The sequence below is a fragment of the Nautilia abyssi genome (assembly GCF_055388085.1).
Window position 1 is genome coordinate 692,059 of record NZ_AP042376.1, and the last position, 57,157, is coordinate 749,215.

Below are 57,157 nucleotides of genomic sequence, written 5' to 3' on the forward strand. Positions count from 1 at the left end.
ACCAAATTAAGAGAATAATAACAAAAATATCGTATTTATGGTGAATAAACATTCATTTATATTGGCGTTTTTATCTAATTCTTTTTTTTGTGTTACTTTTTTACACGTTTTTTTATTTAGAAAATAGCTGATTGTTACAAAGAGGTCTGTATGCGAATATAGTGCGTTATAATTCAAATAAAAAAGGAGTTTATATGTCTTTAGATAAAGTATTAGACATAGTGGTAATAGGTGCCGGGCCTGGTGGAATTGCAAGTGTAATAGAAGCAAAACTTGCAGGAATTGAAAAAGTTATTGTTTTGGAAAAAGCAGACAATCATTCAGATATGATCAGAAAATTTTATAAACCTGGCAAAAGAGTGGATAAAGACTGGCAGGGTAAAAAATTCGAATTTGAAGGAAACGTTACATTTGAAGAATGTTCAAAAGAAGAATTCCTTGAGCAGATGGAGAAAAAAATCCAGGATGCCGGAGTAGCTGACAAATTCAAATATAATCATCACGTATATGCGGTAGAAAAAAACAACAACGGGCTTTTTGAAATCGGATCAGACCACGAACTAGGCGTAATTCAGGCAAAAAAAGTAATTATCGCGATAGGTAGAATGGGCAAACCTAACAAACCTGGATATAAATTCCCTGGAAAAATCAGACCTAGACTTAATTTTAACCTCGATAAAGTTCAGCCTGGTGAAAAAGTAATGGTAGTAGGTGGCGGTGATACAGCCGGAGAATATGCATACGGACTTGTAGATATGAATATCGGATGTGACGTAACACTAAACTACAGAAGAGCCGAAATCACAAGAATGAACCCTACAAACAAAGAAATAGTAGAAAAATACATAGCTGAAGGAAAACTTCACTCTAAACTGGGTGTTGACGTTGAAAGCGTTGAACCTTATGAAGAAGACGGCGTAACTCCTCCGAGAGTAAAAGTTAATTTTAAAGACGGAACAAGCGAAGTTTACGACAGAGTTGTATATGCTCTTGGAGGAACAAGCCCTGTTGATTTTCTTAAAAACAGCGGTATCGAACTTAACGAATGGGGAGAGCCTGCATATAATGAAGAAACAATGGAAAGCAACGTGGAAGGTTTATATGTAATCGGTGACGTTGTTACAAGCGCGGGAAGTATCGCACTTGCATTTAACCATGCATACAGAGCGGTAAAAGATATAGCAAACAAAAAATAACACTCTCTTTTTTCCTTTCTTTACTTTATTCATTTTCTAATCCGTCTTATAATTTAACATTTGTATTTATGCTAAAATTTTTAAATTAATATTTATAAAGGAATATAAGAATGGATAATTACAAAAAAGCTGCAGAATTAATAAAAAATTCCAAAAAATGCGTCGCTTTTACCGGTGCCGGCATTTCAGTAGAAAGCGGCATACCTACATTCAGAGGACCTGACGGACTTTGGAGCAGATATGATCCAAAAATACTAGATATAGATTATTTTACCGTAAATCCCAAAGAAGCCTGGGAAAAAATAAAAGAAATTTTTTACGATTATATGCAAAATATTAAGCCGAACGACGCGCATTATTTTTTGGCGGATTTAGAAAAAAAGGGGCTTTTAGAAGCAGTAATAACACAGAATATTGATAATCTCCATCAGGAAGCCGGAAACAAAAACGTAATAGAATTCCACGGAACCGCAAAAAATCTGGTATGTATGAACTGTTTTAAGAAATACGATTCAAAAGATATAGATTTAAACGATCTGCCTCCGCTGTGTCCTAAATGCTGGGGAGTTTTAAAGCCGAATTTTGTTTTTTTTAAAGAACCTATCCCTAAAAAAGCTCTGGAAAACTCTCTTGAGCTTGCACAAAACTGCGACTGTATGATTGTAATCGGTACAACCGGAGAAATTCAGCCGGCAAGCCAGATTCCTCTAATCGCTAAACAAAACGGAGCCTCTATTATCGAAATAAATATAGAAAAATCAAACTATACAGACACTGTAACAGATATTTTTCTTCAAAATCGTGCTACAATTGCTTGTAATAATCTAAAAAAAGCATTGGAGGAATGAAATGAAAATCGCAGTTCCGACTTCAAATGAAAAAACTATTTGTGAATTTATTCCTTTTTGCAAATATTTTTTACTTTACGATACAGAAACAAAACAAAAAAAACTGATAAACAACCCTATGTTTGACATAGTTAAAGAAAAACATATTAAAAAAAGAGACTGCGGTGAAAACGCTCTTCATACAGGAGAGATAATCCCTCCCCTGCTTAAAAATTATGATGTAGAGCTTTTAATTGCACAGAAACTAGGCGAAGGAATGCTTGATAATCTGGAAGTTTATAATATAAAATACAAGCTTACTGATGAAAAAGAAATAGAAAAAGTTATCTGATTTCCTACATTCCCGGAATTCTAGGAAATCTGTTTAATTTTGAATTTTTGAAATACCAACCCCACCCTTTTTTCATCCAGTGTCCGATGATAGGCAGAGGAATTAGTATTGCTCTTTTATTGTTTCTGAAAACAAACGCTGCACCGTCACCGCTGTCCATTACACATAAAATATTAATATGAGAAATATATTCTTTTCTGATTTCTTTTCCTTCTTCCATCATTTTAATATTAAATGCGGTAACCCTTGCCATTACTTCGGCTAAATGTCCCTGTTTAGCCCTCCAGTCGGGACCGTCTATCGCCGCACTGTCGCCTATTGCAAAAATAGGAAAAACGTCGCTGCTTGTTTCGTCAAAATCATGATTAACCTCGCAGTATTCGTTAACTTTTATAAATCCGGCTTCATTTAACGGAAGACCTGTATCTTTAAACAGCTCCGGACCGTTTCCGGCCGGAATAAACATTGTTAAATCACTTTCAAGTTTGCTTCCGTCTTCAAAAATGATTCCGTCTTCAACAAACTCAGTAATTTTTTTGCCTTTGACCTGTTTGATATTAAGTCTTTCAAACCACATATCCATAATTTCCAGCGCTTTTTGTCCCATTCTTGCGCCCGGTTTAGGCATCGGTGCAAAAAATGTTATTTCGAATTTGTCTCTTATTCCAAGTTTTTTCAATTTATTATGTACGTTAAACATAAGCTCAAAAGCAGGACCGCCTCTTACGTTACTAGGGTCTTTAGGATTTCCGCCAAATCCGAATGTCAGCTTTCCATGCCCCCTTTTTATGAGTTCGTCAAGTTTTTCTTTTATTTTAAGAGATTCTTCAGGAGCACCGCATATAGACAGAAAATGTTCACTCCCTTTATGTTTGACTTTATCAGCACCGATGGCGATTATAAGATAGTCAAACTCGCACTGCTGCTGCTCGTTTTCACATACAACTTTTTTATTTTTAATATCTATTTTTTCAACTTTATTGTATTTAACCTCAAAACCGTGGACTTTTCTCAAATCCTCCCAGTCAATGATACAGTCTTCAAAAGTATATTCACCGGTAGGAATCCAAATAGAAATAGGATATACATACATATATTTTCTGTTTGTGATAACAGTCACATCAAAGCCATATTTTTTAAGCCATATCGCACTTTCCAAAGCTGCAAATCCGCCGCCTAATATTAAAACTTTTTTAGCCATAAATTTATCTCCTTAAAAATTATCAAATCGATCGAAGTATAACAAAAAATTATTTTCATTTAGCAATTATAAGATAAAATTATCAAAATATATTGACATATGTTCAAAAAAGTTGTATAATTTCATTGAGCATATGTTCAAGGAGGTTTAAATGCCAAGAAGAATCAGAAGACGTATCAGGGGAAATTTTAACAATATCTGTTTTAAACCGTGCGGAATTCCGGCACATGATTTACAAACCGTAACTTTAACGAAAGACGAATTAGAAGCAATCAGACTTGCCGATCTTGAAGGTCTTTATCAAGAAGAAGCAGCCAGCAAAATGGAAGTTTCAAGACCGACATTCGGAAGAATTTTAAGCAATGCAAGGGCTAAAATAGCCGATGCCATTATAAATGGCAAATCAATAGAATTAATATAAAAAAACTTTTAAGGAGGGTAAAATGAGAATAGCAATACCTACAAACAATAAAAAAACACTTTCACCGCATATAGGATTATGCAAAGGGTTTTTAGTAATAGACACCGATACAAACGAACAGTTTTATATCACAAATCCTGTAATGGAGAAAATTCAGGAAGAACACATTAATTTAAAAGACCTGCCTGAAGGCAGCAGAGGTTTCGGAACAGGCAGAATAATTCCTCCTCTGTTAGCAGAAGCGGGTGTTGACGTGCTTGTTTCTGACGAATTCGGAGAAGGAATGATCAGAAACCTTGAAGCCGAAGGTATCGGATATGTTATCACTGATAAAAAAAATATCGATGAAATAATTAACGATATCAAGGAGGGAGAAATGAATACTCAGTACAATTCAGAAGCTTTTGATTTTCCAAGAAGGGCATCAAGAGGTTACGGTTTCGGAAGAGGACAAGGTTTCGGTTTTGGCAGAGGACAAGGTTTTGGAAGAAGAGCAGGACTTGGAAGAGGACAGGGATTTGGAAGAAGAGGTTTCGGATTCGGAAGAGGCCAGGGATTTGGTTTTGGCAGAGGCCAAGGCTTCGGGAGATTCGGAAGAGGATGGGAAGACTAATCCTCTTTCATAATCTTATTTTTTCTTCTTCTATATCAAACAGATAACTCAAATCGCTTTTTTTCAATTCAAAAGTCTCTTTTACAATACGACCGTTTTTTAACATAAATATTTTTTTATTTTTTAAAACCTCGTCGAAATTATGGGTAATTAAAATCAGTTTTTTATCCAGTTCCCGTATTAAATCATAAAACTGATATCTGGCTTTAATATCAAGACCGTTTGTAGGTTCGTCAAGACAGATAATTTCAGGATCGTGTATAAGCGCTCTTGCTATTAAAACCTTTTTTAATTCTCCCAAAGAAAGAGTGGAAACATCTTGTGAGGCGTTAATTTTAAACATCCTGCAAAGCTGCTCGGTTTTTTCTTTTTCATAATCTGTAAAATCAAAAAATTTATATACTACCAACGCTTCTTTAAACGCTGAAATAACTGCATCGTATATGGTAATATCTTCGTTTTTGTAAAAATACTCCAAATCGCTGTTTACAACACCGAATATTTTTCTTGCTTCGTTTAATGTAAGTTTATTTCCGAAAATATTGCGTTTTACAAGTTTTTGAGGATACAGCTCGTGTGTTATTACTTTCAAAAGAATACTTTTTCCGCTGCCGTTAGGGCCTAAAATGCTAAAACTGTCTTCAGCACGAAGATTTATGTCTAAAAAAAGATGTTTAAACTCAAGCTCTATCATTTTTTCCTCTTAATATATATTACAGTGCCAAGCAGCAGTAAAATTATAAGAGCTAAAGTAATTTCTCTTAAATATCTGTGTATAAGCTGCTGGTTTTCTCCTATATAATATCCCAGAAGAGCCAAAACAGTAACCCAGATCCCTGCTCCAAGCGCTGTATAAAAAGTAAATTTTGCCGGATGCATTTTAGCAAGTCCGGCCGGAAAAGATATATACTGTCTGATGCCCGGAATCAGTCTCCCGTTAAATGTGGATATCTCTCCGTGCTGTTCAAAAAATTTTTCAATTTTATTCAAATGGTGTTCTTTTAAAAATTTAGATACGGCTTTTCTGCCTGCGCTGGCAGCCAAAAGATAATTAAACCACGCTCCTGCGACGGATCCTGCAGTTCCGGTTAATACGGCAAAAACAATGTTCATATCACCCCTGCTGGCAAGATATCCCGCAGGCACCATTACAATTTCGCTTGGAAAAGGGAAAAAACTGCTCTCTAAAAACATCATTATAAATATTCCCGCATACCCCATATCTCCCACAGTTGCCACAATCCAAGAAATGATTTCGTTCATTATACAGCTTTAAGCCTTGTTGCGAAAAACAGTCCTATAAAAAGCATTACTATTGTAAAAATATACAGCACGTTATATCCGAACTTCTCAAGGATAAACCCGCCCGGAATTGCAAAAAACAGACCAATGGATGTCAGATTGTTCTGCAAAGCTACATATATCGGTCTTTTATCTTCGGGGGCTATTTCAAATAACAGATTTAACCCGCTGATTTTAAATCCGTCCATTGCAAAACCTATTAAAAAAAACACAAGCGCATACATATACGCATTTTTTGCAAATAAAGCCACCGCAAAAGCAAGGATTATACTTATAAAAGCCAAAATTATAATTTTTTTATATTCCGGCGCCAGTTTTTTCCAGACAAGATTTCCGATCAGCGCTCCAAGCATCTGTATGGTAACAAACCCCCCTATAAGCCATCCTGTCAGATGTATGGTCTGATTTGCTTTAAGAATTACAAAAGGAAAAGCAAAAAGAAAAGAGTAGCTGAACAAAATAGTCACTATCTGAATCTGAAGCGCTTTATCCATTTTTAAAAACTTAAAAGCGTTTTTTAAAAACTTCCAAAAGCTTTCTTCTTTATGTCTGATATTTTCTTTTACAGGCTCTTTTATTGTTGCGAAAGCCAAAAGACCGAGTCCGAGCAAAAAAGAGCTTATCATAAAAAGATATGCGTAACTTTTAGGAGGTTCGAAATTACTCAGCACCCATCCTGCTATACCTCCGCTTATTATTGAAGCTATCGCGGCAAAAAACTGTCTGTTAGCCATAGATTTTCCGCGTTCGGTCTTATCGAAAATCTTTGCAATTATCTCACTGAAATATATGCTTCCGAATCCTGCGGAAAAACTGAAAATAAACAGCCCGATTCCAAACACCCACAGAGTAAGAGCAGGATTTTTGTCCCCGATAAGCAAAATAGCCAGTCCTATCATAAACCAGCTTATAAACCTTGCAAGAAAGACTTTTCTCATATAAGGCATTACTTTTTTATATCCCTGAGCATAAAAAGCAGCAAAAAGCTGTACCGCAATCGCCCCTCCTCTAAGCAGTGAAGCAAACACTCCCACAAGAATAACGCTTTGACTGAAATGATGAACGATCAGAGGCAAAATTGTACTCGGTTCAGCCACTGCCATTGCTATGGCAAGAAAAAAACCGTGAAGTACATTTTTAATGTTATTTTCTTTATAATTAGGAGACAAGAAAGTCCTTTTTGAAGCGAATTGTAGCAAAAAGGAAGGAAACTCTCAATATTTAGTTAATGCACAGCCTGTGCACTTGATTTTTACATTCAGCCGGGAGGTATTTTACCGTTGATAATACTGTTCCAAAAGACTTTTAAGTCTTTCAAATCGCCTTTTTTTATAATTTTTTTAATTCCCTCGGCGATTTTAGGATTAATTTTTTCAACTTTTTTTAATAACAGCGTTGCGTTGTTTTCAAAATATTTGTTTAACTCTTCAGGAGTTACAATATTCAGCTTCCTTAACAGATAAGGAGATTTCAATTCTCTTCCGGAGCTGTATTTAATGTATCTGATATAGTCTCTGTATCCTTTGACATAAGGGCTTAAAGCAAACAAAGACGATACGAAAACCAGCAGCAGCAGTAATCTTGTCACTTTCAATTTAGATCCTTGATTTCATTTTTCAAAATGATTTTCTTTATTATATTCATTGAAACTTAAACTTCACTTAATTATAGTGAATTTATATTCAGTTTTTTATTTTACTTCTATTTTATAACCTGCTTCGCTTAAAAACCTGCTAGGTTCGTAAGAGAGATTTCTGATTCTGTCATTTTTGGCAAGACATAAAAACAGCCTGTCTTTTGCCCTTGTAACGGCCACATAAAACAGTCGCCTCTCTTCTTCAATACCGCCTGCCGGTTTTGAAAGTTTTATGTTGGGAAATCTTTTTTCCATCAAATCCACAAGATAAACTTCTTTAAATTCAAGGCCTTTGCTCGCATGAACAGTCAGAAGGTTAACCCCCCTTCCCTCGCTCATTTCATTTGCTCCTAAAACCATAGCGTTTAAAAATTTTTCCAAATCGTTGTAATTTCTCAAAAGATTGCCTAAAACCTTAACTTTATTTTCTATTTTTTCAAGAGCTTCAAGATATTTTTCTTCAGTTATTTTACCGTTTTTATCTTTGCTTCTTTCTTTTGCAATATTCTGTATTATATGTTTAAACGTTTTGCTGGCAATAATTTCATTAAAAACGGAATGCGGATTTTTAAGTTTATTTAATCTTTTTAGCAGCTTATAAAAATTATATAAAAACTCCCCTCCTTCAACAGAAAGCTTCGGATGTTTCAGTATCGGGTTTGCCAGGAACACTTCATCCATTCCTACGCTTTTAAACTTGCTTACGCTTCCAAGCTGGGCAAAATCGTCAAACAGCCCCAGCTGGTATGAGGTTTTTTTCTTTGTAAACACCTTTTTTGAAAGGTCAGGATTTAAAAAGCCTTTTTTTGCGTCTCCGTCTCCCAGAGTCATCAATGCTTCAAATATTTCATTCGCTATAGCGCTTCCGACTCCTTTTGCGTATTCAAAAATATGTATAAACGCCATAATATCTTTTGGATTAACAATGAAAGTCAGTATATCCAGCGTGATTTTTATCTCTCTGGAATCAAAAAAGCTGACCCCGCCTTTTCTTCTGCACTCAATTCCTTTTTCCCTAAGCATTGCCTCTATCGCGTCTGCACTTGAATTATTACGGAACAGCACGGCTATTTCGTCCCTGCTGACGCTTGAATTAAGAATTCTGTTTGCAACATCCCTGTATTCCTCAAAAGTATCGTTATAATAAAGCACTTTAGGCCATTCTCCGGAAAATCCCCTGGTAACTTCCAGATTTTTAGGATAAATTCTCGGATTATTCGCTATTACTTTATTTGCAATTTCCAGAATTTCGCCGTAACTTCTGTAATTTTTCTTAAGGGTAAAAACGTTCGCATCAGGATAGCGTTTGTCAAAAGTGGAAATAATACTTATGTCGGCTCCGTTAAAGGCATAAATACTCTGGTCATAATCACCTACACAAAAAAGCGAACTTTGTTTGATGCTTTCAATCAGTTCGTTTTGCAGGGGGTTTGTATCCTGGTATTCATCCACAAGCACTTCTTTAAACGGCACTTCAATACCGTTTTTAAGCTCTTCAATCATTCTAATCAAAAGCGAATTGAAATCAACCAACCCGTGCGCTTTTTTAATTTCCTCATATTCATCGAATATACTCTCATAAACCAGTGCATACTCTTCCTGCAAAGGGGCTCTTTGAGCAAGCCATTCACTAAAATCATCCGAGTTGGAATTTAAAAAAAGCGAATACAGATCAAACAGATAATTGGAACTGTAAGGCTTTTCCTCGCCTCTTATTCGCAAAAAATCGCGTTTGTCATAAATAGATTTAAACAGTATTTTCAAATCTTTAGGCTGTTTTAAAACGATATTTTTATTAAGCCTTTTAAGCCATCTGTAACTTACGGCGTGGAACGTGCCCGCTTCAATATTTTTGGCCTCCGGTAAAAAACTTCCGACCCTTTCTTTCATTTCGTTTGCGGCTTTGTTCGTAAACGTTAAAAGCAGTATTTCTTCAGGTTTTATCCCTTCTTGAAGCAGATAGGCTATTCTGCCCACTATTGTAGAAGTCTTGCCTGTTCCGGCGCTTGCTATTACAAGATTGTGTCCAAGATCAGCCGTTGCGGCCTGCAGCTGTTCTTTATTAAGTTTAGAAAGCGGCAACATATGTCCTTTAGATTGTTTTGGAGTGGAATTGTAGCAAAGGAAGAATTAATTTAAAAATTCTCCCATTTTTTCAAAAGTTTCATTTTCTAAAATAACCTGAGCACAGGTCTGATTGTCCAGATTGAATAAAAAAGGCGCTTTAAAATTAACTATAGATTCGGTAACAGGCTCTTTCATTACGATATTGTTATAAACTTCTATTTTAGAATTTTCGTTTATATCCAGCAGGGCTTTTACATCTGAAGGCACGTCAAACGAATACTCTCTCAGGGCAAAAGGATTAATCAAAGAAAAAAGAACTCTTCCCTCTCCGTCTTTCAATACAGCTATAGTGTCGTCAACTTTGGAAAGTTCCACTTTTTCAACGTTTTCAAATCCCGGAATAGGCTTTTTTACTTTAAACTTCATACTCTCTCCTTTTAGATTTTGGTTTATTTTAACATATTATTTTTAAGATAAACCGGTTTATACCATTTTAACAGCGTAGGTACGGATATATTTAATAAAAACGTCGTAAACATGAGTATATAAAATTCTTCCCTGGTAATCAAATGATTCTGTACAAAAGCGATATTTATTACAATAAACGCAAGCTCAGCGCGCCCGAGCATACCAAATCCTATAAGAATTGAGTCTTTTGTGGAATAACCTCCCGTATATTTTGCAGCACCGGCCGCCGACACTATCTGCAGCACAAGAACGCTTAAAAACAGTGCAAGCGTCGGAAAAAGCACATGTTCAAGCACCGTAGGATCAAAAAGTATCTTTCCGCCCAAAAGAATAAAAAAAACAGGCCCGAATACTGTATACGCCATGACTGAAGTAATTTTTTCTACCTCTTTTGCCCTGTTTTGATTTCCCACGCCGAAATATTCCGCTTTTAAAATAAGTCCGGCAAAATATGCGCCTATCGCCGGATGAAACCCAAGCATATGCGCAACGCTTCCGAACATAAAAACAAGTATAAATACGCCCAAAACGGCATAATGACCCTTTTCTACAACAAACAGATATCTTATACCTCTTTTATGCGGGACTATAAATCTTCCTACCAAAAATACAAACCCGAAAAAAAGTACAACATCAAGAACCGTTTTTAAAAGTTTTACCGTATCAATCGAAAGCTCACCGTTTTGTCCGTTTAAAATTATAGGAAGCAGTACTGCCACACCTATAAGGCTCAACACGTCATCAACTACTGCGCTTGTCATAATTCCCGTAGCCGCAGGCGTTTTCTCAAGACCTAAAGATTTTAAACTCACCATCGTAAGTGAAACCGCCGTAGCCGTCATGGTAAGCCCCCATATAAGCGCAGACGTGGAAGAAAAGCCAAAAATTTTCGCACTGAAATATCCCGCTAAAAAAGGGAAAATCGCTCCGATGACCGCTATTCCCCAGGCTTTTTTTACACCTTTTAAAAAATTGCTCAGATTTTCTTCAAATCCCAGAGCAAACATTACCAATACTATACCTATCTCACCCAGAAACTCTAATCTGTGATCCCCGCTGAAAAGACCGAGGTTTCCAAGCACCGCTCCGAAAATAATAAACCACAAAACATCAACGCTGTTTGTTTTTTTAGCTGTTATTTTCGCTGCAAACACCGTCAAAAAAAGTAAAAAAAGCTCGGTCCATATGTAATGCATCAGTTTTCCTTGATTTCAGTACCTATACCTTCGCTTGTCAATAATTCGAGAAGTATTGAATGTTCAATTCTTCCGTCAATTATATGCGCTTTTTCAACGCCTCTTTCCACCGCTTTAAGGGCGGCGTCAACTTTAGGTATCATTCCTCCGGCTATGGTGCCGTCTTTTTTCAGTTTTTCTATTTCGTCTTTTTTTAAAGAGCTTATTAAGTTTTTATCTTTATCCAGAACGCCCGGAGTATCCGTTAAAAAGATAACCCTTTTTGCACCGATGGCAGCGGCTATCTCACTTGCGGCGGTATCGGCGTTTATATTATATCCCGGGTGTGTGGCGCTGTCTCCCGCCGCAATAGGCGCGATTACAGGTATAAGGTTTTCGCTTAAAAGTTTATTTACAAAAACGCCGTCTATTGAGGTAATTTCACCGGTATAGCCTACAAGTGATTTTGCTTTCATAAAACTCATATCCTTACCGTTGATTCCTATGGCTTTTGCACCGTGCTGGTTAAGCATATTTACAATCTCTTTATTTATCTCTCCGCTTAAAACCATTTCCGCTATTTTTATAGATTCGGCCGTGGTAACCCTTACGCCGTCTTTAAATTCTGTTTTAACATTAAGAGCCGTTAAAATTTCTGTAATTCTTTTCCCGCCTCCGTGAACTATTACGGGTTTTATACCTACCATATAAAGCATAAGAATGTCTATTGCAAATGATTCTTTCAACTTTTCATCTATCTGAGCGGCTCCTCCGTATTTAATCACGATTGTTTTTCCGTAAAACTTTCTGATAAACGGGAGCGAGTCAAGCAGCGTTTTTACGGTTTCTATTTTCTTTTGCATAATTCTCCTTTTTACACTGTTTTTATTATTTTGTTTTATAAGGTATAGGGTCTTTGCTTCCGGCTTTTTCAAATCCTTTGAGCCTGAGTCTGCAGCTGTCGCACACCCCGCATGCTTCGTCTTCGTATTTATAACAGCTCCAGGTAAGATTCAGAGGCACTCCGTATTCTATTGCGGTTTTTACAATATCTTCTTTTTTAAGATGCACAAGAGGCGTTTTTATTTCTATTTTCGTTTCGGGTTTTGTTCCGGAATTAATAGCATTTTGCATATTTTGTATAAAATCTTCCCTGCAGTCCGGATACCCGCTGGAGTCCTCTTCTACTACACCGATATATATGGCGTCTGCTCCTTCTTTCTCCGCTATTGCCGCTGCTATGGAAAGAAAAATACCGTTTCTAAAAGGCACGTATGTTACAGGAATACCGGGTTTGACCCCGTCAACAGGAACATCAATATTCTCATCCACAAGAGCGCTGGCGCCTATCTGCTTAAAAAACGGTATATCGATTATATATCTGTTATCCAGATTTAAATAATCGCATATGTCGTTAAAGGCTTTAAGCTCTCTTTTTTCGGTTCTCTGCCCGTAATTAAAGTGCACGGGAATTATCTCGTAACCTTCGCTTTTTGCTATAAACGCCGCAGTCGTGGAATCCATACCGCCGCTTAATATGACTACCGCTTTTTTCATTTGCCGCCTTTTCTTGAATTTTGCATAAAATTATTTTGAGAAAACATCTGCAACGTTACGGTCGAAATCTATGATTTCGGGTACCGTAGTGAAGCCGTTTGAAAAAAATAATTCTTATGAAAATTTTTAATCAATAATTTTTTATTATAATTTTACTAAAAAAGGCTCCTTAATGATAGATTTCGACAACAGAACGTCTTACGAATTTGATACAAATAAACTAAACGATATTTACAATTTGCTCACAGACAGAGATATCGAGCTTATTTTAACAGACGATGATGAAATAAAAGAAATAAACAGACAGTTCAGAAACAAGGACAAAGCAACGGACGTACTCAGCTTTCCTCTTGAAGATATGCCTGGTATGCCGCTTGGCAGTATTGTAATTTCAATAGACACGGCAAAAAAAGGCGCAGAAGAGTTCGGTCATGACACAGATGATGAAATCAAACTGCTTTTTTTACACGGACTTTTACATCTTTTGGGATACGATCACGAAACAGACAATGGAGAAATGAGAAAAAAAGAAGAAGAAATTATTAAAAAACTGAACCTTCCAGCAAGTCTTATAATTAGAAACGAAGATTAAAAGCTTATTTCGCCTCCGACTTTATAAATTCTTTTTCTTTCCCTGCTTGTCGGGATTTTAAGCTGATCCCTGTATTTGGATATCGTACGTCTTACGAGGTTCAAATTATATTTCTGATTAATAATTTCAGTTAGTTTGTCATCGCTTAAAGGTTTGTTTTTGTCTTCGTTTTTTATAAGGCTTTTTATTTCTTCTTTAATCTGATTGGAAGAAGTATCTTCGTCAAGCGCTACCGAGAAAAAGTTTTTTAAAGGAATTATACCTCTGTCACAAAGAAGATATTTATTTGAAATCGCCCTGCTTATCGTAGAAGGCGCATATTCAAGTTCATCTGCGAGGTCTTTAATTTTCATAGGTTTTATAATCCCGCCCTGAAAAAACTCATACTGAAGCTCCACTATCATAAGAGCTATTTTTTTAAGAGTGGCTTTTCTCATTTCAAGCGCATCTATTATATTTCTCGCTTCTTTAAACTTTTCTTTTGAAAAACTGTTTTTATTTTCCGGATCTTTTACGTTTATTTCCGGATAATGCTCGTCGTTTATTCTTATTTCCAGCTCCCCGTCAATATTTAAAACTATAATTTCAGGTATTATTTCCTCATCTTTAATATACTCCATGGCCGGAACGACTTTGAGCTGTTTGATAATTTTCATGGCTTCTTGATACTTAGGCTCCTCCGTAAATTTGTCTATTCTTTCAAGATACATTATCATCTCTGTTGCCAGTTTGTAAACGTCTTCAGGCATATCAATGTTTTGAAGCTGAAAATACATGCTTTCTTTTAAATCCTTTGCTCCGACGCCTGCGGGGTTTAGATACATAAATCTTTCTCTGATTTTTCTGACCTTCTCACTGTCGACACCGAGCCTTTTTGCTATTTCCTTCTCATCCCCTTCAAAAAACCCTTCGCTGTTAATGTCTTCTATTATTTCATACGCAATTTTTTTAGATTTTTCGGTCGGAAAAAGATTGGATTCTTCAATCTGTTTAAGCAGCGCTTCATACAGCGTTTCTTCACTGAGTGTCAAAGCTTCTATTTCATCGGCGTTTGCGTTTTTCAAATTACTGACGGTAACAAATCTTTTATTTCTGACTTCAATATACGGATTTTCTTTGCTTATTTCTTTTATTTCTTCAAAAAGCTCGTCAACACCGGCTTTTAGTATAGGCAAAAAACCGAGAAGTTTTGTGGAAAGTTTGTTTGTTACTTTTGTCTTTAACTTCATAGTTTAAAATCTTCCCCCAAATAAGATTTTTTTACTTCCGGATGATTAACGATATGTTCGGCGTCTCCGTGTGTTAAAATCATACCGTCTTTTAACACATATGCCCTGTGGCATATGGAAAGGGTTTCTCTGACGTTATGATCGGTGATAATTACACCGATATTTTCTTTAGCCAGCAGTTCTACGAGATTTTTAATATCATTAACGTTTACGGGGTCGACACCGGCAAACGGTTCGTCCAAAAACAGAAATTTAGGTTTGGGTACAAGCGCTCTGGCAATCTCAACCCTTCTTCTTTCCCCTCCGCTGAGATTTATTCCTTTTCTTTTTCTTATAGGCTCAATATTGAATTTTTCAAGCAGATCTTCAACTATTTCGTTTTGAGTTTTCTTATCATAATACTGTTCGGCCACTATATAAAGATTGTCCTCAACACTTAGATCCCTGAATACCGAACTCTCCTGAGGAAGATATCCTATACCGAGCCTCGCTTTTTTATGCAGAGGCAGTTTCGTAATATCTTTACCGTCCATCAGAACCCTGCCCTCATCAGGCTGTAAAAGACCGCAGATAAGATAAAACGAAGTCGTTTTCCCTGCACCGTTCGGACCGAGCAGTCCTACAACTTCTCCTCTTCTTACATTTAGGGAAACGCCTTTTATTATAAGTGTTTTTTTAAATGCTTTTTTTAAATTTTCCGCAACTAATTTAGACATTCATACACCCTTTTATTACCGTCTATCGTAATTTTTATTTTCAAATAATCAAGTCCGTACGTTTTTAAAACTTCTTCAAGCCCTTCTCCCCATTCCAGAAAATGCCATCCGTCTTTTTCCAGCTCTTCAAGCATCCCGAGAGCCAAAAACTCCCCGCTTCCCTTGTTATACAAGTCATAATGGTATACAGTGTCGGCGTATATATTCTGAATAGCGAATGTAGGAGATGTAACAGTGTCGTTTAACCCTTCGTTCTTTACAAACTCCTTAACAAGCGTTGTTTTTCCGCTTCCGAGCGTTCCGCTGAGGATTACAATATTTTTACCGCTCTTTTTTATACATTCCGTAACTTTATTCAAATCTTCTAAACTGTTTACCTCTATTTTCAATTCTCCATTCTCCATTTTCAATTCAGTTTATTGCTGATTTCAATAATTTTTTCAAGATGTTTCAACGCTTTTCCGCTGTCTATAACCTCAGCGGCCATAGCTGTACCGTCTTCCATCGAATTAACCTTGCCGTCTACATATAATGCCGCTGCGGCGTTTAACAGTACGGCTTTTCTTTTGTCGTCTTTTATCTCACCGCTTAAGATTCCTCTGGTGATCTTCGCATTTTCCGGGGCGTCTCCTCCTATAAGATTTTCTTTCCTGCCTTTAAGACCGAAACTTTCCGGTCTGATAAGCATGTCTTTAAGAGTGATACCGTTATAATAAACGGCTTTTGTAGGTTCTTCCACGCTTATTTCATCCATTCCGTCTAAAGAGCTTACGACCATAGCGCTTTTTACGTCCATTAAACTGAGCGCCGCTGCGATTTTTTCAACAAAATCCGGTGAAAAAACGCCTAAAAGATATTTTCTGACCCCTGCAGGATTGGTCAGCGGACCTAAAATATTGAATATTGTTCTGTGAGGCAGGGATTTTCTTATCGGCATAATATATTTCATTGCAGGATGATGGTTAATCGCAAATATAAACGTAAATCCGACCTCTTCCAACATTTTCACCTGATTTTCCGGGCTCAAATTCAGATTGATTCCGAGAGCTTCAAGCATGTCGGCGCTTCCTGATTTGGAAGTTATGCTTCTGTTTCCGTGTTTAGCGACATAGCTCCCTGCCGCCGCTAATAATAAAGCCGTTGTGGATGATATATTAAAGCTGTTGGATTTGTCTCCTCCCGTTCCGACTACGTCTATTAATTTCTCCCTAAGCTCTTCGCTTACCGGAAGTTTAATACTGTGTTCCCTCATTACATCCGCCGCCGCCGCAATCTCAGCTGCCTCTTCACCTTTTTCGTATAAACTTACAAGAAGATTTTTCGCTTCTTCCTCGCTTAATTCATTATTAAAAAGCTTTTCAAATTTCTCTCTCGCTTCACTGTAAATCATCAACTCTCCTTAAAATAAATTAACTAACGAATTTACCGCTTCTTATTCTATCGGCTTCCATAATTTCTATTTCCCTCGCGCCGCTGACAACTATTCCGTCATCTGGTACGTAATCAAGTTCTTCGTTTCTGTCAGGGTAGTCCACCGCATTTAAAATAACTTTCATAGCGTTAAGACGGGCTAAATGTTTGTTGTCGCTTCTTATTACCGTCCAAGGGGCGAAATGCGTATGGGTGGCTTTTAGCATTTTATATTTCATTTCTGTAAATTCATCCCATTTATCCTGTGCCTGCAGGTCTATTTCGCTGAGTTTCCACTGTCTTAAAGGATCCCTTCTTCTTTTGTCAAATCTTCTTGCCTGTTCCTCTTTTGAAATAGAAAGATAAATTTTAACCAGAATAGACCCTTCCATTACAAGAGATTTTTCAAACATAGGGACTTCCTGCATGAACGTTTCATACTGCTCAGGAGTGCAAAACCCGAAAACAGGTTCCACCATCGCCCTGTTGTACCAGCTTCTGTCAAACAGCACAACTTCTCCCCCGCGCGGCAGCTGCTCCACGTATCTCTGGAAATACCATTGTGTTTTCTGCACGTCGCTCGGCTTTCCGAGTGCCACGACCCTGTAGTGTTTTTCATTCATATATCTGACTATTCTTCTTATGGTTCCGCCCTTGCCAGCCGCGTCTCTTCCTTCAAAAAGAACAACCATTCTTTTTTGATTGTCTTCAAGATATTTTTGCATTTTAATCAGCTCGGCCTGGTAAGGCTTTAATTCCTGCTCCTGTAAATATTTTCTTATAGCTTTTTTATTTACTTTTTTTAAATCGACATATTCGTTTATAAGATCGTTAAGGGGCATCTTTTTATTCCCGACAAGTACGTATTCCGGATTTTGCAGTTCGTTTATATTTATCTCTTTCATTTGAAACTCCGCATGCTTTTTGATATTATATCAAAAGTAAGCAATTATAAAGTGCGAATATCCGAAGGAAGAAAATGATAATATCATTATATAACATCAAAGGGGGCGTGGGTAAAACATCCACATCAGTAAATCTTGCAAGTGTTGCTTCAAAAAGAGGCAAAACGCTTCTTTGGGATTTGGATATTCAGGGAGCCAGCAGTTATTTTTTCAATAAAAAACCCAAAAAAAGATATATATTTCAAAAACCGGCGGAAAAAATAATAAAAGCCACCCAATATGAAAACATAGATATAATTCCAGCGGATACCAAACTTGAAAAATACAAAAACGAAATGAAGGATCTTTTAAGTATCCTGAAAAAAAGATACGATTTTATCATTTTAGACGCGCCTGCCACACTTAACCAGCTGACAAGAGACCTTCTTAAAAATTCGGATATCATTATTGTACCCGTGCTTCCGAATATACTTTCCCTCAGAACATACAACCAGATACTTAAAACGAAACTCGCAAAAAACATAAAACTGTTCGTAAACGGCTATGAAAACAAACCCGCACATAAAAAAATAATCCAGACAATACTTAAACTGCCTAAATCTCAATATCTTAACACCTATATACCTAAAAGCGACATTATTGAATCAATGTCGTTTGAAAAGATGAGCGTCGTAGAAAGATTTCCACATTCTCAAGAGGCGAAAAGATATGAAAAACTTTTTAACGAAATAGTTTAATAAGGGACTTTATCCTTTTTATTGTACCACTCTTTAAAAACTTCCAGACATTCGTCCCTGTATTTCTGTATAAATTCAACATTGTCTTCAGTTTTGCCCTGTATAATGTCATAAATCAGACTGTCGTCAAAACCTATCTCGGCTGCGTCTTTTCTTGTCGCTCCGTAAACAACCTTGTCTAACCTGGCCCAGTGTATCGCACCGAAACACATAGGACAAGGTTCGGCCGTTACATATAAAACACACCCTTTTAAAGAAAAATCGTTTAAATTCCTGCTTGCGTCTCTTATGGCCTGAATTTCGGCGTGTGCAGTCGGATCTTTAAGACCCACTACCTGATTATGGCCTCTTCCGACTATTTTTCCGTCTTTTACTATTACGGCTCCAAAAGGGCCTCCGTCCCCGGACTCTACACCTTTTTTGGCTTCTTTGAGAGCTTCAAGCATAAATTTATACATTAAAACTCCCTCTCAACCACTTTTTTTGCAATAACGTCCAATGCCGCTATATTATATTCTTTTATCGCTTCTTTTGCCTCTTCTACAAGCTTTTTAGATTCGGTGTAACATTTTTGAATAATTCCGTTTTCTTTCATTTTATTTCTTATCCACTCTGTTTCTTCTTTTGAGAGTTTCTTTTTATAAAGACTTCTTAATTTTTCCCTGTCACTGCCGTCTAAAGATTCGAAAAGATATATATAAGGAAGTGTGGTTTTACCTTCATAAAAATCATGCATTGCCGGTTTTCCGAGTGTCTGCTCATCCTGTGTAATATCGAGCAGATCGTCTATAATCTGAAAAGCTATTCCAATGTTTTTACCGTAAAGCGCAAATTTATCGGAATCAAATCCTGCGCTGATCGCCGCCGCTTTACACGAAGCTTCTATAAGCGAAGCGGTTTTTTTATAGATCATATCCATATATTTCTGTTTGTCCAGATTGATTTCCTTGCTGAGTTTAACATCTTCAAGTTCTCCCTGAGAGAGTAAAAATACAGCGTTTGAAACAGTTTTGGCAATTTCTTTTCCGAAATCTATCAATTCGTAAAAAGCTTTTGAATATACGATATCTCCAAGCATTACAGCTGTAAAGTCTCCGTATTTTGAATTGATTGACTGAACTCCTCTTCTGCTGTCCGCTTCGTCGATTACATCATCGTGAAGAAGACTTGCAAGATGAATGGATTCTACAACAGCGGCAAGTTTATCAGCTTCGGGGTTTATAATTGTAATTAATCTGCCTCTGATTCCTTTGCCTTTTTGTATGTCTTTATATTCTTCAAATTTTTCAAACATATTGTCCATTATTTCGAAATATCTCATTTTTTACCTTTAAAATCGACTTTTACCCCGCCCCCGTTTTTTAAATATATATCGAATGTTGCTATTTTACCATTAAAATCTTTAAATTCTATATAAAAATACGGATATATCTGCTTAATTTTTGCAACGGGCACTTTAAATGTATTTAAAGGAGGATCTTTATAAAGGGTAATCTGTCTGGGAAAATTGTCATATCTGTAAAGAACGGTCAATATATCGTTAATGTAAAGGGTCCATCTGAATTTAAAAGGATAAACTTTGCCGTTGTAATAAACGTCGAAATTTGCAGTCTGATCTTTTTTAAGCTGAATCTGATGAGGAAAATTCCAAAATTCAGCCAGTAATAAAACGGGGAGAAAAAAAATAAAAAGCTTATTCATTTTTCGTAAGTATATTTGACATTGTGTGAATATACAAATCTGTTTCCACCTCTTCAAGCTCAGAGCTTCTGTTAAAAACTATTTCGTTAATTTTCTGATCCACCTCGTCGCCTAAACACTCTTCAGCTATTATTTCAAGCGCCGCAAGTCTTTTAAATACGTCTTCAAGCTCTTCGATTACCAGGTTTCTGTTTGCGTGGTATACTATTTCAAAAAATTTATCTTTAGGACTTTTGCTTTCGTCAAACCAATCCATCATATCTCCTTTTTTGGCGCAATTTATCATAAAATAACAATTTTTGCAAGAACAAATCTTTCATTTCAACATGAAAACGGTTCACTAAAACAAAACCGCCCGTTGTTATAATTTCGAAAATAACAGCCCGTTTATGTCTCTATACTAGTGTAAGAAGCTTTTCTTCAATCTCTTTTATCTCTTTTTCATCCAGTTCAGACTCGATATTTTGTATAAAAAGCCCTTTTTCTTTTTTAAGGTAAGCTCTTAATATTTCATCAAAATCGTCAAATTTCAAAAAAGCGTCCATTGAATTTTCTTTTGATTTTAATACGATAAAATCAAGCATTCTGAACAATATGTCCCTTACAAGCAGATTTTCTTTTACAAGATGTTCGGTTTTCGGATTTGTTCCAACGGAATGAATCTGAAGATTAAAATGATATTCGATTTCTTCTTTCATATTTTTTGCCAGTTCTTCCAGTTCTTCAAAAAAAGCATTCTGCCCGGGAATAAAATTGTCTCTCAAAAACTCCATTTTTTTATAAATTTCTTTTATATCTTTCTGATGCTCTATAATCGGTGCAAGCATTTCTTTCCTTTTAATCAAAATTGAAGTCATATAAATAATATTTATTATTATATTGAAAAAATTTAATTTATCAAATAAAAAAAATATCATTAAAATTTCGAAAAATTTTTAAGGAGCGTATATGGAAAATATGGATTTGATACTGTTAAATAAAATCAACGAGCATTTCAAACATTTCGACCAGGAGTTTTTAAAACTTAAACCCTGCAGAATTAAAGTGGAAGAAGTAATTGAAAAAATCAAAAACGACGAAAAAATACTTATTTTAGATATCAGAACCGAATACGAAACTTCTCTGGTAGGATATACATACAAAAATACTTTAAATATACCTTTAAATAAACTGTTTGAAGAAGAAAACATAGAAAAACTACTTCAGTATAAAGACCATACAATAATAGTAAGCTGTCACAGCGGAGCCAGAACTATCGTAGCTACAGCGTTTTTACATCTTTTAGGCATTGAAAACTCAAAATCCCTTGAAGGCGGAATTGCAGCGTTTGCAGACGCAGTGAAACCGTAAGGAGAAAATATGGAAACATACATTCTGACGGTTTTCAGCGGATTGCTCTCCGGCCTCGCCCTCGGACTGACCGGCGGAGGGGGTTCTATACTGGCGGTACCGCTACTGGTCTACCTTGTAGGAGAAAATATACATCTGGCTATTGTAACGTCTCTGATTGCCGTAGGAGCCACATCTTTAATTTCATCGATTACATATATGAAAGATAATCTTGTACGTTTTAAAACGGCGTTTTTAATGGCAGCTCCGGGACTTCTGAGCACTTATCTGGGCTCACTCGTAAACAGACACCTTAACGGTCATCTTCTGCTTGTTCTGTTTTCGTTTTTAATGTTTTACATCGGCTACAGAATGACCAAAAAAAGAAAAACGCCTGAAAAAACACTCCAGAAAAAAAATTATTTAAAAATTATCGTTTTGGGCTTTATTGTAGGATTTGCCAGCGGACTTTTCGGTGTAGGAGGAGGGTTTTTACTCGTTCCGGCTTTGTATATGGGTGCAAATCTGAGTATGAAAGAATCAGTCGGAACATCTTTATTTATTATTTTTCTGTTCGGACTTTTCGGAATGACAAGTTATATATTACAGCACAGAGAGGTTAATTTCCTTATCAGCGCCGTTTTCGTTATAGGAGGAACGCTTGGAGGTTTTATTGGTGCAAAAATAGGAGAAAATCTTAATCAGGAAAAATTAAGACTGATATTCGCTTATTTTACGATGGCTATGGCGGTATTTATATTTTTGGAAAACATTTTCAAACTGATTTAATTTTTATGACCGGATTTGATACATTTTATAAATTCGTTTAAAAGTTTGCTTTTATATTTATTTTTATGATAAACAATATAAAAATTTCTTTTTAAATCTATATTTTTCACCTTTATTTCAAAGAGCTTTTTTTCTTTCAGCTCTTTTTTAACAGCATATTCGGAAATGCAGGTTACCATATCGCTGTCTTTAAGCAGAAAGTTTTTAATTTCGTCAAACTCGCTGCATTCCAAAAACAGATTTATATCTTTTTTAAGTTCGCCCAGAGCCTTTATAAACATTTCTCTGGTACCCGATCCTTTCTCCCTTAAAATCCACTTTTTATCAAAAAGCGTATCGATAAACACCTCTTTGTTTGAAAGTTTTTCATTGCTGCTTACTATAATCAGTTTATCGCTGCCTATTTTTTCTTTGATTATATCTATTTCGTTTATTTCAGTCTCAATAATACCCAAATCGATTTCGCCGTTATTAATCATCTGTATAATCTGCGAAGAGTTTCTTATAAAATGCGATATTTTAACGTCTTTGTATTTATTAAGAAATCTGATAATAAGCTCAGGCATTAAAAAATTTCCGAAACTTTTGCTCGTTACTATTTTTAAATGTCCGGATATTTTGTTTTTGTCAAACATTTTCTCAGCATCAGTAAGAGCTTCGTAACAAAAAACCGTTTCTTCGTAAAACCTTCTTCCGTATTCGTTTAATACGACTTTTTTGCCTATTCTTTCAAACAGTTTTTCACCGACACTGTTTTCAAGTGATTTAATAGCCAGTGAAACCGCTGACTGTGTTATCCCAAGCTCTTTTGCCGTTTTTCCCATATGATTGTATTTGGCAAGTTTATAAAATATTTCAAGTTCTTTGAGGGTCATATTAAGCCTTATTTGTTTTTTTTATTATTATATTAAATTTTATAAATTTTTTAAATTAAATTCATTTAACTATACTCTCAAAAAATAAAAAGGAGCATAATGAAACCGTTTAAGCACAAGAATCTCAAAGAAATAGTCAAAAATTTTACACCCAACTGGTTTACCCTGAATATGGGTACCGGAATTTCGTTTTTAATTATGCACAACACTAGAATAAATTTTCCGTATGAAAATATTATTCTTAAAAGTTTCTGGGTTATGGACATATTCTTTTTTCTGTTATTTTCCATACTGTTTTTAAGCAGAATTATATTTTTTCCCGAAACAGTCAAACTTATGCTTAAACATCCCGTCCAGTCTATGTTTTTAGGTGCTGTTCCTATGGGACTGGTGCCTATACTGGAAGGTTTTACCGTTTTTAAAGTTAATCTGCCGGGTGTTCATTATTTAAATGTATCTCTTTTTTTATGGTGGTTTGATGCGTTTCTCGCGGTTACAATAGGACTTGGCGTCGTATTTTTAATGTTTACGATTCAAAAAGAACATTCACTCAAAAACATGACCGCGGTATGGCTTTTACCGATAGTTGCCTGCGAGGTAACGGCGTCCGCCGGAGGTTTTTTGGCACCTTATTTTAATATTCATACTGCTAAAGTTCTTATTTTTTCAAGCTATGTGTTGTGGAGTTTTTCCGTTCCTTTGGCTTTTTCGGTGCTTGTAATACTTTTTTTGAGACTGGTCACACACAAACTGCCCGACATTGCAATGGCGACGACAAGCTGGCTGACTTTGGGACCTCTTGGGACGGGCGCTCTTTCGCTGTTGCTTTTAGGTCACGCGTCAGATATAAAACTGCATGAAAATTTTGGAGAATTTTTAAACCTTTTTGGAATAATTACCGGTATTTTAATATGGGGATACGCTCTTTGGTGGTGGATTATGTCATGGCTTATTACTTTAAAATATTTTAAAGAAGGACTGCCGTTTAGTATGGGATGGTGGGCGTTTACATTCCCTGTGGGAGTATTTACCGCATCTACTTATGCAATATACAACCTTACCGGATATGAAATATTCAAAATATTAGGATACGTTTTTACCGTCCAGCTTCTGACATTCTGGTTTATCGTATTTTTTAAAACTCTGCCGGGTATATGGAGCGGATATCTGTTTAACGCCCCTTGTCTTTCAGAAGAGAGCGGACTTCCTAAAAACATGGAAGAGTGTAAAAAATTCAAAGAAAAAGACTAATGAAGGAAATGTCTTTTTCCTGTGAAATACATAGCGATTCCGGCTTCATCAGCCGCTTCTATAACTTCATCGTCTCTGATACTGCCGCCCGGCTGAATAATAGCTTTTACCCCTACTTCAGCCGCGTAATCCACGCTGTCACGGAACGGGAAGAACGCTTCACTCGCAAGTGAGCTTCCCGTAATGTCAAGTCCAAGTGATTTTGCTTTTTCAACGGCACATCTTGTTGCGTCAACCCTGCTGGTCATTCCCATACCGATTGCCACCATTTGAGAGTCTTTTACGAACACAACGCAGTTTGATTTCGTAAGAGCCGCAATTTTCCACGCCATTTCAAGATCTTTTTTATCTTCCACGCATACTTTAGTAACGCATTTAGCCTGAGCAACCTCATCTTCAGTTACTACATCCGCATCCTGGAATACAAATCCGCCTTCAATGTGTTTGAAATCCCATACATCTCCCGGAATTTCGAGTTTAGATTTTCTTAAATCGAATAGTTTGATTCTTTTTTTCTTTTCAAACACTTTAACGGCTTCATCCGTAATAGTACCGGCAATAAGCACTTCTACGAAGATTTTGTTAATTTCTTCTGCAAGCTCTTTTGTTACAACGCCGTTAACCGCTACAACCCCTCCGTAAGCACTGATTGGGTCACATTCAAGAGCTTTTTGCCATGTTGTAACAAGGTCGTCTTTTTTCGCTGCTCCGCACGGGTTTGCGTGTTTGATGATACTTATAGCGCCTTCTCCCAGACTCACCGCAATTTTTACGGCACCGTTAATGTCTGTGAGGTTATTGAAGCTCGGCTCTCCTTTTATAATGTTAAGACCTTTATAAAAATCTTCAAATTCATACAGTGCACCTCTTTGATGAGGGTTTTCACCGTATCTTGTGTTAAACACCCTCTCTCCTACGATAAATCTTTTATTCCCGAACCCGCCGTTGAATCTTTCGTTCATATAGTTTGCTATCATACTGTCGTACGCGGCTGTGTGCTCGTATGCTTTTATCATCAGATCTCTTCTGAATTCATATGTGTCATTTTTCTCTTTAAGTGCGTTTACAACATTATCGTAATCTTCCGGATCCGTTACAATAAGCACATCTTTGAAGTTTTTAGCCGCGCTTCTTACCATTGTAGGCCCGCCGATGTCGATGTTTTCGATAATTTCATCAAAATCATCCGTTCTTTGAATAGTTTCTTTAAACGGATAAAGGTTTACAGCTACCAAATCTATTCTTGTAATTCCAAGTTTCTTTGCCTCTTCGTCGTCAATCCCGCTTCTGTATAAAATTCCTCCGTGAACGTACGGATTAAGTGTTTTCACCCTTCCGCCGAAACATTCTGGAAATTTCGTAATTTCGCTGATATCGATCGCATTGATTCCGTTTTCCTGTAAAATTCTCTTAGTCCCGCCGGTTGAGATTATCTCAAATCCCAAATCTACAAGCTGTTTTGCAAAATCAACAATACCCGTTTTGTCAGACACGCTTAAAAGTGCTCTCATTAAATTATCCTTTTTTTATGAAATTTTACTATAATTTATAAAAGGAAAAAAATGAATATTATTTTCAGAGATTTAGGACTGATAAAATATGAACGCTTTTTAGAAATACAGGAAAAACTCACTCCATTAAAACAAAATATAGTTCTTTTTGCCACACATTACCCTGTTTTTACGGTCGGAATAAACGAAAAAGAAAAATTTCCTAATGCGGTTCCGGTTAAAAGAGGAGGCAGCATAACCTATTTCGACGAAGGGACTCTGATGGTCTATTTTATTTTCAGTGTAAAAAGCCCTCCTAATTTTTTTAAAAAAATAAGAAAAGTTTTGGATATGTTTTTTAAGGAGTTTGCGCTTCCCATCAAATACGACAAAACCAAGCCCGGATATTACATACAAAACAGAAAAATCGCTTCACTCGGTTTCAGCTATACAGACGGCCGATCCAATCACGGTATATCCATTCATATCAATCCCGACTTAAAAACGTTTAACACAATAAGACCCTGCAATTTAAGCAATATTAAAGCTACATCGTTGTATAATGAAGGAGTGGATATATCAATCGAAGAATCAAAAAATATTTTAAAAGAAATAATAACAGAGGTATTTAATGAAACCCAAAGTCAAAGCTCCGGCATTTGAAACAATAAAAAAAACGCTTAATATAATTGACAAATACGGCATAAACACCGTATGCTATTCTTCAAAATGTCCCAACCTTGCCGAATGTTTCGAAAGAGGTACGGCAACTTTTATGATAATGGGGTCAAAATGCACAAGAAACTGCAGGTTTTGCAACGTTACAAGCGCAAAACCTGATCCCCTTGATTATAATGAACCCGAAAAAATCGCTTCCGCCGTAAAAGATTTAGGGCTTTCATATGTAGTTATCACTTCGGTAGACAGAGACGATCTGCCGGATTACGGAAGCGGACATTTTTATAATGTTGTAGAAGAAACATACAGACAAAACCCGGATACCAAAATAGAAAGTCTTACTCCGGATTTTAACGGAGATATTAATGCGTTAAATCTGATGGTCTCTTCCGATTCTTACAAACTCGCACATAATATAGAAACAGTAAAAAGACTTCATAAGCGCTTAAAGCCCAAAAGCTCTTATTCTATGAGTCTTAAAGTGCTGGAGTACTATTCGAAATTCAAAATTACCAAATCATCAATAATTGTAGGGTTCGGAGAAACGTTTGAAGAAATCGAAGCCACTATGAAAGATCTTATAAACGCCGGGGTTTCCCAGCTTACAATAGGCCAGTATCTTCAGCCTTCAGCCAAGCATGTTTCCGTAAAAAAACATTATACGCATAAAGAATTCGAACTGCTTAAACAGATGGCCGTTTCAGCCGGGTTCAAATCGGTAGTAAGCGGACCGCTGGTCAGAAGCAGTTATTACGCAGACAAATTATAAAGGATACTCATGAATGTAGCAATTCTTACAAGCGGAGGCGACAGCAGCGGTATGAACGCCGCAATAAAAAAATTCGTAGAATATACAAAACAAAAAAACATATCTCCCTACTTTGTATATGACGGTCTTGAAGGTCTTATAGACGGGAAAATCAAATCCGCTTCGTATAAAGACGTAGCAGGAATCATATACAAAGGAGGCACCGTCATACGTTCGAGCAGAAGTAAAAGATGGTATGAAAAGAGATATAGAAAACAGGCTTATGAAAACCTCAAAAAACACCAAATAGACGCTCTTATAATTTTAGGCGGAGACGGAAGTTTTCATGCTCTTAATATTTTTTACAACGAATTCAAAATACCTTTTATGGGAATACCGGCCACCATTGACAACGATATAGCTTTAAACGAATATTCTATCGGCGTAGATACGGCCCTAAATGTAATCAGGCACGCAATTGACGAAATAAGAGACACAGCCAGCAGCTTCAGCCGTGCTTTCGTTATAGAAACAATGGGAAGGGAGTGCGGATATCTGGCACTCACAAGCGCAGTAGCCAACGGTGCGGAAATGTGTCTGATTCCCGAAATTGAATACAATCTTGAAAATCTTAAAAAAAGATATCTAAACGAAATTAAAGAAGGCCGAAATTATTTTATCTCCATAGTATCCGAAGGGCTAAAAATAACGGACAGAATAAAAAAATGGTTTGAAGAAGAAATAGGTTTTGAAAGCAGAATTACGATACTCGGCCATGTGCAAAGAGGAGGAAGCCCTACCGTTATAGAAAGACTGAGAGCAGCGGAATTTATTGTAAACGCAATTGACAGCCTGCATTCAAATCCCAACAAAATAGTAACTTTTTACAATGACAGCTTTATTTTGAGAGATTTAGAAGAAATAATAAACACAAAATATACCCTGGATAAAGAAATGGTTAAAATAGCCAAACCTTTGATGGGTCTGTAAAGGAAAAAAATGAAAGAAGCCGAAGTTTATACACTGCTGGATAAATATAACATAAAACATCCCGAATATAAGGTATTTAAATTAAACGAAGATCTGGATTTCAACATATTTCCGTGCGTTTTAAAAATACACAGTTCAAAAGTCGTTCATAAAAGCGATGTGGGCGGAGTTATTACGGATATTACTGATAAAAAGGCGTTAAAAAAAGCAAAAGAAACCATCATTAACAATCTTAAAAAAAACGGTATAACCCTTGATAATGAAGACGGTTTTATTATAGAAGAACAGATAAAAGGGCTCGAACTTTTTATAGGAGGAATATTTGATACTATTTTTGAAGAAATTCTTCTTTTCGGAAAAGGAGGCACTCTTATAGAAATAGAAAAAGACGTATGCTACATCGATACAGCTTCCGGTGAAAAAGAAATAAAAAAGTCTATTCTGAAAACTAAAATATCAAAAATTTTCCCTTCATTCAGAGGCAGACGGTATGATATAGACATCGTAATAAACGAAATCAAAAAATTTCAAAAACTTTTTGAAAACGAAGATATTAAAGAGTTTGATATCAATCCTTTTTTATACACCGACAAAGGTCTCATTGCGGTAGATGCAAGAATAAAAAAAGGAAAACCGGAAAAAAAACATCATTTAAACAAAACGGTGTCTTTATTTAATAATGAAAAAGTTGCCCTTTTAGGAGCAACGGACAAAGAAAACAAAGTAGGATATGCAATTGCAAAAAACTCCCTCAAATCAAACGCCGAGGTATATTTTGTAAATCCGAGACTTAAAACACTCTTTAATAAACCTGTATATAACCAAATAGACTCACTTCCGGAAATAGACACGGCTGTAATAGCCATTCCAACACAGTTTGTTTTAGACTCGGTTAAACAGCTTATTAAAAAAGGATGTAAAAACTTCATTATAATCTCAGCGGGATTTAAAGAAATCGGAAATACAAAAGCCGAAAACGAATTAAAATCTCTTGCCGAAAAATATAATATAAATATTGTCGGTCCGAACTGCCTGGGAATTTACAATGCCGAAAAAACTCTAAATCTTACATTTGCAAAAAGCAAAATCCATAAAGGCAATATCGGTCTTATTTCCCAAAGCGGAGCGGTTTTAACGGCAATAATGGACAAAGCCGAACATTATAAAATAGGTTTTTCACATATAATTTCGATGGGAAATATGGCCGATTTTAATTTTGCAAACGCCATTGACGAATTAAACGCCCAAAAATCGTGCGAAATAATCTCTATTTATGCAGAAGGCCTGCAATACGGAAAAGCATTTTTAGAATCTCTTAGAAAATCCCAAAAACCCGTACTTCTCTTTAAAGCCGGGAAAAGCAAAGCGGCTAAAAAAGCGGCATTTTCCCATACCGGGAATATAGCCGGAAACTATGAAATGATAATAAACCTTGCCCGTTCGGCAGGAGCTGAGATAAAAGAATCGATAGAAAGTCTTATTTTCTCACCTAAATTCAATCATATTGAAGAAATTGTCATCGTCACAAACGCAGGAGGTCCGGGCACTGTTTTAACAGATCTTGTCAGCAGATATAAAAAAATTAAAACACTGGATAAAAGCATAATAGAAAAACTAAACGGCGTACTGCCCCCAACATGGTCTCACAACAATCCCGTCGATGTTATAGGAGACGCAACCGCCCAAAGATACGACAGCGCTTTAAAAATTTTAGCGCCACTAAGCGAACTTATTTTTGTTATCGTAACACCCCAGTTTATGACGGATGCTGAAAAAATAGCCCGGATACTGGTTAAATATCAAAATGTAATACCCGTTATGCTTGGAAAAACCTCCTTTGAAAAAGCAAATGAAATTTTTGAAAAATCCCATACGCTTTATTTTACCTCTTTGGAAGAAGCTTCTAAAATCCTCTGATTTTTCTCTTTTTTATTTTTTTGTCATTTTCATGTTATTTTTTCCTTTTTTTAAGGATTGTTTAAAGTTTACGGAGTTATAATAAATAAAGGACTAAAAAAGATTTAGTCTACTTCACTGAAGGAGGGTTCAAATGATGAAAGAAAAACTACAGGAAATTCAAACTCTCATTAAAAATCTGCAGGAAAACGCACCTGAAGAAACCAAAACATTTTTTTCATTTATGCAAAGTGTAGAAAAAGACGGAGCTGTAAGCGCAAAAAACAAAGAGCTTATTAATGTTGCGTTGGCGGTAGCCGCACAGTGCGAATGGTGTATTGCGTTTCATACCAAAAACGCTCTTAAACTCGGAGCAAGCAAAGAAGAAATAGTTGAAGCCGCAATGCAGGCGGTACTTATGCACGGAGGTCCGGCACTCATGTATATGACTCCCCTTTTTAAAGCACTAGAAGAGTTTAGCAATGAATAGTGCGAGAGTTAAAAAGTTTTATTATTTAATGAAACTCGGCCGCGAGTTTGAGCTTGCGGCAAAACGCGAATATATGAACGGGAACATTGCCGGATTTTTACATCTGGATATAGGTCAGGAAGCCGTAAGTGTCGGAACTATGCAGGCTTTTGACAAAGGAGACGTGTTTACACACTACAGAGAACACGTACTGGCAATTGCCAGAGGAATGGATCCCAAACTCGTAATGGCCGAGCTGTTCGGCAAAAAAACGGGCATAAGCAAAGGCAAAGGCGGATCAATGCACCTGTTTGAGCCGAAACTTGATTTTTACGGGGGAGACGCAATAGTGGCAGGACATCTGCCTATAGCCGTCGGATGTGCATATGCCAGAAAAATCCAGGGCGAAAATGCCGGTGTATTCTCTATATTCGGAGACGGTGCAAGCAATGCGGGCGCTTTTTTTGAAAGTATCAATATCGCAAGCGCATGGAAACTGCCTATAATATTTTTCCTTGAGAATAACTTTTACGCAATCGGTACGCATATTTCATGGGTAAGCCCGTTTATCGAACAGTTCCATAAAGTCAAAAACTATATGCCGACAAAAGTAATAGACGGTATGAACGTATGTGAAGTGTATGATGCCGTAACCGAAGCAAAAGAATATATAGAAAACGGACTTGGTCCATATTTTATTGAAGCGAAAACTTACAGGTACGAAGGACACAGCATGAGTGATGCCGGGAAATACAGAAGCGAGGAAGAGCTTGAAATATACAAAAGCAAAGACCCTATTGAAAATCTTAAAAAAGAAGCGTTGAAAAAAGGTCTTGCTGACGAAAGATATTTCCGGGAAACTGACGCAAAAGTAGAACATATAATAAACGAAGCCGTTGAATTTGCGAAAAATTCGCCTGAACCCGATGTGGAAGAACTGTATGACGGGGTATTTTGTAAGGAGTGTGAAAATGTTATACCGTAGCGCATTAAATAAAGCGATAGACGAATCCATGGAAGCGGATTCAAGTGTAGTTATTTTAGGTGAAGACGTAGGGAGATACGGAGGCAGTTACCGCGTCAGCGAGGGGCTTTTTTCAAAGTACGGAGAAAAAAGGGTAATTGACACACCTATTGCGGAACTCAGCATAGTGGGAAACGCAATAGGTATGGCAATTGCCGGGCTCAGACCGATAGCGGAAATAATGACCGCAAACTTTTCCCTGCTTGCAATGGATCAGATTATAAACCATGCTGCAAAATTCAGATATATGAGCGGAGGCAAAATGACTATTCCTCTAACTGTCAGAATCCCGGGAGGTGTCAGCAGACAGCTTGCCGCGCAGCACAGTGAAAATTATGAAACAGTTTTCAGTTCAATACCCGGACTTATTGTTCTTGCCGCAAGCAATGCCTCATATGCTTATTACGGCTTAAAATGGGCTGTTTTCAGCAACGACCCTGTTGTGTTTTTAGAACACGAGCTTTTGTATCCCATGGATATGGAATTCAGAGAAATAAAAAATTTTGATCCGTTTAAAGCAGAAATAGTAAAAGAAGGCAAAGATGTTACGATCATCACATACCTGAAAATGAGATATGACGTAATTGAAGCCGCAAAAGAACTTGAAAAAGCCGGAATAAACGCTGAAATAATAGATTTAAATTCTCTAAGGCCTCTTGATATCGAAACAATTGCTAATTCCGTTAAAAAAACAAAAAAAGCCGTAATTGTGGAAGAAGACCATAAAACAGGAGGAATGGGCGCTGAAATACTTGCACAGATAACAGAAAAATGTTTTTACGATTTAGACGCGCCGGTTTTAAGAATAGCCGGAGAAGACGTGCCGATTCCGTATAACAGAAAACTTGAACTCGCTTCAATCCCTACCCCTGAAAAAATAGTCAAAAAAATTTTAGAGTGGAAGGCTGAAAATGGAATATAAAGTAACCATGCCTATTCTCAGCGATACGATGGACAAAGGCAAAATTACAAAATGGTACGTCAAAGTTGGAGACATCGTAAAAAAAGGCGATAAACTGTGCGAAGTCGAAAGCGACAAAGCCACTATGGATATTGAAAGTTTTGTTGACGGAAAAGTAAAAAAAATAGTTGTAAAAGAAGGCGATGAGGTTCCTGTAAAAAGCGTAATAGCTATAATTGAGAATGGAGAATTGAAAATTGAGAATGAAAAAAATGTAAATACAGCAGAAAAGTCAAAGAGTGAAATAAACACCTCATCTGAAAATAAAAAACAGGCCGAATCCTCAAAAGAGCCGGAAGATATTGATATTGATACAATTATAAGTTCGGTTTTAAATACGTCTGAAGAAAACAGAACCGTTTCCGGCAGCGCCAGTCCCGCAGCAAAGAAAAAAGCGGCTGAACTCGGAATAGACATAGAAAAACTTCAGGAAAAAAATGAAATTCCAAAACCCGCACATATAAAAGACATAGAAGAGCATATAATCAGCAGATATTTCACACCGAAAGCCGCTAAACTGCTTAAAGAGTACAATATTAATTACGACACATTCAAGCTTGATCATAAAATTGACAGCACAGAGGTTATAAATTACATAAAACAGAACAATATACCGAAAATTTCAACACTTACGCCAAACCAAAAAGCGGTTGTAAAAACGCTCGAAAATTCACTTACCAAGCCGGTGTTTTTTATTTTTGAAGAAATAGAAATTACAAAAAAAGAAGGAATCAAAATAACGGCTCAGATTATAAAAGCCCTCGCAAACGCAATGCAGAAAAACCCTTTAAGCCGATCAATTCTAAAAGACGGTAATTTACTAACCTATCCCGCTTCTAATATTTCGGTAGCCGTCAGCAGAGAAGACGGACTTTTTATGTGTGTAATTAAAAATGCGGAAGAAAAAACTTTACAGGAAATAAATGAATGGCTGAAAGAAATTAAAACAAAAAAACTCAGCATCGAAGATTTGACGGGTTCCACATTCGGAATAAGCAATTTAGGAATGTTTAATATTGAAAGCTTCACAGCGGTAATCAATGATAAAGACGCGGGAATAGCGGCATTCGGAAAACTAACAGAAAATAAAATAAAAACAGCTTTTACGATAGACCACCGAATATTAAACGGTGTGGAGGCTGCGATGTTTGTTAACGATTTCAAAGAGGAGATAAAAAATGTATGACGTAATAATTATAGGAGGAGGCTTGGGATACACAGCAGCCATAGTCCTAGGCAAAGCCGGCAAAAAAGTGGCTTTAATAGAAAAAGACCTCTCACATATTGGAGGAACATGCCTGCATAACGGATGTATTCCTTCTAAAAACCTGCTTCACAGGGCTAAAACAGTAATAGAATCCCAAGAAGACGTTTTTACAAAAAAGGCTTCCGTAAATCTTAAAAATATAAAAGAAAAAATCGAAGCGATTTTGCAAAAAAGCACTTCGGCCGTTATAAACCAGTGTAAAGCCGCAGGAGTAGATCTTATAGAAGGAAAAGCCGAAATAACTGATGAGGGGGTAAAAGTCGGAAACAAAATATTTAACCAGGCGTATACAATAATAGCAACCGGCTCAAAACCAAGAATTCCTTCAGAAATAGAAATAGATTACAAAAAAATAATCACATCAGACGAAGCGCTAAAAATGGAACATATTCCAAAAGAAATTTCCATTTACGGCACTGGGGCCATAGGTCTGGAAATGGCAACCGTTTTTGCCGCATTCGGAAGCAAAGTCAATCTGATATACAGACATGAAAACATATCAAGAAAATTTCCTCAGGCTATTACTCAAAATCTTGAAAAACAGCTAAAAAACATAGGAGTAAATCTTATTCCTAATACTTCTATACAAAAAGCTTATGTTAAAAACAATAAAGCGGTAATACATACGCAAGACAAAACCTTTGAAACGGAATATCTGCTTGTGGCAACCGGAAGAGTGCCTGATACAGACGCCGTTAAAACAGATAAAATCGCAATAGAAAAAGGCGCCGTTAAAACGGACGAATATTTCCGAACCACAATGCCCGGGGTATTTGCCATAGGCGACTGTAACGGCAAACTACTTTTAGCCCACGCGGCAAGGGCGGAGGCCCTCAATGTAGCAGATCAGATACTTGGAAACAAAGAAAAACTCAATCTTAAAAATATTCCAAAATTCATATACACTCTTCCTCTTTCTTACGCAAACATAGGTAAAGCCACTGAAAATTCCGCTTCTTTTCCACTTTCTTATCTGGGTATTTCAGGAAGCGGCTTTGGAGATAAAAACGGAATGGTGATACTTTATTCGGATGATGAAAATTTCATAACGGGAGCCGACATACTCGCACCCAATGCGGAAGAGCTTATAGGAATTATAGCTACTGCCCTTACTGCAGAGCTTGATATCAATACGTTCAAAAAAACAGTATTTCCGCACCCTACATACAGTGAGGCAATCGACAGAACTTTAAGGAGGTTTAGATGAAAACGGAAGATTATAAAAATATACCCGTTGAAAAAGTTGCAGGAGAATTTCAGACGGATCTTGAAAAAGGTCTAAGCTCAGAAGAAGCCAAAAAAAGACTTAAAAAATACGGACCGAATGAAATCCCTGAATATAAAGAGCCCTTATGGCACAGGATTTTCAGAAGATTCTGGGGACCGATTCCATGGATGATCGAAATTGCGGCCGTTTTAAGCGCACTGGTCCACAGATGGGAAGATTTCACCATTATTATGATAATGCTTTTTACAAATGCTATTTTGGACTTTTACCAGGAGCACAAAGCATTAAACGCAATTGAAGTATTAAAGAAAAAACTGGCGCGCAAATCCACGGTTTTAAGAGACGGACAATGGATGGAAATACCGGCTAAAGAACTGGTACCCGGAGACATTATTAAAATAAAAATCGGAGACATTGTTCCAGCAGACGTAAAACTCATAGGAGGCGGCGAGTTTTTATCAGTCGACCAGTCGGCACTGACGGGTGAAAGTCTGCCGGTAACCAAAAAACCTGGTGACGTCGCCTTTTCAAATTCGGTAATAAAACAAGGAGAAATGACTGCTTTGGTTGTAGGCACCGGCCTTAATACATATTTCGGTAAAACAGTCGGACTTGTAGCCAAAGCCGAACACAATCAAAGAAGCCATTTCCAAAAAATGGTTATTAACGTTGGTAATTATCTTATATTAATTACCGTTATTATGGTAGCTATTATCATTTTTGCCGGAGTAAAAAGACACGAAAATATTTGGGAGCTTTTGGAATTTTCGCTTGTATTAACGGTCGCGGCAATACCTGTCGCACTTCCAACCGTGCTTACCGTAGTAATGGCGGTAGGAGCGGTTAACCTTGCAAGAAAACAGGCAATAGTATCCCGTCTTGCCGCAGTAGAGGAAATGGCGGGTATGGATATACTCTGTTCGGATAAAACAGGAACGCTCACCCAAAATAAAATGACTGTAGGCACTCCTTACATAGAGGAAAACCACACTCCGGAAGAGCTTTTTAAATACGCCCTGTTTGCCAGTAAAAAAGAAAATAACGACCCAATTGAAAAACCAATTTTTGAATGGGCGGAAAAAAACAAGCTGAAACTGCCTGAATTTAAACTGATTAAATTTATACCGTTTGACCCTGTACGTAAAAGAACGGAAGCCTATATAGAACTGGACGGTAAAAAAATAGTAGCGACAAAAGGCGCTCCTCAGGTTATTATTGAAATGTGCAACCTGGATAAAGAACATAAACAAAAAGCTTATGCAAAAGTAGAAGAGTTCGCCCAGGACGGCTTTAGGACACTCGGAGTTGCTTACAAACTCGAAGATGAAAACAGTTTTCATTTCCTGGGTCTGATTCCTCTGTATGACCCGCCAAGACCGGACTCCAAAGAAGCTATAGAAGAAGCCAAAGAAAAAGGCGTGGAAGTTAAAATGGTAACGGGAGACAATGTAGCCGTTGCAAAATATATAGCAAAAATACTCGGAATCGGAGAAAACATATATTCAATAAGAGAGCTTAAAAACGAAACGCACGACGAATATATCACACTCGCTCAGATTATTTCCAAAGCTTTACTCAAAAGTATGAATTTAAGCGATGAGGAAATAAAAGAAAAAGTTGATCAGATCACATCTCTCGTAAAAAAAGAAGTGGGTAAACTTACAAAAGGCAGCGTAAAAAGACACGAAAGCGAAATAGTAAAAATAATAGAAGAGGCGAACGGATTTGCGGAAGTTTATCCGGAAGACAAATATTTTATAGTCGACGAACTTCAAAAAGCCGATCATATCGTAGGTATGACGGGTGACGGCGTAAACGACGCACCGGCTTTGCGTAAAGCGGACACCGGAATTGCGGTAAGCGGAGCAACGGACGCGGCAAGAGCCGCTGCGGATATTGTGCTACTGGCACCGGGACTCAGGGTTATAGTAGACGCGATTAAAGAAGCCAGAATAACGTTTGAAAGGATGAAAAGCTATACCATTTACAGAATAGCCGAAACAATCAGGGTGATTTTATTTATGACTCTTGCTATCGTTATTTTTAATTTCTATCCTATTACGGCACTGATGATTATCCTTTTGGCACTTTTAAACGATATCCCTATTCTTTCAATCGCATATGACAACACAAAAATAGAAAAAAAACCGGTCCGATGGGATATGCACGAAATGCTTGTACTCTCAACGTGGCTTGGTATCGCAGGGGTGCTCAGCAGTTTTACAATCTTTTATATTACGATGGTATATATCCAGGCGCATCCAGACAGTGCATTCTTCCCTGATATCCCAAGCTGGATAAACGTTCACGATCCGAAAAGCTGGCTGTTGTTTGTGCAAAGCGCATTTTTTACCAAACTTGTAATGGCCGGACACTGGACTATCTATAACACCAGAACAAGCGACTGGTTCTTTAAAAAACCTTATCCAAGCTGGATTTTACTTGTAGCCTCTTTTTCAACTGCGTTTTTAGGCCTCATTATAGGTGTTTACGGATTCGGATTAATTACGCCTATCGGCTGGAAATGGGGAATATTCCTATTTTTCTATACCGTTGTGTGGTTTGTATTTAACGATTTCGTTAAAAGAGCGGTTGTAAAATATTACAGAAAAGCAAAAGGAATTGACGTACTATGAAAATGTTAAGTTTTATTCCTCAGGATTTAATTTATCTTATTATAGTCACGTCCCTTTCTTTCCTGATAGGCCTTGAATTAAAAAGCTACAGAGAAAGCAAAAATGTACAAAAAACTCATATCGGCTCCGCAAGAACCTATACTTTCATAGGTATTGCGGGATTTGTGTTCTTTAAAATAAATCTTTATTTTTATATTGCGGGATTTTTATCCCTTACGCTTTTATATGCGATTCATTACTATTACAAAACAATACACGACAGAACTTCCATCGTTTCATATCTTGTAATGAGTATAGTTTACAGTTTCGGCGCTCTGATAGAGGCCTACAACAACGTATGGCTTGTGGCGTTTCTATTCGTACTTGTTGTATTTATACTCAATTATAAATCCCACACCCAGAATTTCTTAAACGAAATAAACGAAAAAGAGATTGAAACACTAGGAAAATTTCTGCTTTTAAGTGCGGTAATCCTGCCTATACTGCCTGATACGGAAATCAAATACATAAATATCTCTCCTTTTAAAATATGGCTTGTAGTCGTTATCATTTCTGCAATATCATACGGCAGCTATCTGGCTCAAAAATTCATATTCAAAAACAAAGGATACCTGCTTACAGGAATTTTCGGAGGTCTTTACAGCTCTACAGCCACAACCGTTGTATTAAGCAAAAAAGCGTTAAGCATTAAGGCAAAAGGAGACATATTAAGTATTATCAATTCATCTATTATCGTGGCTACTTCGATGATGTACTTAAGACTTCTTGTAATTGCTGTGATTTTCAATTTTCAGGTGGCAAAAGCCATTTCTCTGCCTTTAATCTTATTTGCGGCAGCCGGAATAGTAATATCTTTTGCCCTTTACAAAAAACAGACCGCAAGCAATGTGCCTATTGACGATAGAAACCCTTTAGAACTTGGAACGGCTTTCGTTTTTGCATTTTTGTTTGTAGCAATGATGGCTATTACCCATTATGTAACGGCTCATTTTGGAAACGTAGGACTTAAAATCCTCTCTTTCATTATAGGTTTTACGGATATAGACCCGTTTGTCCTGTCTCTAATGACAGGCAAATTTCACATTACATTGAATGCAATATCTGCGGCAATAGTAATAGCAGCCGGAAGCAACAATATATTAAAAGCCATATATGCACTGATTTTCAGTAAAAAAATAGCAAAAACAGCGGCAATATGGCTTTTTGTACTTGGTATTTTAACAATAGCTTACGGATTATTCGTATACTAAAAGGAGTATAAAATGTTAGAAAAATATTTACCTGCCGATGTTCCGGCAGAAAAAAGAAAAGAATTTTTAAATATCCTTGAAGAGGTTACAAACTCTACAGGAAGACTTATGCTGTTTGCGGGAGATCAGAAAGTAGAACATCTAAACAATGATTTCTACGGTGAGGGAATCCCGGAAGACGACCATAATCCCGAACATCTTTTTCAAATCGCATCAAATGCAAAAATAGGAGTTTTTGCAACACAGTTCGGACTTATCAGCAGATACGGAGTGGATTATCCGGATATACCTTATCTTGTTAAACTGAATTCTAAAACCAACATAATCCCGTATGAAGCCAAAGATCCGTATTCCGAACAGTGGCTGAGTGTTAATGACGTTGTTGAATTTAAAAAATACAGCGGAGTTAACATTAAAGGCGTAGGATATACCGTGTATCTCGGAAGCGAACACGAACATTCAATGCTCAAAGAAGCCGCAAATATAGTTCACCAGGCACACAAAAACGGGCTTTTGGCAGTATTATGGATGTATCCGAAAGGAAAATTCATTCAAGACGAACACGATAAACACCTGATAGCGGGAGCCGCAGGTGTAGCGGTATGTCTCGGAGCGGACTTTGCAAAAGTGAAAGTTCCTTATGAAAACAGTCAGTTTAAACCCGAACTCCTTCATGAAGTAGTTCAGGCTGCCGGAAAATGCGGTGTATTATGTGAAGGCGGTAAAAAAATAAATGAAGAAGAGTTTTTAAAAGAATTATACGAACAGATTCACATCGGAGGCACGAGAGGAAACGGTACGGGCAGAAACATACACCAAAGACCTCTTAAAGAAGCAATAAAAATGGCAAATGCTATATATGCAATAACTTGCGAAAACAAAAACACGCAAGAAGCATTAAAAATTTTGAATTCTTAAGCTTTCTTAAAGTTTTAAAAAGATATAATAAACCAAAGGATAGAAAATGGAGTATGATTTAATCGTAATAGGAGCCGGACCGGGCGGAACGCCCGCAGCAATGGCGGCAGCCGCATTCGGTAAAAAAGTTTTACTAATAGACAAAAGAGAAAAACCCGGCGGTGAATGTCTTTTTGAAGGATGTATACCCTCAAAAGTTTTGGAAAACGCCGCTAATAAATTCGCTTTACTGAAAGAAGCTCCGAATTTCCATATAGATCTGTCTAAATCACCTCAAATCCACTGGGAAGAAGTATTAAAAGACAAAGAAGCAATTATAAAAAAAAGAGCTGAAGCAGCATACGAACAGATCCAGCAAAACCCGAATATCGATTATATTCAAGGTGCTGCAAGTTTTGAAAGTAAAAACAGTATTAAAGTAAACAGTCAGATTTTTACTTTTAAAAAAGCTCTGATCGCTACCGGCGCAAAAGTAAATCTGCCGCCTTTTAAAGGCAACGGTATTGAAAAAGCCTGGACAAACAGGGATGTTTTTTTTGAAAAAGAGCTTCCTGAAGAAATCGTTTTTATAGGAGCCGGAGCCATAAGCTGCGAACTTGCAGGAATGTTTAATAAACTCGGTGTAAAATGCACTATCCTTGAAAGAGGAGAAAGAATACTTAAAAGACTCGATAAAGAAGCGGCCTTGTTCGTTCAAAATAAAATGATAAAAAACGGTATTGATATAAAATTGAACGTAAATCTGGAAAAGATAGATTATGAAAACGGCAAATTCAAAATATATTACAACACTTCAGTTTTAGAATCCAAAAAAGTTCTTCTTGCCACAGGAAGAATTGCAAATCTTGAAGGTCTTAATCTTGAAAAAGCTTCCGTTGAATATGACAGACACGGAGTAAGAGTAGATTCTACCCTTAAATCTAGCAATGAAAACATCTACGCCTGCGGAGACTGTATAAATACTCCTAAATTCGCCCATACGGCGACATATGAAGCAGGAGTGGCCGTTCATAATATGTTCGCCCCGAATAAAAGAGAGGTGAATTACGACAATAATTCCTGGGTTCTGTTTACAAACCCTCAAATCGCATCAGTCGGAATTGACGAAAAAGAAGCGGAAAAAAGAAACATAGACATCGCCGTAGAAAAATACGATTATAAAATAGACGCCAAAGCTCAAATAGAAAAAAAACCTTTCGGATTTATCAAATTCGTAATGCATAATAACAAGATTATAGGTATTCAGATTTTAAGCGAAGACGCCGAAAGCCTGATAGGAGAAGCGTCTTTAATAGTATCTAAGAAAATGTCGCCAACAGACCTGTTAAACACAATTCATCCCCATCCAACTTTAACGGAAGGGTTCGGCAAACTTGCACAGCAGATATTTTTTAAAGAAATGATTAAAAGATTCAAAAACAATCCAAATTAAAAACAAAAAGGAGAAATTATGAGCGCGTTTATCAAATGGTTTAAAGAAATAGGTATAAAAGACACTGATGAAGTCGGAGGCAAAAACGCAAGTCTGGGAGAAATGTATAATCATTTGACACCTTTAGGCGTAAACGTCCCAAACGGCTTTGCAGTAACTGCAACCTCATATAGGCATTATCTTGATGTGAATAATTTATGGGAGCCTATTGCCAAACTGTTTAAAAACTTCAATCCTGACGACATAGACGAATTAAAAGCTGTAGGAAAAGCAGCAAGAGGCCTTATAATGAAAGGCGAAGTGCCTGAAGATTTAAAAAAAGAAATTCTAAGCAGTTATGCAAAACTTAAAGAAGAATACGGAGATGACGTAAGTTTGGCTGTCAGAAGTTCTGCAACGGCTGAAGATTCTCCCACAGCTTCTTTTGCGGGACAGAATGAAACGTACTTAAATATCAAAGGTGACGACAACCTGCTGTGGGCATATAAAATGTGTATAGCTAGCAACTTTACCGACAGAAGTATAAGTTACAAATATACTCATAATTTCGATCCTTTAAAAGTATATTTATCAGCCGTAATAATGAAAATGGTCAGGAGCGATTTAGGAAGCAGCGGTGTTATGTTCAGTATTGATACCGAAACCGGATTTAAAGACGTTGTATTTATAAACGCGGCATGGGGACTTGGTGAAAACGTGGTTCAGGGAACTATCGATCCTGACAGCTTTTTTATACATAAACCTACATTCAAAAAAGGCCATAAAGCTGTATTGAAAAGAAAAAGAGGAAATAAAGAAAAAACAATGGTTTTTTCTGACAAATTAGAAACCGCTAATCTAGCGGAACAGTTCACTAAAAACATTAAAACCCCTATAGATAAAAAAATGCAGTTTGCAATTACAGATGAAGAAGTTCTGCAGCTGGCTGACTGGGCTATCAAAATAGAAGAACACTATACAGAAGTAAACGGTCATTATACGCCTATGGATATGGAATGGGCAAAAGACGGAGTAGACGGAAAATTATATATGGTTCAGGCAAGACCTGAAACGGTTCATTCTCAGGAAAGTATTAACGAATTTGAAATATATAAACTAAAAGAAAGATCAAACGTTATTTTAACCGGTAATGCCGTAGGAGAAAAAATAGGAGCCGGCAAAGTAAAAATCCTAAAAAGCATGGCTGAAGCCGATAAATTTGAAAAAGGTGACGTGCTTGTCGCGACAACCACTTCTCCCGACTGGGAACCCGTAATGAAAATAGCAAGCGCTATTATTACCGAAACGGGAGGCAGAACATGCCATGCGGCGATTGTCAGCCGTGAGCTCGGCAAACCGGCAATAGTGGGAGCAAAAAACGCCACTAAAATATTAAAAGAAAATCAGGAAGTAACTGTCAGCTGTGCCGAGGGGGAAGTCGGAAAAGTTTATGAAGGAATACTTGATTTTGAAATAGAAAAAGTGGACATTTCAAAACTTCCTCGTCCTAAAACAAAAATTATGATGAACCTCGGAAACCCTGAACTTTCTTTTTCTCTTGCCAAACTTCCGGTAGACGGTATAGGACTTGCCAGAATGGAATTTATTATAAACACATACATCAAAGCTCACCCTATGGCTATAAAACATCCTGAAATTTTAAGTGATACTGAAAGAGCTTTAATAGACGAACTTGCATTTCCTTACGACGGGGAGCCCGAAGATTTCTTTATCAAAACATTGAGCGAAGGTGTTGCAACCCTTGCAGCCGGAGTTTATCCTAAAAAATGTATAGTCAGAATGAGTGATTTCAAATCAAACGAATATGCCAACCTTCTTGGCGGTAGACATTTTGAACCTGTGGAGGAAAATCCTATGATAGGTTTCAGAGGAGCCGCCAGATATACTCACCCTAATTACAAAGACGGATTTGAGCTTGAATGTAAAGCAATGAAACGGGCTATATTTGATATGGGGTTTGAAAATATAGTTTTAATGATACCGTTTTGCAGAAGAGTCGAAGAAGCAAAAAGAGTAAAAGAAATTTTAACTCAAAACGGCCTTGGAGATGTTGAAACATACATGATGTGCGAAATTCCGAACAACGTAATACTGATAGATGAATTTTTAGATGTTTTTGACGGAATAAGCATTGGTACAAACGATTTGACACAGCTTACATTGGGAGTTGACAGAGACTCTCAAATAGTGGCGTTCGATTATGAAGAAAGAGACGAAGGTGTCAAAAAAATGGTTAAAATGGCCGTAGAAGGCGCTAAAAGAAATAAAAAATATTCAGGACTATGCGGGCAGGCTCCAAGCGATTATCCTGAGTTTGCCGAATTTTTAGTAAGTATTGGAATAGAAAGCATGAGTCTAAACCCGGACAGCGTGCTTAAAATTATAAAAGATATAGCGGAAATGGAAAATAAAAAATAATTTATAAAGGACTGGTAATGGAAAATCAAACATATGAGCAAAGTTTCGGTGCCGCTAAAGTCGTAACTGGCTCGGCACATTTATTAGATACAGGAAAAAGCAAAATTTTAATCGACTGCGGTATGTTTCAGGGACTGGAAGAACACAAAAACTATGAGCCTTTCGGTTTCGATCCCAAAGAAATAGACGCGTTAATAATTACCCACGGACATTTAGACCATGTGGGAAGAATTCCTCTTCTTTACAAAGGAGGATTTAAAGGAAAAGTTTTTGCCCACCCGGCCACGTTTGACATAGCAAAAATAGTTTTAATGGACGCCGGAAAACTCCAAGAGGAAGAATATAAAACCAAATATAAAAAAGCTCAAAGACGCGGAAAAGAAAAAGAGGTCAGAAAACCTCTTTTCACTCAGGATGAAGTAAAAGAAATATTCAAAAAAATGAACAGACAAAAAATAGAATATGACAAAAAAATAAAAATCACAAAAGATATCAAAGCCACATTTAAAGACGCCGGACATATCTTAGGCAGCAGTTTCGTAGAAATCGACTTTAAAGAATTTGATATTAAAAAAAGAATAGTTTTCAGCGGAGATTTGGGAAATAAAAACAACGGAATACTGCCAAAACCACATACTCCGACATATGCCGACGCTTTATTTATTGAATCTACATACGGAGATAGAAACCACAAAAACATTGACGACAGTATCAGAGAATTTAAAAGCGTAATTATAAATACTCTTTTAAACGGAGGGAACGTGTTAATTCCGACTTTTGCAATAGAAAGAGCACAGCAGATACTGTGTATACTCAAAGAAATGAGCGAAGAAAAATCACTTCCTAAAAACGCAAAAGTATTTCTTGATTCGCCTATGGCTACAAAGGTTACAAGCGTTTATAAAAAATGGGACCAGCTTTTAAGCAAAAAATGTCAAAAATATAAAAAACACCCATTTGAATTCGATCAGTTAAGACTGGTAAGAGACGTAGAAGAAAGTAAAGCGATAAACAAAATAGAAAGAGGAGCCGTAATTATAGCCGGAAGCGGAATGTGTAACGGCGGAAGGATTCTTCATCATATGAAACACAGAATATGGAATCCGAGAAACGCACTGCTGTTTGTAGGATATCAGGCAAAAGGGACACTCGGAAGAGATATTATTGACGGTGCGAAATTCATAAGAATTTATCATGAAGAAATAATAGTCAAATCAAAAATTTACACAATTAACGGATTCTCAGCACATGCCGATCAAAAAGAGCTTCTTGAATGGATGAATGAATTTGAAAAACTTGACAGAATTTTCTTAATACACGGTGAATACGACAAACAGGTTATATTTAAATCCGTAATCCACTCATACTTCGATAAAAAAGCACATATAGTAGAACAGGGAGAAAAGATTTATCTTTAATCCCTTCTATAAATTCAATAATCGAAAATCAAAAAAGAAGCAAAAAGCCGGAATTTATTAAATTATTTCGTTTTTAAGAATTTTAGGGAAAGTATTGAAGTATATATCTTTAGCTTTTTCAAGAGAAACTTCGACATCATTAATTTTAATTTTATCTCCGCCGACTTTTCCTACTTTTTCAAAATAAATGCCCTTATCACTGCAGAGTTTTTCAAACTCGGCTTCGTTTTCGGGTTTAACTTCCACAAAAGCCCTGCTTAAAGATTCGGCAAATATATCTTTAGGAGAATTCACGCTGATATTCAAATCAAGCCCTTTATCGCTTACACACGCCCATTTATATGCAGCAATTGCCGCTCCACCGGTAGAAATATCTTTTGCGCTTTCAATCAGATCGCTTTGCAGTACGTCCCAAAGTTTAAGTTCTTTTTCAAAATCAACCTCAGGATGAACTCCTGCAACTTTATCTCCGAAAACTTTAAGATAAAGACTTCCGCCAAACTCAGGTTTTGTTTCACCTAAAATATAAACGCTGTTGCCTTCATTTTTAAGGTCAGTCGTTCTGTAATCGTCGCCCGCACCGACCATTGCAATTTCAGGAGTAGGATATACACCCTCCCCTTCATTTTCATTATAAAGTGATACGTTACCGCTTACAACAGGAGTATTGAGTTCACGGCATGCTTCTTTGATACCTTCGCATCCCATTTTAAACTGCCACATAATTTCAGGATTTAGAGGGTTTCCGTAATTCAGACAGTCAGTAATCGCTAAAGGCTTTATTTTTTTAACGGCTACGTTTCTTCCGGCTTCCATTACTGCAGCTGCTGCTCCCTTTTTAGGATCGATATAATTAAATCTTGCGTTACAGTCACACGCCATTCCTAAAAATCTACCGTTTTCTTTGACTCTAATTACGCTTCCGTCGGCTCTTTTTGTATCTACGGTATTTGTCTGTACCATTGAGTCATACTGCTCGTAAATCCACGCTTTGTCAACCACTTCGCTTTCACTAATAAGTTTTTCAAACGCAGTTTGCGGATCTACTTCAGGAATTTCAACGTTTTTGATTTCTTTAAGGTATTCTGGCTCTTTTACGGGTCTAACAAGCTCAGGTGCTTCTTCCGTAATAGGATCTACAGGAATATCCGCCACTTTCTCTCCGTGCCAGAACAGTTCAACTCTTCCGGTGTCGGTAACTTCACCGATAACCTCGGCATCAAGGTCGTATTTTTTAAATATTTCGATAACTTTGTCCTCATACCCTTTTTTGGCACAGATAAGCATTCTTTCTTGGCTTTCGCTTAGCATAAGCTCATAAGGATTCATGCCCTCTTCTCTCATCGGAACTTTGTCAAGGTGCATTACAAGTCCGCTTCCGCTTTTACCCGCCATTTCAAAACTTGAAGATGTAAGTCCCGCAGCACCCATATCCTGAATACCCACTATATAATCGGTTTTGAAAAGTTCCAAACAGGCTTCCATTAAAAGTTTTTCAGTAAAAGGATCCCCTACCTGAACTGTAGGTCTTTGATCTTCGTCGCCTTCTTTAAAGCTGTCAGAGCTCATTACGGCACCGCCAAGTCCGTCTCTTCCTGTTTTAGACCCTACGTAAATTACAGGATTTCCGATACCTTCGGCTTTTGCGTAAAATATTTCATCCTGAGGACAAATTCCGAGTGAAAATGCGTTAACTAAAATATTACCTTTATAACACTCTTCAAACGCAGTCTCTCCTCCGATCGTAGGAACGCCTATACAGTTTCCGTACCCGGCAATTCCTGCAACTACACCGTGAAGCAGATGCCTGTGAAGTTTGGCAGTCTCGTCGTTGCCTTTAATATGGGCAAATCTGATTGCATTAAGGTTTGCAACAGGTCTTGCTCCCATTGTAAAAATATCTCTAAGTATTCCCCCTACTCCCGTAGCCGCTCCCTGATAAGGTTCAATAAAAGATGGATGGTTGTGAGATTCCATTTTAAATACAGCCGCCATATTACCGCCTATATCAATAACCCCTGCATTTTCTCCGGGCCCCTGAATAACCCAAGGCGCTTCAGTAGGAAATCCTTTTAGATATACTTTACTTGATTTATATGAGCAGTGTTCGCTCCACATCGCACTAAATACACCAAGTTCAACAAAATTAGGTTCTCTTCCTAAAATTTTTTTAATATGTTCATAATCTTCCCAAGATAATTTATGTTTCTCAAGCACTTCGTTTAATTGATTTTTATCAATTTCATATGCCATAATGTACCTTTTTTTAAAGAAATTATACCATATATTAAGTTGGGAAGTTGTTAAGTGGGTAAGTAGATAAGTGGTTAAGGAATTTAGACAATTATAAAACTTTTTACAGATTCACAACTTAACCGCTTCACAACTTACCCACTAAAGTTGTTATAATTCCACAAAAAATTTAGGAGGGGCAGTTGGATTATTATGAAATATTAGGTGTTGAAAGAACTGCTACAAAAGTAGAAATAAAAAAAGCATACCGAAAACTGGCTATGAAATACCATCCTGACAAAAATCCGGGCGACAAAGAAGCCGAAGAGATGTTTAAAAAAATAAACGAGGCTTATCAGATTTTGAGCGATGATGAAAAAAGAGCCATTTACGACAAATACGGAAAAGAAGGTCTTGAAGGACAGGGATTCAAAACAGATTTTGATTTCGGTGACATCTTCGATATGTTTAACGATATATTCGGAGGAGGATTCGGCGGGGGAAGAGCCGAAGTACAGATGCCTTACGACATAGACAAAGCCGTTGAAGTAACATTAGAATTTGAAGAAGCGGTTTACGGGATAAGCAAAGAAATAGAAATTAGTTATTTTAAATTATGTCCGAAATGTCACGGAACAGGAGCGGAAGAGAAAGAAACATGCCCTAGCTGCCACGGAAGAGGAAGTATAATCATGGGCAACGGATTTATGAGAATTTCCCAAACATGTCCTCAGTGTAACGGCAGAGGTTTTATTGCCAAAAAGGTATGTAACGAATGCCGTGGCAAAGGTTATATTGTAGAAAAAGAAAAAGTAAAAGTTGACATTCCCGCCGGAATCGATACCGGTATGAGAATGAGAATAAAAGGCCACGGAAACCAGGATATAAGTGGATACAGAGGCGATTTATATCTGATTTTCAATGTTAAAGAATCAAAAATTTTCAAAAGAAAAGGCAATAATCTTATCGTTGAAGTCCCAATATTTTTTACAAGCGCAATTCTCGGAGACAGCGTAAAAATACCAACTTTAAGCGGAGAAAAAGAGATAGAAATCAAACCTCACACAAAAGACAATACAAAAATCGTTTTCAGAGGAGAAGGTATTGCGGATCCGAATACGGGATATAAAGGCGATCTGATAGCAATATTAAAAATCGTTTATCCTAAAAAACTGTCCGATGAACAAAAAGAACTGCTTGAAAAACTTCATAAAAGTTTCGGAGGAGAAATTAAAGAACATAAAAGCCTGCTGGAAGAAGCTATAGATAAAGTAAAAAGCTGGTTTAATAAATCTTAATTTTACTTTCTATCTCTTCTATTATCTCTTCAATATTTTCAGTTACCGTTATATTGACAGAAACACCCTTTTCATTTAAAATATTTTCCAGCTTCTGCCTTACTTTATACATACCTAATTCCCCGGTTTCAAAAAGTAATATTACAAAAGCATTGTCATATTTTGCCAGCAAATCGCTTTTTCTTATGTTTTTTTTAAGTACATCGATTTTATCTGCTTTAAATGCAAATAAAAGAAGATTGATTTTTATATTTTTGTATCTTTTGTATATTTCGAGACTCTGTTTTAAATATTCAATAAAAAAAGCTTTTGAATAAATATCGTATTTAGGATCTTTAATTAAATTAACATACAGTTTTTCAATAATTTCAACGAGCTTTTCTTTAGGTAATTCCGTAAGTTTATTCATAATAATATCTTAATCAAAACCTCAGCCGGATAAAAAAAATAATTACTCAACGGTGTAAACAGTATAATCATTAATATAATCATACCGTACGGTTCTATTTTATTATAAAACTGCACAACCTTATACCATTTAAACTCTAAAGACAGATACTTAAGCGCATTAGCACCGTCAAGAGGAGGAATCGGAAACAGGTTAAACACAGCCAATATAACGTTTATAAGTACAGTATACATCAAAAACATATATAAAAACAGACTAATCAAACCGCTTGGCTCACCTACCAAACCGATAACACTTGAAGCAATAACGGCTAAAGCAAAATTATAAACAACTCCTGCGACGGAAACATTAAACGCTCCGATATAACCACCTCTGTTTACAACGGTAAATATATTTACAGGCACAGGCTTAGCCCATCCGAAAACTATCGGATCGGCAACACCTGCAAGCTTTTGAGAAATAAACAAAATCAATGGAAAAACAATACTTCCAAAAGGGTCTATGTGTTTTAAGGGATTGATGCTAAGTCTGCCTTCTTGTGTGGCAGTAAGATCGCCGTAATGTTTGGCTACTAGTCCATGCATTATTTCATGGCCGACTATCGCAATAACAAAAGCAAAAGCCAGAGCCGTGTATTTAATAATATAAAATTCCACATAAATCCTTTAATTAATCTGCATTAGGATTACAGCCGGCTGTCAGATACGGCTTTTTACCTTCTCTGAGTTCATTTTCAATTTCATTTATCGTTTTACCTATTCTGTTCCATCTGATTGTATAGTTTGGACAGTTTTCAGCTTCGTCCTCTCCCGGTTTTTGCATTACCCAGCTCATATAGATAAACCAAGGCTTCCCTACTATCAGTTTATACGGCACCGGTCCCCAGAATCTGCTGTCGTCACTGTGGTCTCTATTGTCACCCATCATAAAATAATTGTCTTTAGGCACTATTACAGGTCCGTAATTAATAACTTCTTCAGGAAAATCCACTTTAGGATCGTGATGAATACCGGGATGCATTTTCATATACGGATTAAGAGCCCATTTTTCACCGTTAATAACAACTACTTTCGCTTTCATTTTTTTAGCGAAAGCAACTGTTTTTTCATCATTGTTTTCAACTCTTAAATACAGATTTTTATTCCTAACCATCAATTTGTCGCCGCCTACGGCCACGCATCTTTTAACAAAGTGAAGTTTAGGATTTACAGGGTATCTGAATATAACTATATCTCCTCTTTTTGGTCTCGGACCGTCGATTAGATGCCCGTCACCCCTGAAATCCGGAAGCAGCGGTATCTCTAACCAGGGAATATGAGGAATTGGAACTCCGTATGCAAATTTTTTGGCAAAAAGCGCGTCTCCCGGCATTAGCGTTCTTTTCATACTGCCGCTCGGAATTACAAAAGCCTGAGCCAAAAAGAAAATAATAAGTAAAACAATAACAATAGTGCCGGTCCATGTATTCGACCAGTTATACAGTTTTTTCAGTTTCTCTTTCATTTAACCTCTTTCGCAAAATTTTTAGCGGCTTTTACCGTATTTTTAAGAAGCATAGCAATTGTCATAGGCCCTACACCGCCAGGTACGGGAGTAATATATGAAGCCTTTTTGCTTACGTTTTCAAAATCAACATCACCTACAATTCTTCTGTCATCCAGTCTGTTAATACCTATATCTATAACAATCACTCCGTCTTTTACCATATCTGCTGTAATCAGATTAGGCTTTCCGACTCCTACTATTACTATGTCGGCTCTTTTTGTATGGGCGGATAAGTCTTTTGTTTCTATGTGGCAGATATCAACAGTAGCCCATGCGTTTAAAAGAAGAGCCCACATTGGTTTACCTACAATATTGCTCGCACCCACTACACAAACGTCTTTACCTTTGAGGTCAATGTCATATTCTTCAAAAAGTTCCATTACCCCTAAAGGCGTACAAGGAGCAAAAGTATCAAGCCCTTCGACAAGTCTTCCCATATTGTAAGGATGGAAACCGTCAACGTCTTTGCTCGGATCTACCGCTTCAAGTATTTTTGTGGTGTCTATATGTTTTGGCAGCGGCAGCTGAATTAAAAGTCCGTGCAAATTAGGATTATCGTTTATTCTTTTTATAGTAGACAATAATTCTTTTTCGCTTACACTTTCCGGAAATTCGTGAACGGCGCTGTAAATTCCAACTTTTTGGCATGCGCTTCTTTTCATTTTTACATATGTATGACTGGCAGGGTCATTACCTACAAGTATTACGGCAAGTCCGGGAGTTATCCCTTTGTTTTTCAACTCTTCAACTTCTGTTTTTAAATTATCTTTTATTTTTTCGGAGAGTTTTTTTCCATCAAGAATTGTCATTATCTTTCCTTTTTGATAAAATGAGAAATATTTGAAATTTTAACATAAAAGGTGAAAGTTAATGTTAATTCGCTTCTTTTTTGCCACTTTGTTTGTTTTTCTTTACGCCAAAGGAGACAACTGGTTCATTACAAACCTGGAATACGGCAAAATGCTCTACAACAACCCAAGAGGAATAAGCTGTGCAAAATGTCACGGTATAAAAGGAAAAGGCAAAGTTATTACCTCATACATTAATTCAAAAGATAAAAAAGTAATCATTAAAACGGTTCCTATCAAAAACATAACATTTGATAAGCTAAAAAAAGCACTTTTCCATCAGATAAAAATAAAACCTGTACTTCGCAAAAACCCTAAATCACCTCTCAGATTTATGAATATTATGCCTAAGTACGATTATCTCACCGACGATGAAATAAAAGCGCTGCTGTTATATCTCAAATCAAAGGACTGACCATGATCTTCGAAGACATCTCGGAATTTGAAAACATTGTCAAAACCAACAATATCAAAAAAGCCCTCTCCTATATTAAACATTCATCTTCTTCCCAGTTATCCAGTACAAAAAAAAGAAGTGTTCTTATGGTAAGCGGCCATCAGGTTAAACATCTAAACAAAATAGACTCTCTTCCGGCAGATGTAATAATGCTAAATCTTGAAGACGGCGTCCCGAAAGAAAAAAAAGAAATAGCAAGAATAATGACAGCCGTATTTTTGTCCAACTTAAAAAACAGCGGGAAAGAAATTGTAATAAGAGTCAATCCTATAAACGAAGGAGGTCTTGACGATATTAAATTTTTAGATAAATTCAGTTTCAATGCGTTTAGAATTCCAAAAGTTAACAGTATCGAAGAAATTGACGACGTATTTATGATCACAAACAAAGAAATTCATGCTTCCATCGAAACAAAAGAAGCGTTTTTTAACATTAAGGAATTGACTCATCCCAAACTGACGACATTTTATATAGGTATATACGATCTATTAAACGAACTTAAAATTTCCCATTCAGTTATAAATCTTGAAAATCCTTTAATTCACAGAATTTTAAGCGATTTTTCACTTACGTGCAGATACAAAAACATCATTCCGATAGGATTCGTATACCAGCAGTATAAAGATCTCGAAGGTTTCAAAAAATGGTGCCTGCTTCAAAAAAACCTTGGAATACAGGGTGTCGGATGTATAACTCCTGCCCAGTGCGAAATAGCGAATAAAATATTTGATGAAGATTTGGAGTTTGCAAAAATGATAGTAGAAAGGTTTGAAAAAGAAGGACCGTTTACCATTGACGGCCTGTATGTAGACGAGCCGATATATAAAAATTATAAAAATGCACTTTCATGAGTATTTTTGTAACAAAATTATAAATCTATCCATATTTTTAAACATTTTATAAGCAAAAAACAGTATAATTCCGTCAGTTTTTCTTTCCTTAAATTTTACTTAAAGGCTAAATTGATGTTTAGTTTAAATCCGCTTTCTTTGTTGTTTATATTCTTAATTATGCTAGGGGTTATTCCAAACCTTTTTTATACTGCGGGTTATTTATCGCATATAAAAAGAAAACCCCACTTTTTAATTTATTATTTTACTTTTATATTTTCAATGATCGGAGTCGTTTTATCTAATGAAATACTTCCTTTTTTATTTTTTTGGGAACTGATGAGTCTTAGCAGCTGGCAGTTAATCCTAACGGAACCGACCGATGAGGCGGTAAAAGCCGGAAGATTTTATTTCTTTATGACACATTTCGGATTTATATTTATTTTAATGTTTTTTTTGATTATCGGAGGAAATTCATTATTTACGGATTTTCAAACATTAAGTGTTTTAGCTATGCAGTTTAAATATCCCACCCTGTTATTTTTACTAATTACCATCGGTTTTTTAAGTAAAGCCGGAGCAGTGCCTCTTCATGTGTGGCTTCCTTATGCACATCCGGCAGCTCCTTCTCCCGTATCAGCCCTTATGAGCGGAATTATGCTTAAAATTGCGATTTATGCATTTTTAAGATTTCTTTTTATCATTCCAAACTGGCAGATTGAATGGGGAGTAATTATTTTAGCGCTAGGTGCCATATCAAGTCTTGTAGGAGTTTTATACGCAATAGCCAGTCATGACATAAAAGCGCTTTTAGCAAATCATTCAATAGAAAATATAGGAATTATTTTAATAGCTATTGGAGCCGGAATAATATTTTATACACTTAAAATGCCTCTTTTAAGTTCTTTCGCTTTTATTGCAGCTGTATATCACACATTTAACCATATGAGTTTTAAATCTCTTCTTTTTATGAGTGCAGGAAGCGTATTATACTCAACAAACACCAAAAATATCGAAAGCTACGGAGGTTTAATAAAATTAATGCCGATAACCGCATTTATGTTTCTTATCGCTGCAGTTTCAATTTCTGCACTTCCTCCGACAAACGGTTTTTTAAGCGAATGGATGATATTTCAAAGTATGCTCAGTTCCAGCGGAATAAATAACCTAGTACTTAAACTTTCATTCCCTTTTGCAATATTCGCATTGGCACTTACGGGCGGACTCGCCGTAGCATGCTTTGTAAAGGCCTTTGGTATTACGTTTTTGGGACTTGCAAGAAGTGAAAACGCAAAACACGCAGAAGAAGTAAATAAATTTATGCTTACAGGACAGGTTTTAATGGCTTGTGTTGTTATTTCTCTCATGCTTTTTATGCCGTTTTTTATAAAAACCATAAACTATGCGCTTCCTGTTGCTGATATTTATCATAAACTTTTCCAAAATATCTGGGTTATGCACTCCCTTAACTCAAACGGCGCCGTTGCACCTTTATTTATTTTAACAGGACTTATTATTTCAGTATTTGCCATATATTTATTTTACAAATATTTAAATCCGAAAATAAGAATTTATCATACCTGGGCATGCGGATACAACACTACTCCAAAAAACCAGTATTCTGCAACCGGTTTTGCAGGTCCTATAAGAAGATTTTTTGAGTGGCTTTACCGTCCTGATATTCATATACACACTCAAACTGTCACAGGACATAAAACAAAATTTTCATCTTCACTTTTTGAGGTTCATATAAAACCGCTTTTTGAAAAAAGCTTATACGATAATGTAATAAAAGGATTGAATTATCTGAGCTATTTTGTATATAAACTTTCTCATTTTGAAAGAAACAGATATTCAAGCCTTATTTTTATGCTTTTAATTTTTGCGCTGTTTAGTTTCAGGGTTTTTTACAAAGAATACAACTGGGGAAATATTTTGCTTGAATTTATTGTTATGTCCGTTTTTTATAAATTCCTTTTTGGAGAAAAAAAATGATAAATTACATATTAACTGTTTCACTTATCTTTTTTATTGCTCCGTTTTTATCAGGACTGATAAAATCTATAAAAATGTATCTTTTATTTAAAAAACCTGTAAGTCCTTTTCAGCCTTATGCAGATTTTACAAAACTTATCAATAAAGAGTTAATATATGCGAAAGAATCGAGCATTATAAGCAGAGTTGCCGTATTTGCAATTTTGGCTCCCATAATTGTAGTGGTGTTTTTAATGCCTCCGATTTTTCAAGGGAGTTTTTATATTTCGTTCATTGACGCTTTCACAATTTCAGGGCTTCTTTCTCTTTCAACATTTTTTTTAATGCTTTTGGGACTTGATTCTGCAAGCGCATTTGGAGGAATAGGAAGCAGCCGTGAAGCTTTTATCTCATCTCTTGTGGAACCGGCTATGATTTTAACAATTTTCAGTATCTCGCTTATTGGAAAAAGTATAGGAATATCGGAAGCTGTTTTAAACTTAAACAGTCATTTTGATATAAACCACGCAGCAAGTTTTGTATTGGCCGGTATTAGTTTTTTTATTATCTTAATAGCAGAAAACGGAAGGATTCCCGTTGACAATCCGGAAACTCACCTTGAACTCACAATGGTTCATGAAGCTATGATCCTTGAAGCAACGGGAGCTGATTTAGCACTTATCGAAACTGCAAGTGCTTTAAAATTTACGGTTTTTGCAACTTTGTTTGTAAGTCTGTTTTTGCCTTTTGGAACAAATCTTTGCTGGTGTTTGGCTGTTTTAGTATTTATATTAAAGCTAATTTTAGTTTCGGTATTAGTAGCTCTCATAGAAGTAAATACAGCAAAACTCAGACTTTTTAAAGTTCCAAATCTTCTTGGTATTGCAATAATTTTCGGATTTTTATCACTTTTTATTTATTATGTTGTAGGAGAATAGCATGATTAACGTATTAATCGGTTTTTTTATAGCAGTTTTAATAACCGCAATTTTTACAACCAGACTTTTTAGATTATATTTCTGGTATGGAATAAATTCATTAATACTTGGATTAATTAGCATTATAATAGGAAAAAACCTCAAAAGTGAAGAACTTATTATAATGGGAACAATTACCATTATCATCAAATTCTTGATAATTCCTTTAGCTCTTAAAAAAATAACCTTAAAATTCAAAATCACAAGAGACATAGTTTCTGTTATAAAAATCCAGTATTTAACAATGCTGGTGCCTATCGTACTGGTATTCACATATTACTTAATAACACCAGTTCTAAATTCTTTTACAATTCATCCAAATTTTGTAGCCATTTCAATAAGCTCGTTATTTTTATCTATTCTTTTAATAATAGAGCACAAAAAAATGATTGCCAAAATAATAGGTTTTTTATTTATAGAAAACTCTCTTTTTTTACTTGGAATAGTGGCGACCAACGGAATGCCTTCTCTTATCGAACTGGGAGTGTTTTTTGATTTAATGATGTTCATTTTAATTATAAATCTGCTATTCAAATATCAAGGAGAATAAATGGAATTTATTTTTATACCGCCTATTATAATTTTCTTATTTAGCTATTTTAAAAAAGTTAATAGAATATTTATGGCTATAATATCATCTTCAATTTTTTTTGGAGTAATTTATGCAGTTACACATCCTTTTATTAATGATTATTTCTATATAGATAAACTCGGAAGCTTCGTATTGACAATTTCATCAATTGTTGCAGTAACTGTATTTATTTCAATGATTCAATTGCCTGAAAGAATCTCACTTGATGAAAAATCAATAAAAAGATTTTACAGATTTTTTGCTGTTTTTTGGATTGGAATCATCATTTCAATTACATCTAATAATATAGGTCTTTATTGGGTAGGTTTAGAGTTTGCTACACTTTCAACAGTATATATGATCAAGGTAAAAGTTTCAAAAGAAGCGGATATTGAAGCATGGAGGTACTTAATAATCGGTACAATAGCAATATCTTTGATACTTTTCGGAATTATTTTAATATATGCTTCGTCAAAAAATACGCTTGGCGATTATGCAATGAATTTTTACTCTTTAATTCACAACACTCAAAAAATCAATAACTATTTGTTTGAACTTGGATTTTTATTTGTAATGATAGGTATGTTTATTAAAATGGGATTTTTCCCTATGAATTTATGGCTTGCAGATATTGAAAGAGCTTCAATATACCAGGTTGGTGCACTTTTCAGCGGAATATTGGAAAGCGCTATAATTTTGGGATTCTTTAGATTTTCACTGATAGAAAAACATATAAATTATTCTCATTTATTAGGTATCGGTTATTCTTATATTTTAATTACACTGTTTTTCGTAAGTTTTCTAATTTACAGAGCAAAAGATTTTATTAGGCTTTTTTCTCTTT

At 36.3% G+C, this 57,157-nt stretch carries 59 protein-coding genes (1 of these 59 cut by a window edge); 32 read left to right on the forward strand and 27 right to left on the reverse strand.

The annotated features are described in order from the left end of the window. Positions 1-194: 194 nt before the first annotated feature. From ACZ5EP_RS03455 to ACZ5EP_RS03465, 3 genes are all read left to right on the forward strand, one after another. The gene (locus ACZ5EP_RS03455; RefSeq protein WP_464509449.1) at positions 195-1,196 is read left to right on the forward strand and encodes an NAD(P)-binding domain-containing protein; all 1,002 of its coding nucleotides are present in this window, start codon (positions 195-197) and stop codon (positions 1,194-1,196) included. Positions 1,197-1,306: 110 nt separating this feature from the next. Next, a complete protein-coding gene (locus ACZ5EP_RS03460) occupies positions 1,307-2,044 on the forward strand; it encodes an NAD-dependent protein deacylase (RefSeq protein WP_464509451.1) in 738 nt (245 codons plus the stop codon). 1 nt (position 2,045) lies between these two features. Beyond that, positions 2,046-2,375, forward strand: a complete 330-nt coding sequence (locus tag ACZ5EP_RS03465) for a NifB/NifX family molybdenum-iron cluster-binding protein (RefSeq protein WP_127680126.1) — start codon at positions 2,046-2,048, stop codon at positions 2,373-2,375. A 4-nt stretch (positions 2,376-2,379) separates the two neighbouring features. Here ACZ5EP_RS03465 and ACZ5EP_RS03470 read toward each other — a convergent pair whose 3' ends face one another. Continuing rightward, positions 2,380-3,576 carry an NAD(P)/FAD-dependent oxidoreductase gene (locus tag ACZ5EP_RS03470; RefSeq protein WP_464509452.1) on the reverse strand — a complete coding sequence of 399 codons (1,197 nt, stop codon included), beginning with the start codon at positions 3,574-3,576 and terminating at the stop codon, positions 2,380-2,382. A 151-nt stretch (positions 3,577-3,727) separates the two neighbouring features. Here ACZ5EP_RS03470 and ACZ5EP_RS03475 point away from each other — a divergent pair, with 151 nt between their 5' ends. Further along, positions 3,728-3,997 carry a DUF134 domain-containing protein gene (locus tag ACZ5EP_RS03475; RefSeq protein WP_127680122.1) on the forward strand — a complete coding sequence of 90 codons (270 nt, stop codon included), beginning with the start codon at positions 3,728-3,730 and terminating at the stop codon, positions 3,995-3,997. Positions 3,998-4,019: 22 nt separating this feature from the next. Then, complete coding sequence (locus tag ACZ5EP_RS03480) at positions 4,020-4,610, forward strand: NifB/NifX family molybdenum-iron cluster-binding protein (RefSeq protein WP_464509453.1); 591 nt, start codon at positions 4,020-4,022, stop codon at positions 4,608-4,610. A gap of 7 nt (positions 4,611-4,617) precedes the next feature. On the opposite strand, the gene ACZ5EP_RS03485 is transcribed toward ACZ5EP_RS03480, so the two are convergent. From ACZ5EP_RS03485 to queC, 9 genes are all read right to left on the reverse strand, one after another. Beyond that, positions 4,618-5,304, reverse strand: a complete 687-nt coding sequence (locus tag ACZ5EP_RS03485) for an ATP-binding cassette domain-containing protein (protein WP_464509454.1) — start codon at positions 5,302-5,304, stop codon at positions 4,618-4,620. Then, on the reverse strand, positions 5,301-5,873 hold the full coding sequence (locus tag ACZ5EP_RS03490; protein ID WP_464509455.1) for a DedA family protein: 573 nt from the start codon (positions 5,871-5,873) through the stop codon (positions 5,301-5,303). Before ACZ5EP_RS03490 ends, ACZ5EP_RS03485 begins: the two co-directional genes overlap by 4 nt. Continuing rightward, positions 5,873-7,081 carry an MFS transporter gene (locus ACZ5EP_RS03495; RefSeq protein WP_464509456.1) on the reverse strand — a complete coding sequence of 403 codons (1,209 nt, stop codon included), beginning with the start codon at positions 7,079-7,081 and terminating at the stop codon, positions 5,873-5,875. The genes ACZ5EP_RS03490 and ACZ5EP_RS03495 overlap by 1 nt, the downstream gene beginning before the upstream one ends. Positions 7,082-7,170: 89 nt before the next feature. Beyond that, positions 7,171-7,506: a hypothetical protein gene (locus ACZ5EP_RS03500; protein ID WP_127680112.1), complete on the reverse strand. Its 336-nt coding sequence runs from the start codon at positions 7,504-7,506 to the stop codon at positions 7,171-7,173. Positions 7,507-7,602: 96 nt separating this feature from the next. Then, positions 7,603-9,630: an ATP-dependent helicase gene (locus ACZ5EP_RS03505; RefSeq protein WP_464509457.1), complete on the reverse strand. Its 2,028-nt coding sequence runs from the start codon at positions 9,628-9,630 to the stop codon at positions 7,603-7,605. A 48-nt stretch (positions 9,631-9,678) separates the two neighbouring features. After that, positions 9,679-10,041: a flagellar assembly protein FliW gene (fliW, locus tag ACZ5EP_RS03510; protein WP_464509458.1), complete on the reverse strand. Its 363-nt coding sequence runs from the start codon at positions 10,039-10,041 to the stop codon at positions 9,679-9,681. 23 nt (positions 10,042-10,064) lie between these two features. Next, entirely contained in the window at positions 10,065-11,279 is a 1,215-nt protein-coding gene (locus ACZ5EP_RS03515; protein WP_464509459.1) for a cation:proton antiporter, read from the reverse strand. After that, positions 11,279-12,121, reverse strand: coding sequence for an acetylglutamate kinase (gene argB / locus ACZ5EP_RS03520; RefSeq protein WP_464509460.1), 843 nt, complete (start codon positions 12,119-12,121; stop codon positions 11,279-11,281). The genes ACZ5EP_RS03515 and argB overlap by 1 nt, the downstream gene beginning before the upstream one ends. Before the next feature lie 25 nt (positions 12,122-12,146). After that, positions 12,147-12,815, reverse strand: coding sequence for a 7-cyano-7-deazaguanine synthase QueC (gene queC / locus ACZ5EP_RS03525; protein WP_127680105.1), 669 nt, complete (start codon positions 12,813-12,815; stop codon positions 12,147-12,149). Positions 12,816-12,987: 172 nt separating this feature from the next. On the opposite strand from queC, the gene ybeY reads away from it, so the two are divergent. Then, on the forward strand, positions 12,988-13,407 hold the full coding sequence (gene ybeY / locus ACZ5EP_RS03530; protein WP_464509461.1) for an rRNA maturation RNase YbeY: 420 nt from the start codon (positions 12,988-12,990) through the stop codon (positions 13,405-13,407). On the opposite strand, the gene ACZ5EP_RS03535 is transcribed toward ybeY, so the two are convergent. Genes ACZ5EP_RS03535 through ppk2 form a run of 5 tightly spaced genes read right to left on the reverse strand, consistent with a single transcriptional unit; the run spans position 13,404 to position 17,667 of the window. Further along, positions 13,404-14,636, reverse strand: a complete 1,233-nt coding sequence (locus ACZ5EP_RS03535; RefSeq protein ID WP_127680100.1) for an RNA polymerase factor sigma-54 — start codon at positions 14,634-14,636, stop codon at positions 13,404-13,406. The two genes, ybeY and ACZ5EP_RS03535, sit on opposite strands and share 4 nt — an antisense overlap. After that, a complete protein-coding gene (gene lptB / locus ACZ5EP_RS03540; RefSeq protein ID WP_127680098.1) occupies positions 14,633-15,352 on the reverse strand; it encodes an LPS export ABC transporter ATP-binding protein in 720 nt (239 codons plus the stop codon). Before lptB ends, ACZ5EP_RS03535 begins: the two co-directional genes overlap by 4 nt. Then, positions 15,340-15,756, reverse strand: a complete 417-nt coding sequence (tsaE, locus tag ACZ5EP_RS03545; RefSeq protein ID WP_464509462.1) for a tRNA (adenosine(37)-N6)-threonylcarbamoyltransferase complex ATPase subunit type 1 TsaE — start codon at positions 15,754-15,756, stop codon at positions 15,340-15,342. The genes lptB and tsaE overlap by 13 nt, the downstream gene beginning before the upstream one ends. Positions 15,757-15,758: 2 nt before the next feature. Beyond that, positions 15,759-16,742 carry an anthranilate phosphoribosyltransferase gene (gene trpD, locus ACZ5EP_RS03550; RefSeq protein ID WP_464509463.1) on the reverse strand — a complete coding sequence of 328 codons (984 nt, stop codon included), beginning with the start codon at positions 16,740-16,742 and terminating at the stop codon, positions 15,759-15,761. Positions 16,743-16,761: 19 nt separating this feature from the next. Then, positions 16,762-17,667, reverse strand: coding sequence for a polyphosphate kinase 2 (gene ppk2, locus ACZ5EP_RS03555; protein ID WP_464509464.1), 906 nt, complete (start codon positions 17,665-17,667; stop codon positions 16,762-16,764). A gap of 74 nt (positions 17,668-17,741) precedes the next feature. Here ppk2 and ACZ5EP_RS03560 point away from each other — a divergent pair, with 74 nt between their 5' ends. Then, positions 17,742-18,404, forward strand: coding sequence for a ParA family protein (locus tag ACZ5EP_RS03560; RefSeq protein WP_464509465.1), 663 nt, complete (start codon positions 17,742-17,744; stop codon positions 18,402-18,404). On the opposite strand, the gene ACZ5EP_RS03565 is transcribed toward ACZ5EP_RS03560, so the two are convergent. The 5 genes from ACZ5EP_RS03565 to ACZ5EP_RS03585 form a co-directional block, all read right to left on the reverse strand. Continuing rightward, positions 18,401-18,862 carry a nucleoside deaminase gene (locus tag ACZ5EP_RS03565; RefSeq protein WP_127680088.1) on the reverse strand — a complete coding sequence of 154 codons (462 nt, stop codon included), beginning with the start codon at positions 18,860-18,862 and terminating at the stop codon, positions 18,401-18,403. The genes ACZ5EP_RS03560 and ACZ5EP_RS03565 overlap by 4 nt on opposite strands. Continuing rightward, entirely contained in the window at positions 18,862-19,725 is an 864-nt protein-coding gene (locus tag ACZ5EP_RS03570; RefSeq protein ID WP_464509466.1) for a polyprenyl synthetase family protein, read from the reverse strand. The genes ACZ5EP_RS03565 and ACZ5EP_RS03570 overlap by 1 nt, the downstream gene beginning before the upstream one ends. After that, positions 19,722-20,105: a hypothetical protein gene (locus ACZ5EP_RS03575; RefSeq protein WP_464509467.1), complete on the reverse strand. Its 384-nt coding sequence runs from the start codon at positions 20,103-20,105 to the stop codon at positions 19,722-19,724. Before ACZ5EP_RS03575 ends, ACZ5EP_RS03570 begins: the two co-directional genes overlap by 4 nt. Then, positions 20,098-20,361: a DUF2018 family protein gene (locus ACZ5EP_RS03580; RefSeq protein WP_464509468.1), complete on the reverse strand. Its 264-nt coding sequence runs from the start codon at positions 20,359-20,361 to the stop codon at positions 20,098-20,100. Before ACZ5EP_RS03580 ends, ACZ5EP_RS03575 begins: the two co-directional genes overlap by 8 nt. Before the next feature lie 139 nt (positions 20,362-20,500). Further along, positions 20,501-20,932 carry a phosphoribosylaminoimidazolecarboxamide formyltransferase gene (locus tag ACZ5EP_RS03585; RefSeq protein ID WP_464509469.1) on the reverse strand — a complete coding sequence of 144 codons (432 nt, stop codon included), beginning with the start codon at positions 20,930-20,932 and terminating at the stop codon, positions 20,501-20,503. Positions 20,933-21,053: 121 nt separating this feature from the next. Here ACZ5EP_RS03585 and ACZ5EP_RS03590 point away from each other — a divergent pair, with 121 nt between their 5' ends. Together ACZ5EP_RS03590 and ACZ5EP_RS03595 are read left to right on the forward strand one after the other, a co-directional pair. Further along, the gene (locus ACZ5EP_RS03590) at positions 21,054-21,455 is read left to right on the forward strand and encodes a rhodanese-like domain-containing protein (RefSeq protein WP_464509470.1); all 402 of its coding nucleotides are present in this window, start codon (positions 21,054-21,056) and stop codon (positions 21,453-21,455) included. A gap of 9 nt (positions 21,456-21,464) precedes the next feature. Beyond that, positions 21,465-22,223 (forward strand): sulfite exporter TauE/SafE family protein, encoded by a 759-nt coding sequence (locus tag ACZ5EP_RS03595; RefSeq protein ID WP_464509471.1) that lies wholly within the window; start codon positions 21,465-21,467, stop codon positions 22,221-22,223. On the opposite strand, the gene ACZ5EP_RS03600 is transcribed toward ACZ5EP_RS03595, so the two are convergent. Beyond that, positions 22,220-23,098, reverse strand: a complete 879-nt coding sequence (locus tag ACZ5EP_RS03600; RefSeq protein WP_127680073.1) for a LysR family transcriptional regulator — start codon at positions 23,096-23,098, stop codon at positions 22,220-22,222. The genes ACZ5EP_RS03595 and ACZ5EP_RS03600 overlap by 4 nt on opposite strands. A gap of 99 nt (positions 23,099-23,197) precedes the next feature. On the opposite strand from ACZ5EP_RS03600, the gene ACZ5EP_RS03605 reads away from it, so the two are divergent. Beyond that, the gene (locus ACZ5EP_RS03605; protein ID WP_464509472.1) at positions 23,198-24,349 is read left to right on the forward strand and encodes a TDT family transporter; all 1,152 of its coding nucleotides are present in this window, start codon (positions 23,198-23,200) and stop codon (positions 24,347-24,349) included. Here the strand turns inward: ACZ5EP_RS03605 and purH are convergent. Next, entirely contained in the window at positions 24,346-25,860 is a 1,515-nt protein-coding gene (gene purH / locus ACZ5EP_RS03610) for a bifunctional phosphoribosylaminoimidazolecarboxamide formyltransferase/IMP cyclohydrolase (RefSeq protein ID WP_464509474.1), read from the reverse strand. The two genes, ACZ5EP_RS03605 and purH, sit on opposite strands and share 4 nt — an antisense overlap. Before the next feature lie 51 nt (positions 25,861-25,911). Between purH and ACZ5EP_RS03615 the strand changes: the two genes are divergently transcribed. From ACZ5EP_RS03615 to ACZ5EP_RS03685, 15 genes are all read left to right on the forward strand, one after another. After that, a complete protein-coding gene (locus tag ACZ5EP_RS03615) occupies positions 25,912-26,502 on the forward strand; it encodes a lipoyl protein ligase domain-containing protein (RefSeq protein ID WP_127680067.1) in 591 nt (196 codons plus the stop codon). Continuing rightward, complete coding sequence (locus ACZ5EP_RS03620) at positions 26,471-27,286, forward strand: lipoyl synthase (protein WP_464509475.1); 816 nt, start codon at positions 26,471-26,473, stop codon at positions 27,284-27,286. The genes ACZ5EP_RS03615 and ACZ5EP_RS03620 overlap by 32 nt, the downstream gene beginning before the upstream one ends. 9 nt (positions 27,287-27,295) lie before the next feature. Then, positions 27,296-28,255 (forward strand): 6-phosphofructokinase, encoded by a 960-nt coding sequence (locus ACZ5EP_RS03625; RefSeq protein ID WP_127680063.1) that lies wholly within the window; start codon positions 27,296-27,298, stop codon positions 28,253-28,255. Between the two features lie 9 nt (positions 28,256-28,264). Further along, positions 28,265-30,172: an acetate--CoA ligase family protein gene (locus ACZ5EP_RS03630; protein ID WP_464509477.1), complete on the forward strand. Its 1,908-nt coding sequence runs from the start codon at positions 28,265-28,267 to the stop codon at positions 30,170-30,172. Positions 30,173-30,308: 136 nt separating this feature from the next. After that, the gene (locus tag ACZ5EP_RS03635; protein WP_464509634.1) at positions 30,309-30,641 is read left to right on the forward strand and encodes a carboxymuconolactone decarboxylase family protein; all 333 of its coding nucleotides are present in this window, start codon (positions 30,309-30,311) and stop codon (positions 30,639-30,641) included. After that, entirely contained in the window at positions 30,634-31,605 is a 972-nt protein-coding gene (locus tag ACZ5EP_RS03640) for a thiamine pyrophosphate-dependent dehydrogenase E1 component subunit alpha (protein WP_464509478.1), read from the forward strand. The genes ACZ5EP_RS03635 and ACZ5EP_RS03640 overlap by 8 nt, the downstream gene beginning before the upstream one ends. Then, complete coding sequence (locus tag ACZ5EP_RS03645) at positions 31,592-32,566, forward strand: alpha-ketoacid dehydrogenase subunit beta (protein WP_464509479.1); 975 nt, start codon at positions 31,592-31,594, stop codon at positions 32,564-32,566. The genes ACZ5EP_RS03640 and ACZ5EP_RS03645 overlap by 14 nt, the downstream gene beginning before the upstream one ends. Further along, a complete protein-coding gene (locus ACZ5EP_RS03650) occupies positions 32,556-33,791 on the forward strand; it encodes a dihydrolipoamide acetyltransferase family protein (protein WP_464509480.1) in 1,236 nt (411 codons plus the stop codon). Before ACZ5EP_RS03645 ends, ACZ5EP_RS03650 begins: the two co-directional genes overlap by 11 nt. After that, positions 33,784-35,079 carry a dihydrolipoyl dehydrogenase family protein gene (locus tag ACZ5EP_RS03655; RefSeq protein WP_464509481.1) on the forward strand — a complete coding sequence of 432 codons (1,296 nt, stop codon included), beginning with the start codon at positions 33,784-33,786 and terminating at the stop codon, positions 35,077-35,079. Before ACZ5EP_RS03650 ends, ACZ5EP_RS03655 begins: the two co-directional genes overlap by 8 nt. Continuing rightward, positions 35,076-37,736 (forward strand): plasma-membrane proton-efflux P-type ATPase, encoded by a 2,661-nt coding sequence (locus ACZ5EP_RS03660; protein WP_464509482.1) that lies wholly within the window; start codon positions 35,076-35,078, stop codon positions 37,734-37,736. The genes ACZ5EP_RS03655 and ACZ5EP_RS03660 overlap by 4 nt, the downstream gene beginning before the upstream one ends. Beyond that, the gene (locus tag ACZ5EP_RS03665) at positions 37,733-38,986 is read left to right on the forward strand and encodes an MgtC/SapB family protein (RefSeq protein WP_246831100.1); all 1,254 of its coding nucleotides are present in this window, start codon (positions 37,733-37,735) and stop codon (positions 38,984-38,986) included. Before ACZ5EP_RS03660 ends, ACZ5EP_RS03665 begins: the two co-directional genes overlap by 4 nt. A gap of 12 nt (positions 38,987-38,998) precedes the next feature. Beyond that, positions 38,999-39,904, forward strand: a complete 906-nt coding sequence (locus tag ACZ5EP_RS03670) for an aldolase (RefSeq protein WP_464509483.1) — start codon at positions 38,999-39,001, stop codon at positions 39,902-39,904. 46 nt (positions 39,905-39,950) lie between these two features. Further along, positions 39,951-41,336 (forward strand): dihydrolipoyl dehydrogenase family protein, encoded by a 1,386-nt coding sequence (locus tag ACZ5EP_RS03675; RefSeq protein ID WP_464509484.1) that lies wholly within the window; start codon positions 39,951-39,953, stop codon positions 41,334-41,336. Positions 41,337-41,354: 18 nt separating this feature from the next. Continuing rightward, on the forward strand, positions 41,355-43,754 hold the full coding sequence (gene ppsA / locus ACZ5EP_RS03680; protein ID WP_464509485.1) for a phosphoenolpyruvate synthase: 2,400 nt from the start codon (positions 41,355-41,357) through the stop codon (positions 43,752-43,754). Between the two features lie 17 nt (positions 43,755-43,771). Beyond that, positions 43,772-45,172 carry an MBL fold metallo-hydrolase RNA specificity domain-containing protein gene (locus ACZ5EP_RS03685; RefSeq protein WP_464509487.1) on the forward strand — a complete coding sequence of 467 codons (1,401 nt, stop codon included), beginning with the start codon at positions 43,772-43,774 and terminating at the stop codon, positions 45,170-45,172. 57 nt (positions 45,173-45,229) lie between these two features. Here the strand turns inward: ACZ5EP_RS03685 and purL are convergent, their stop codons facing one another. Further along, positions 45,230-47,425, reverse strand: a complete 2,196-nt coding sequence (purL, locus tag ACZ5EP_RS03690; RefSeq protein ID WP_464509488.1) for a phosphoribosylformylglycinamidine synthase subunit PurL — start codon at positions 47,423-47,425, stop codon at positions 45,230-45,232. Between the two features lie 182 nt (positions 47,426-47,607). On the opposite strand from purL, the gene dnaJ reads away from it, so the two are divergent. Next, on the forward strand, positions 47,608-48,702 hold the full coding sequence (gene dnaJ, locus ACZ5EP_RS03695) for a molecular chaperone DnaJ (RefSeq protein WP_464509490.1): 1,095 nt from the start codon (positions 47,608-47,610) through the stop codon (positions 48,700-48,702). On the opposite strand, the gene ACZ5EP_RS03700 is transcribed toward dnaJ, so the two are convergent. From ACZ5EP_RS03700 to folD, 4 genes are read right to left on the reverse strand one after another with little or no spacing between them, the layout of a single operon-like run. Then, positions 48,689-49,111, reverse strand: a complete 423-nt coding sequence (locus ACZ5EP_RS03700) for a nucleotidyl cyclase domain-containing protein (protein ID WP_464509491.1) — start codon at positions 49,109-49,111, stop codon at positions 48,689-48,691. The genes dnaJ and ACZ5EP_RS03700 overlap by 14 nt on opposite strands. Continuing rightward, complete coding sequence (locus tag ACZ5EP_RS03705) at positions 49,108-49,767, reverse strand: site-2 protease family protein (protein WP_464509492.1); 660 nt, start codon at positions 49,765-49,767, stop codon at positions 49,108-49,110. The genes ACZ5EP_RS03700 and ACZ5EP_RS03705 overlap by 4 nt, the downstream gene beginning before the upstream one ends. A 13-nt stretch (positions 49,768-49,780) precedes the next feature. Then, positions 49,781-50,614, reverse strand: a complete 834-nt coding sequence (gene lepB / locus ACZ5EP_RS03710) for a signal peptidase I (protein ID WP_464509493.1) — start codon at positions 50,612-50,614, stop codon at positions 49,781-49,783. Continuing rightward, positions 50,611-51,465 (reverse strand): bifunctional methylenetetrahydrofolate dehydrogenase/methenyltetrahydrofolate cyclohydrolase FolD, encoded by an 855-nt coding sequence (gene folD, locus ACZ5EP_RS03715; RefSeq protein ID WP_464509494.1) that lies wholly within the window; start codon positions 51,463-51,465, stop codon positions 50,611-50,613. The genes lepB and folD overlap by 4 nt, the downstream gene beginning before the upstream one ends. A gap of 61 nt (positions 51,466-51,526) precedes the next feature. Between folD and ACZ5EP_RS03720 the strand changes: the two genes are divergently transcribed. From ACZ5EP_RS03720 to ACZ5EP_RS03745, 6 genes are all read left to right on the forward strand, one after another. Then, a complete protein-coding gene (locus tag ACZ5EP_RS03720) occupies positions 51,527-51,919 on the forward strand; it encodes a c-type cytochrome (protein ID WP_464509495.1) in 393 nt (130 codons plus the stop codon). Positions 51,920-51,921: 2 nt separating this feature from the next. After that, positions 51,922-52,812, forward strand: coding sequence for an HpcH/HpaI aldolase/citrate lyase family protein (locus ACZ5EP_RS03725; protein WP_464509496.1), 891 nt, complete (start codon positions 51,922-51,924; stop codon positions 52,810-52,812). Positions 52,813-52,926: 114 nt separating this feature from the next. Then, complete coding sequence (locus ACZ5EP_RS03730) at positions 52,927-54,786, forward strand: proton-conducting transporter transmembrane domain-containing protein (RefSeq protein ID WP_464509497.1); 1,860 nt, start codon at positions 52,927-52,929, stop codon at positions 54,784-54,786. Next, the gene (locus tag ACZ5EP_RS03735) at positions 54,783-55,703 is read left to right on the forward strand and encodes a respiratory chain complex I subunit 1 family protein (protein WP_464509498.1); all 921 of its coding nucleotides are present in this window, start codon (positions 54,783-54,785) and stop codon (positions 55,701-55,703) included. Before ACZ5EP_RS03730 ends, ACZ5EP_RS03735 begins: the two co-directional genes overlap by 4 nt. Position 55,704: 1 nt before the next feature. Beyond that, positions 55,705-56,292, forward strand: a complete 588-nt coding sequence (locus ACZ5EP_RS03740) for a hydrogenase (protein ID WP_464509499.1) — start codon at positions 55,705-55,707, stop codon at positions 56,290-56,292. Beyond that, a protein-coding gene (locus ACZ5EP_RS03745; RefSeq protein WP_464509500.1) for a proton-conducting transporter transmembrane domain-containing protein crosses the window boundary here: on the forward strand, positions 56,293-57,157 show its 5' portion. Its footprint extends 518 nt past the window's final position; 865 of the gene's 1,383 nt are visible here — the first part of the coding sequence; the start codon lies at positions 56,293-56,295; the stop codon falls past the right edge of the window.

Coding starts and splice junctions, on each gene's coding strand:
- lptB (WP_127680098.1), bottom strand. CDS start 15,352: ATGTCTAAATTAGTTGCGGAAAATTTAAAAAAAGCATTTAAAAAAACA.
- ACZ5EP_RS03720 (WP_464509495.1), top strand. CDS start 51,527: ATGTTAATTCGCTTCTTTTTTGCCACTTTGTTTGTTTTTCTTTACGCC.
- ppsA (WP_464509485.1), top strand. CDS start 41,355: ATGAGCGCGTTTATCAAATGGTTTAAAGAAATAGGTATAAAAGACACT.
- ACZ5EP_RS03580 (WP_464509468.1), bottom strand. CDS start 20,361: ATGGATTGGTTTGACGAAAGCAAAAGTCCTAAAGATAAATTTTTTGAA.
- ACZ5EP_RS03490 (WP_464509455.1), bottom strand. CDS start 5,873: ATGAACGAAATCATTTCTTGGATTGTGGCAACTGTGGGAGATATGGGG.
- tsaE (WP_464509462.1), bottom strand. CDS start 15,756: ATGGAGAATGGAGAATTGAAAATAGAGGTAAACAGTTTAGAAGATTTG.
- ACZ5EP_RS03455 (WP_464509449.1), top strand. CDS start 195: ATGTCTTTAGATAAAGTATTAGACATAGTGGTAATAGGTGCCGGGCCT.
- ACZ5EP_RS03565 (WP_127680088.1), bottom strand. CDS start 18,862: ATGTATAAATTTATGCTTGAAGCTCTCAAAGAAGCCAAAAAAGGTGTA.
- fliW (WP_464509458.1), bottom strand. CDS start 10,041: ATGAAGTTTAAAGTAAAAAAGCCTATTCCGGGATTTGAAAACGTTGAA.
- ACZ5EP_RS03465 (WP_127680126.1), top strand. CDS start 2,046: ATGAAAATCGCAGTTCCGACTTCAAATGAAAAAACTATTTGTGAATTT.
- folD (WP_464509494.1), bottom strand. CDS start 51,465: ATGACAATTCTTGATGGAAAAAAACTCTCCGAAAAAATAAAAGATAAT.
- ppk2 (WP_464509464.1), bottom strand. CDS start 17,667: ATGAAAGAGATAAATATAAACGAACTGCAAAATCCGGAATACGTACTT.
- ACZ5EP_RS03635 (WP_464509634.1), top strand. CDS start 30,309: ATGAAAGAAAAACTACAGGAAATTCAAACTCTCATTAAAAATCTGCAG.
- ACZ5EP_RS03740 (WP_464509499.1), top strand. CDS start 55,705: ATGATTAACGTATTAATCGGTTTTTTTATAGCAGTTTTAATAACCGCA.
- ACZ5EP_RS03725 (WP_464509496.1), top strand. CDS start 51,922: ATGATCTTCGAAGACATCTCGGAATTTGAAAACATTGTCAAAACCAAC.
- ACZ5EP_RS03560 (WP_464509465.1), top strand. CDS start 17,742: ATGATAATATCATTATATAACATCAAAGGGGGCGTGGGTAAAACATCC.
- ACZ5EP_RS03470 (WP_464509452.1), bottom strand. CDS start 3,576: ATGGCTAAAAAAGTTTTAATATTAGGCGGCGGATTTGCAGCTTTGGAA.
- ACZ5EP_RS03590 (WP_464509470.1), top strand. CDS start 21,054: ATGGAAAATATGGATTTGATACTGTTAAATAAAATCAACGAGCATTTC.
- ACZ5EP_RS03670 (WP_464509483.1), top strand. CDS start 38,999: ATGTTAGAAAAATATTTACCTGCCGATGTTCCGGCAGAAAAAAGAAAA.
- ACZ5EP_RS03700 (WP_464509491.1), bottom strand. CDS start 49,111: ATGAATAAACTTACGGAATTACCTAAAGAAAAGCTCGTTGAAATTATT.
- ACZ5EP_RS03685 (WP_464509487.1), top strand. CDS start 43,772: ATGGAAAATCAAACATATGAGCAAAGTTTCGGTGCCGCTAAAGTCGTA.
- ACZ5EP_RS03645 (WP_464509479.1), top strand. CDS start 31,592: ATGTTATACCGTAGCGCATTAAATAAAGCGATAGACGAATCCATGGAA.
- ACZ5EP_RS03615 (WP_127680067.1), top strand. CDS start 25,912: ATGAATATTATTTTCAGAGATTTAGGACTGATAAAATATGAACGCTTT.
- ACZ5EP_RS03600 (WP_127680073.1), bottom strand. CDS start 23,098: ATGACCCTCAAAGAACTTGAAATATTTTATAAACTTGCCAAATACAAT.
- purH (WP_464509474.1), bottom strand. CDS start 25,860: ATGAGAGCACTTTTAAGCGTGTCTGACAAAACGGGTATTGTTGATTTT.
- ACZ5EP_RS03630 (WP_464509477.1), top strand. CDS start 28,265: ATGAAAGAAGCCGAAGTTTATACACTGCTGGATAAATATAACATAAAA.
- ACZ5EP_RS03585 (WP_464509469.1), bottom strand. CDS start 20,932: ATGCTTGCACCGATTATAGAGCATCAGAAAGATATAAAAGAAATTTAT.
- ACZ5EP_RS03660 (WP_464509482.1), top strand. CDS start 35,076: ATGAAAACGGAAGATTATAAAAATATACCCGTTGAAAAAGTTGCAGGA.
- ACZ5EP_RS03475 (WP_127680122.1), top strand. CDS start 3,728: ATGCCAAGAAGAATCAGAAGACGTATCAGGGGAAATTTTAACAATATC.
- ACZ5EP_RS03575 (WP_464509467.1), bottom strand. CDS start 20,105: ATGAATAAGCTTTTTATTTTTTTTCTCCCCGTTTTATTACTGGCTGAA.
- queC (WP_127680105.1), bottom strand. CDS start 12,815: ATGAAAAAAGCGGTAGTCATATTAAGCGGCGGTATGGATTCCACGACT.
- ACZ5EP_RS03515 (WP_464509459.1), bottom strand. CDS start 11,279: ATGCATTACATATGGACCGAGCTTTTTTTACTTTTTTTGACGGTGTTT.
- ACZ5EP_RS03605 (WP_464509472.1), top strand. CDS start 23,198: ATGAAACCGTTTAAGCACAAGAATCTCAAAGAAATAGTCAAAAATTTT.
- ACZ5EP_RS03730 (WP_464509497.1), top strand. CDS start 52,927: ATGTTTAGTTTAAATCCGCTTTCTTTGTTGTTTATATTCTTAATTATG.
- ACZ5EP_RS03640 (WP_464509478.1), top strand. CDS start 30,634: ATGAATAGTGCGAGAGTTAAAAAGTTTTATTATTTAATGAAACTCGGC.
- argB (WP_464509460.1), bottom strand. CDS start 12,121: ATGCAAAAGAAAATAGAAACCGTAAAAACGCTGCTTGACTCGCTCCCG.
- trpD (WP_464509463.1), bottom strand. CDS start 16,742: ATGATTTACAGTGAAGCGAGAGAGAAATTTGAAAAGCTTTTTAATAAT.
- lepB (WP_464509493.1), bottom strand. CDS start 50,614: ATGAAAGAGAAACTGAAAAAACTGTATAACTGGTCGAATACATGGACC.
- ACZ5EP_RS03735 (WP_464509498.1), top strand. CDS start 54,783: ATGATAAATTACATATTAACTGTTTCACTTATCTTTTTTATTGCTCCG.
- ACZ5EP_RS03625 (WP_127680063.1), top strand. CDS start 27,296: ATGAATGTAGCAATTCTTACAAGCGGAGGCGACAGCAGCGGTATGAAC.
- ybeY (WP_464509461.1), top strand. CDS start 12,988: ATGATAGATTTCGACAACAGAACGTCTTACGAATTTGATACAAATAAA.
- ACZ5EP_RS03460 (WP_464509451.1), top strand. CDS start 1,307: ATGGATAATTACAAAAAAGCTGCAGAATTAATAAAAAATTCCAAAAAA.
- ACZ5EP_RS03535 (WP_127680100.1), bottom strand. CDS start 14,636: ATGAAGTTAAAGACAAAAGTAACAAACAAACTTTCCACAAAACTTCTC.
- ACZ5EP_RS03675 (WP_464509484.1), top strand. CDS start 39,951: ATGGAGTATGATTTAATCGTAATAGGAGCCGGACCGGGCGGAACGCCC.
- ACZ5EP_RS03620 (WP_464509475.1), top strand. CDS start 26,471: ATGAAACCCAAAGTCAAAGCTCCGGCATTTGAAACAATAAAAAAAACG.
- ACZ5EP_RS03595 (WP_464509471.1), top strand. CDS start 21,465: ATGGAAACATACATTCTGACGGTTTTCAGCGGATTGCTCTCCGGCCTC.
- purL (WP_464509488.1), bottom strand. CDS start 47,425: ATGGCATATGAAATTGATAAAAATCAATTAAACGAAGTGCTTGAGAAA.
- ACZ5EP_RS03665 (WP_246831100.1), top strand. CDS start 37,733: ATGAAAATGTTAAGTTTTATTCCTCAGGATTTAATTTATCTTATTATA.
- ACZ5EP_RS03650 (WP_464509480.1), top strand. CDS start 32,556: ATGGAATATAAAGTAACCATGCCTATTCTCAGCGATACGATGGACAAA.
- ACZ5EP_RS03655 (WP_464509481.1), top strand. CDS start 33,784: ATGTATGACGTAATAATTATAGGAGGAGGCTTGGGATACACAGCAGCC.
- ACZ5EP_RS03485 (WP_464509454.1), bottom strand. CDS start 5,304: ATGATAGAGCTTGAGTTTAAACATCTTTTTTTAGACATAAATCTTCGT.
- ACZ5EP_RS03480 (WP_464509453.1), top strand. CDS start 4,020: ATGAGAATAGCAATACCTACAAACAATAAAAAAACACTTTCACCGCAT.
- ACZ5EP_RS03570 (WP_464509466.1), bottom strand. CDS start 19,725: ATGAGATATTTCGAAATAATGGACAATATGTTTGAAAAATTTGAAGAA.